61 protein-coding genes and 1 riboswitch (1 of these 62 running past the window's edge) are annotated in these 57,671 nt (G+C 30.6%); of the genes, 19 read left to right on the top strand and 42 right to left on the bottom strand.

Going from position 1 to position 57,671, the window contains the following annotated elements:
* The 12 genes from LQ668_RS07385 to LQ668_RS07330 form a co-directional block, all read right to left on the bottom strand.
* Positions 1–459 carry the 5' portion of a YtxH domain-containing protein gene (locus LQ668_RS07385; RefSeq protein ID WP_107510002.1) on the bottom strand. 117 nt of this gene lie to the left of the window's left edge, so 459 of the gene's 576 nt are visible here — the first part of the coding sequence; the start codon lies at positions 457–459; its stop codon lies beyond the left edge, outside the window.
* A 64-nt stretch (positions 460–523) separates the two neighbouring features.
* Positions 524–1,078: a DUF948 domain-containing protein gene (locus tag LQ668_RS07380; RefSeq protein ID WP_078357544.1), complete on the bottom strand. Its 555-nt coding sequence runs from the start codon at positions 1,076–1,078 to the stop codon at positions 524–526.
* A 92-nt stretch (positions 1,079–1,170) separates the two neighbouring features.
* Complete coding sequence (murC, locus tag LQ668_RS07375) at positions 1,171–2,478, bottom strand: UDP-N-acetylmuramate--L-alanine ligase (RefSeq protein WP_078357545.1); 1,308 nt, start codon at positions 2,476–2,478, stop codon at positions 1,171–1,173.
* Positions 2,479–2,500: 22 nt separating this feature from the next.
* A complete protein-coding gene (locus LQ668_RS07370; RefSeq protein WP_345772939.1) occupies positions 2,501–5,671 on the bottom strand; it encodes a DNA translocase FtsK in 3,171 nt (1,056 codons plus the stop codon).
* Positions 5,655–6,260, bottom strand: coding sequence for a YtpR family tRNA-binding protein (ytpR, locus tag LQ668_RS07365; RefSeq protein WP_107510001.1), 606 nt, complete (start codon positions 6,258–6,260; stop codon positions 5,655–5,657). The genes LQ668_RS07370 and ytpR overlap by 17 nt, the downstream gene beginning before the upstream one ends.
* Positions 6,261–6,272: 12 nt before the next feature.
* Positions 6,273–7,151 carry a DUF1444 domain-containing protein gene (locus LQ668_RS07360; protein WP_078357547.1) on the bottom strand — a complete coding sequence of 293 codons (879 nt, stop codon included), beginning with the start codon at positions 7,149–7,151 and terminating at the stop codon, positions 6,273–6,275.
* A 155-nt stretch (positions 7,152–7,306) separates the two neighbouring features.
* Positions 7,307–7,621 carry a thioredoxin family protein gene (locus tag LQ668_RS07355; protein WP_078357548.1) on the bottom strand — a complete coding sequence of 105 codons (315 nt, stop codon included), beginning with the start codon at positions 7,619–7,621 and terminating at the stop codon, positions 7,307–7,309.
* Entirely contained in the window at positions 7,618–8,634 is a 1,017-nt protein-coding gene (locus tag LQ668_RS07350; RefSeq protein ID WP_078357549.1) for a PTS sugar transporter subunit IIC, read from the bottom strand. Before LQ668_RS07350 ends, LQ668_RS07355 begins: the two co-directional genes overlap by 4 nt.
* 82 nt (positions 8,635–8,716) lie before the next feature.
* On the bottom strand, positions 8,717–9,445 hold the full coding sequence (locus LQ668_RS07345) for an amino acid ABC transporter ATP-binding protein (protein ID WP_107510000.1): 729 nt from the start codon (positions 9,443–9,445) through the stop codon (positions 8,717–8,719).
* Complete coding sequence (locus LQ668_RS07340) at positions 9,442–10,161, bottom strand: amino acid ABC transporter permease (protein WP_078357551.1); 720 nt, start codon at positions 10,159–10,161, stop codon at positions 9,442–9,444. The genes LQ668_RS07345 and LQ668_RS07340 overlap by 4 nt, the downstream gene beginning before the upstream one ends.
* On the bottom strand, positions 10,142–10,924 hold the full coding sequence (locus tag LQ668_RS07335; protein ID WP_078357552.1) for an amino acid ABC transporter substrate-binding protein: 783 nt from the start codon (positions 10,922–10,924) through the stop codon (positions 10,142–10,144). The genes LQ668_RS07340 and LQ668_RS07335 overlap by 20 nt, the downstream gene beginning before the upstream one ends.
* A gap of 87 nt (positions 10,925–11,011) precedes the next feature.
* Positions 11,012–12,088, bottom strand: coding sequence for a M42 family metallopeptidase (locus tag LQ668_RS07330; protein WP_078357553.1), 1,077 nt, complete (start codon positions 12,086–12,088; stop codon positions 11,012–11,014).
* Between the two features lie 80 nt (positions 12,089–12,168).
* Between LQ668_RS07330 and LQ668_RS07325 the strand changes: the two genes are divergently transcribed.
* The gene (locus LQ668_RS07325) at positions 12,169–12,483 is read left to right on the top strand and encodes a hypothetical protein (protein ID WP_078357554.1); all 315 of its coding nucleotides are present in this window, start codon (positions 12,169–12,171) and stop codon (positions 12,481–12,483) included.
* A 193-nt stretch (positions 12,484–12,676) separates the two neighbouring features.
* Here LQ668_RS07325 and LQ668_RS07320 read toward each other — a convergent pair whose 3' ends face one another.
* From LQ668_RS07320 to LQ668_RS07275, 10 genes are all read right to left on the bottom strand, one after another.
* Positions 12,677–13,873 carry a MalY/PatB family protein gene (locus LQ668_RS07320; protein WP_107509999.1) on the bottom strand — a complete coding sequence of 399 codons (1,197 nt, stop codon included), beginning with the start codon at positions 13,871–13,873 and terminating at the stop codon, positions 12,677–12,679.
* Positions 13,863–14,705 (bottom strand): YtnP family quorum-quenching lactonase, encoded by an 843-nt coding sequence (locus LQ668_RS07315; protein WP_088368998.1) that lies wholly within the window; start codon positions 14,703–14,705, stop codon positions 13,863–13,865. The genes LQ668_RS07320 and LQ668_RS07315 overlap by 11 nt, the downstream gene beginning before the upstream one ends.
* Positions 14,706–15,093: 388 nt before the next feature.
* Positions 15,094–15,981 (bottom strand): nuclease-related domain-containing protein, encoded by an 888-nt coding sequence (locus tag LQ668_RS07310; RefSeq protein WP_203153720.1) that lies wholly within the window; start codon positions 15,979–15,981, stop codon positions 15,094–15,096.
* A gap of 97 nt (positions 15,982–16,078) precedes the next feature.
* The gene (gene trmB, locus LQ668_RS07305; protein WP_078357557.1) at positions 16,079–16,714 is read right to left on the bottom strand and encodes a tRNA (guanosine(46)-N7)-methyltransferase TrmB; all 636 of its coding nucleotides are present in this window, start codon (positions 16,712–16,714) and stop codon (positions 16,079–16,081) included.
* 13 nt (positions 16,715–16,727) lie between these two features.
* Entirely contained in the window at positions 16,728–17,519 is a 792-nt protein-coding gene (locus LQ668_RS07300) for a phosphotransferase family protein (protein WP_078357558.1), read from the bottom strand.
* 257 nt (positions 17,520–17,776) lie between these two features.
* Entirely contained in the window at positions 17,777–18,625 is an 849-nt protein-coding gene (dat, locus tag LQ668_RS07295; RefSeq protein ID WP_107509638.1) for a D-amino-acid transaminase, read from the bottom strand.
* The gene (gene pepV, locus LQ668_RS07290) at positions 18,625–20,040 is read right to left on the bottom strand and encodes a dipeptidase PepV (protein ID WP_107509639.1); all 1,416 of its coding nucleotides are present in this window, start codon (positions 20,038–20,040) and stop codon (positions 18,625–18,627) included. The genes dat and pepV overlap by 1 nt, the downstream gene beginning before the upstream one ends.
* Before the next feature lie 597 nt (positions 20,041–20,637).
* Positions 20,638–21,069: a YtxH domain-containing protein gene (locus LQ668_RS07285; RefSeq protein ID WP_078357561.1), complete on the bottom strand. Its 432-nt coding sequence runs from the start codon at positions 21,067–21,069 to the stop codon at positions 20,638–20,640.
* 69 nt (positions 21,070–21,138) lie between these two features.
* Positions 21,139–21,840 (bottom strand): pseudouridine synthase, encoded by a 702-nt coding sequence (locus tag LQ668_RS07280; RefSeq protein ID WP_107509652.1) that lies wholly within the window; start codon positions 21,838–21,840, stop codon positions 21,139–21,141.
* 3 nt (positions 21,841–21,843) lie between these two features.
* Complete coding sequence (locus LQ668_RS07275) at positions 21,844–23,478, bottom strand: putative polysaccharide biosynthesis protein (RefSeq protein ID WP_078357562.1); 1,635 nt, start codon at positions 23,476–23,478, stop codon at positions 21,844–21,846.
* Positions 23,479–23,600: 122 nt separating this feature from the next.
* Between LQ668_RS07275 and LQ668_RS07270 the strand changes: the two genes are divergently transcribed.
* Positions 23,601–24,857 (top strand): BaiN/RdsA family NAD(P)/FAD-dependent oxidoreductase, encoded by a 1,257-nt coding sequence (locus tag LQ668_RS07270; RefSeq protein ID WP_107509640.1) that lies wholly within the window; start codon positions 23,601–23,603, stop codon positions 24,855–24,857.
* Positions 24,858–24,914: 57 nt separating this feature from the next.
* On the opposite strand, the gene LQ668_RS07265 is transcribed toward LQ668_RS07270, so the two are convergent.
* The 3 genes from LQ668_RS07265 to LQ668_RS07255 form a co-directional block, all read right to left on the bottom strand.
* Positions 24,915–25,226 (bottom strand): rhodanese-like domain-containing protein, encoded by a 312-nt coding sequence (locus tag LQ668_RS07265; RefSeq protein ID WP_107509641.1) that lies wholly within the window; start codon positions 25,224–25,226, stop codon positions 24,915–24,917.
* A 22-nt stretch (positions 25,227–25,248) separates the two neighbouring features.
* Entirely contained in the window at positions 25,249–27,633 is a 2,385-nt protein-coding gene (leuS, locus tag LQ668_RS07260) for a leucine--tRNA ligase (RefSeq protein ID WP_107509642.1), read from the bottom strand.
* A gap of 289 nt (positions 27,634–27,922) precedes the next feature.
* On the bottom strand, positions 27,923–29,101 hold the full coding sequence (locus LQ668_RS07255) for an MDR family MFS transporter (RefSeq protein ID WP_078357566.1): 1,179 nt from the start codon (positions 29,099–29,101) through the stop codon (positions 27,923–27,925).
* A 120-nt stretch (positions 29,102–29,221) separates the two neighbouring features.
* Between LQ668_RS07255 and mnmL the strand changes: the two genes are divergently transcribed.
* Both mnmL and mnmM read left to right on the top strand, forming a co-directional pair.
* Positions 29,222–30,181, top strand: coding sequence for a tRNA modification radical SAM protein MnmL/YtqA (mnmL, locus tag LQ668_RS07250; RefSeq protein WP_078357567.1), 960 nt, complete (start codon positions 29,222–29,224; stop codon positions 30,179–30,181).
* On the top strand, positions 30,178–30,735 hold the full coding sequence (gene mnmM / locus LQ668_RS07245; protein WP_107509643.1) for a tRNA 5-(aminomethyl)-2-thiouridylate-methyltransferase MnmM: 558 nt from the start codon (positions 30,178–30,180) through the stop codon (positions 30,733–30,735). Before mnmL ends, mnmM begins: the two co-directional genes overlap by 4 nt.
* Before the next feature lie 45 nt (positions 30,736–30,780).
* On the opposite strand, the gene LQ668_RS07240 is transcribed toward mnmM, so the two are convergent.
* Together LQ668_RS07240 and LQ668_RS07235 are read right to left on the bottom strand one after the other, a co-directional pair.
* Entirely contained in the window at positions 30,781–31,188 is a 408-nt protein-coding gene (locus LQ668_RS07240) for a transcriptional regulator, SarA/Rot family (protein ID WP_078357569.1), read from the bottom strand.
* Between the two features lie 85 nt (positions 31,189–31,273).
* Entirely contained in the window at positions 31,274–32,089 is an 816-nt protein-coding gene (locus tag LQ668_RS07235; protein ID WP_107509644.1) for an alpha/beta fold hydrolase, read from the bottom strand.
* An 84-nt stretch (positions 32,090–32,173) separates the two neighbouring features.
* On the opposite strand from LQ668_RS07235, the gene LQ668_RS07230 reads away from it, so the two are divergent.
* Entirely contained in the window at positions 32,174–32,680 is a 507-nt protein-coding gene (locus LQ668_RS07230; RefSeq protein ID WP_107509645.1) for a gamma carbonic anhydrase, read from the top strand.
* A 269-nt stretch (positions 32,681–32,949) separates the two neighbouring features.
* Here LQ668_RS07230 and LQ668_RS07225 read toward each other — a convergent pair whose 3' ends face one another.
* On the bottom strand, positions 32,950–33,285 hold the full coding sequence (locus tag LQ668_RS07225; protein WP_107509646.1) for a hypothetical protein: 336 nt from the start codon (positions 33,283–33,285) through the stop codon (positions 32,950–32,952).
* A gap of 653 nt (positions 33,286–33,938) precedes the next feature.
* Between LQ668_RS07225 and LQ668_RS07220 the strand changes: the two genes are divergently transcribed.
* Positions 33,939–34,943: a proline dehydrogenase family protein gene (locus LQ668_RS07220; protein WP_239775955.1), complete on the top strand. Its 1,005-nt coding sequence runs from the start codon at positions 33,939–33,941 to the stop codon at positions 34,941–34,943.
* A 46-nt stretch (positions 34,944–34,989) separates the two neighbouring features.
* On the opposite strand, the gene ribH is transcribed toward LQ668_RS07220, so the two are convergent.
* From ribH to LQ668_RS07195, 5 genes are all read right to left on the bottom strand, one after another.
* Positions 34,990–35,460, bottom strand: a complete 471-nt coding sequence (gene ribH / locus LQ668_RS07215) for a 6,7-dimethyl-8-ribityllumazine synthase (RefSeq protein ID WP_078357574.1) — start codon at positions 35,458–35,460, stop codon at positions 34,990–34,992.
* A gap of 20 nt (positions 35,461–35,480) precedes the next feature.
* The gene (gene ribB / locus LQ668_RS07210; protein WP_078357575.1) at positions 35,481–36,656 is read right to left on the bottom strand and encodes a 3,4-dihydroxy-2-butanone-4-phosphate synthase; all 1,176 of its coding nucleotides are present in this window, start codon (positions 36,654–36,656) and stop codon (positions 35,481–35,483) included.
* Between the two features lie 8 nt (positions 36,657–36,664).
* A complete protein-coding gene (locus tag LQ668_RS07205; RefSeq protein ID WP_107509647.1) occupies positions 36,665–37,297 on the bottom strand; it encodes a riboflavin synthase in 633 nt (210 codons plus the stop codon).
* Positions 37,298–37,301: 4 nt separating this feature from the next.
* Positions 37,302–38,348, bottom strand: coding sequence for a bifunctional diaminohydroxyphosphoribosylaminopyrimidine deaminase/5-amino-6-(5-phosphoribosylamino)uracil reductase RibD (gene ribD, locus LQ668_RS07200; protein WP_078357577.1), 1,047 nt, complete (start codon positions 38,346–38,348; stop codon positions 37,302–37,304).
* A 146-nt stretch (positions 38,349–38,494) separates the two neighbouring features.
* Positions 38,495–38,627: riboswitch (FMN riboswitch) on the bottom strand.
* Positions 38,628–38,713: 86 nt separating this feature from the next.
* Positions 38,714–40,228, bottom strand: a complete 1,515-nt coding sequence (locus LQ668_RS07195; RefSeq protein ID WP_107509648.1) for an FAD/NAD(P)-binding protein — start codon at positions 40,226–40,228, stop codon at positions 38,714–38,716.
* 259 nt (positions 40,229–40,487) lie between these two features.
* On the opposite strand from LQ668_RS07195, the gene LQ668_RS07190 reads away from it, so the two are divergent.
* From LQ668_RS07190 to LQ668_RS07170, 5 genes are all read left to right on the top strand, one after another.
* Positions 40,488–41,636 carry a betaine/proline/choline family ABC transporter ATP-binding protein gene (locus LQ668_RS07190; protein ID WP_078357579.1) on the top strand — a complete coding sequence of 383 codons (1,149 nt, stop codon included), beginning with the start codon at positions 40,488–40,490 and terminating at the stop codon, positions 41,634–41,636.
* Positions 41,637–41,649: 13 nt separating this feature from the next.
* Positions 41,650–42,285, top strand: coding sequence for an ABC transporter permease (locus LQ668_RS07185; RefSeq protein ID WP_107509649.1), 636 nt, complete (start codon positions 41,650–41,652; stop codon positions 42,283–42,285).
* Between the two features lie 15 nt (positions 42,286–42,300).
* Positions 42,301–43,251, top strand: a complete 951-nt coding sequence (locus tag LQ668_RS07180) for an osmoprotectant ABC transporter substrate-binding protein (RefSeq protein WP_107509650.1) — start codon at positions 42,301–42,303, stop codon at positions 43,249–43,251.
* Between the two features lie 2 nt (positions 43,252–43,253).
* A complete protein-coding gene (locus tag LQ668_RS07175) occupies positions 43,254–43,943 on the top strand; it encodes an ABC transporter permease (protein WP_078357582.1) in 690 nt (229 codons plus the stop codon).
* A gap of 172 nt (positions 43,944–44,115) precedes the next feature.
* Positions 44,116–44,940: a DUF6612 family protein gene (locus tag LQ668_RS07170; RefSeq protein ID WP_107509651.1), complete on the top strand. Its 825-nt coding sequence runs from the start codon at positions 44,116–44,118 to the stop codon at positions 44,938–44,940.
* A 605-nt stretch (positions 44,941–45,545) separates the two neighbouring features.
* Here the strand turns inward: LQ668_RS07170 and sagB are convergent.
* Both sagB and LQ668_RS07160 read right to left on the bottom strand, forming a co-directional pair.
* Positions 45,546–46,484, bottom strand: coding sequence for a peptidoglycan release complex glucosaminidase SagB (sagB, locus tag LQ668_RS07165; protein ID WP_078357584.1), 939 nt, complete (start codon positions 46,482–46,484; stop codon positions 45,546–45,548).
* Between the two features lie 188 nt (positions 46,485–46,672).
* Positions 46,673–46,894: a hypothetical protein gene (locus LQ668_RS07160; RefSeq protein WP_017000846.1), complete on the bottom strand. Its 222-nt coding sequence runs from the start codon at positions 46,892–46,894 to the stop codon at positions 46,673–46,675.
* Between the two features lie 290 nt (positions 46,895–47,184).
* Between LQ668_RS07160 and LQ668_RS07155 the strand changes: the two genes are divergently transcribed.
* Positions 47,185–47,661 (top strand): sigma-70 family RNA polymerase sigma factor, encoded by a 477-nt coding sequence (locus tag LQ668_RS07155; protein WP_203153738.1) that lies wholly within the window; start codon positions 47,185–47,187, stop codon positions 47,659–47,661.
* Between the two features lie 76 nt (positions 47,662–47,737).
* The gene (locus tag LQ668_RS07150) at positions 47,738–48,190 is read left to right on the top strand and encodes a competence protein ComK (protein ID WP_239749626.1); all 453 of its coding nucleotides are present in this window, start codon (positions 47,738–47,740) and stop codon (positions 48,188–48,190) included.
* Between the two features lie 53 nt (positions 48,191–48,243).
* Here LQ668_RS07150 and LQ668_RS07145 read toward each other — a convergent pair whose 3' ends face one another.
* Together LQ668_RS07145 and LQ668_RS07140 are read right to left on the bottom strand one after the other, a co-directional pair.
* Complete coding sequence (locus LQ668_RS07145; RefSeq protein ID WP_078357586.1) at positions 48,244–49,077, bottom strand: DUF5996 family protein; 834 nt, start codon at positions 49,075–49,077, stop codon at positions 48,244–48,246.
* Positions 49,078–49,098: 21 nt separating this feature from the next.
* Positions 49,099–49,554, bottom strand: a complete 456-nt coding sequence (locus tag LQ668_RS07140; RefSeq protein WP_078357587.1) for a hypothetical protein — start codon at positions 49,552–49,554, stop codon at positions 49,099–49,101.
* A gap of 199 nt (positions 49,555–49,753) precedes the next feature.
* Between LQ668_RS07140 and LQ668_RS12440 the strand changes: the two genes are divergently transcribed.
* Positions 49,754–50,332: a helix-turn-helix domain-containing protein gene (locus tag LQ668_RS12440; protein WP_239775954.1), complete on the top strand. Its 579-nt coding sequence runs from the start codon at positions 49,754–49,756 to the stop codon at positions 50,330–50,332.
* Here the strand turns inward: LQ668_RS12440 and LQ668_RS07130 are convergent.
* The gene (locus LQ668_RS07130; RefSeq protein ID WP_078357589.1) at positions 50,323–50,955 is read right to left on the bottom strand and encodes an HAD-IA family hydrolase; all 633 of its coding nucleotides are present in this window, start codon (positions 50,953–50,955) and stop codon (positions 50,323–50,325) included. The genes LQ668_RS12440 and LQ668_RS07130 overlap by 10 nt on opposite strands.
* A gap of 66 nt (positions 50,956–51,021) precedes the next feature.
* Positions 51,022–51,411, bottom strand: coding sequence for a hypothetical protein (locus LQ668_RS07125; RefSeq protein WP_198644275.1), 390 nt, complete (start codon positions 51,409–51,411; stop codon positions 51,022–51,024).
* Positions 51,412–51,620: 209 nt separating this feature from the next.
* Here LQ668_RS07125 and LQ668_RS07120 point away from each other — a divergent pair, with 209 nt between their 5' ends.
* Complete coding sequence (locus LQ668_RS07120) at positions 51,621–52,970, top strand: PepSY-associated TM helix domain-containing protein (protein WP_107510161.1); 1,350 nt, start codon at positions 51,621–51,623, stop codon at positions 52,968–52,970.
* 91 nt (positions 52,971–53,061) lie between these two features.
* Here the strand turns inward: LQ668_RS07120 and LQ668_RS07115 are convergent, their stop codons facing one another.
* From LQ668_RS07115 to LQ668_RS07105, 3 genes are all read right to left on the bottom strand, one after another.
* The gene (locus LQ668_RS07115; RefSeq protein ID WP_170167665.1) at positions 53,062–53,226 is read right to left on the bottom strand and encodes a hypothetical protein; all 165 of its coding nucleotides are present in this window, start codon (positions 53,224–53,226) and stop codon (positions 53,062–53,064) included.
* A gap of 94 nt (positions 53,227–53,320) precedes the next feature.
* On the bottom strand, positions 53,321–54,184 hold the full coding sequence (locus tag LQ668_RS07110; RefSeq protein WP_107510162.1) for a cation diffusion facilitator family transporter: 864 nt from the start codon (positions 54,182–54,184) through the stop codon (positions 53,321–53,323).
* Positions 54,185–54,361: 177 nt separating this feature from the next.
* Positions 54,362–55,072, bottom strand: coding sequence for a transaldolase (locus LQ668_RS07105; RefSeq protein ID WP_107510163.1), 711 nt, complete (start codon positions 55,070–55,072; stop codon positions 54,362–54,364).
* 197 nt (positions 55,073–55,269) lie between these two features.
* On the opposite strand from LQ668_RS07105, the gene LQ668_RS07100 reads away from it, so the two are divergent.
* From LQ668_RS07100 to LQ668_RS07085, 4 genes are read left to right on the top strand one after another with little or no spacing between them, the layout of a single operon-like run.
* Positions 55,270–56,118 (top strand): MBL fold metallo-hydrolase, encoded by an 849-nt coding sequence (locus LQ668_RS07100; protein WP_078357593.1) that lies wholly within the window; start codon positions 55,270–55,272, stop codon positions 56,116–56,118.
* Positions 56,119–56,164: 46 nt separating this feature from the next.
* Complete coding sequence (locus LQ668_RS07095) at positions 56,165–56,467, top strand: hypothetical protein (protein ID WP_078357594.1); 303 nt, start codon at positions 56,165–56,167, stop codon at positions 56,465–56,467.
* 41 nt (positions 56,468–56,508) lie between these two features.
* A complete protein-coding gene (gene crcB / locus LQ668_RS07090; RefSeq protein ID WP_078357595.1) occupies positions 56,509–56,874 on the top strand; it encodes a fluoride efflux transporter CrcB in 366 nt (121 codons plus the stop codon).
* Positions 56,871–57,218, top strand: coding sequence for a fluoride efflux transporter FluC (locus tag LQ668_RS07085; RefSeq protein ID WP_078357596.1), 348 nt, complete (start codon positions 56,871–56,873; stop codon positions 57,216–57,218). The genes crcB and LQ668_RS07085 overlap by 4 nt, the downstream gene beginning before the upstream one ends.
* Positions 57,219–57,671: the final 453 nt, after the last annotated feature.

The raw sequence follows: 57,671 nt of genomic DNA, 5'->3' as shown, positions 1-57,671 counted from the left end.
ATCAGCTGTTACAACGCCTTTATTAGCTTTTTTCTCAGCTTGTTTTGATTTAACTTCGTCAGCTTTTTTCTTAGCTTCAGTTTTCTTTTCTTCAGCTTGAGTTTTAACTTCTTCAGCTTTTTGGTTTGCTTGTACTTTCTTTTCTTCAACTTTTTCTTTTACTTCGACTTTTTTATCTTCAGCTTGTGTACGAATCTCTTCAGCTTTAGATTGTGCTTGTTCTTTCAAGCCATCAGTTTTTGTTTTTACGTCATCTAAAATTTTATTAGACTTTTCACTTAAGTCACCTTGTAACTCTTTACCTGGTTTAGGTGCAAGTAGTAAACCTACAATTCCACCTACAACTGTACCCAATACTACTCCAAATACAAAGTCTCTACCGTTTGTATTTTTTTCGTATTCTGCTTCATACGTTTCTAAACCATGTGTATATAGATCTCTATTATATTTATTTTCCATTTCTATTTCCTCCTAATTAAATTAAAGAAATGCACTTATAATCTAGATTATAAGTGCATTTAGTTTATTTTTTTAAACCTGCACCAATTTTATCTTCATCCAAGTTATCGCCTTGTGTTGTTTTTTCATTGTAGTTTTTTGGTACTTGCGTTTCAAAATCATTAGAAGAATTTATATCGCTTTTATATGATGATACATTACTTCTACGATCTCTTCTTAATTGCCATTTATCTGCAACTTCCATTGCAACATTTGACCATTGAATTACTTGAGAAATTTTATCTTCATTTTGTGAGATATTGTGAGTAATTGAATTAGTCACTCTATCAACTGAAGTGTTAAGTGTTTGAACTGAATCACCAACACCTTTTACAGCATCTACAACAGAATTCAAACGTAATGATTTATCTTGAATATCTTCTGTTAAGCGATTTGCTTTATGAAGTAAATCTGTAGATTCACGTGTAATACCTTGTATTTGGCCTTGAATGCCATCTAGTGTTTCGTTAATACCTTTAACTGTTTTTAATAGTTGCATTAAGAATAGTGCTAAAACAACACATATTACTAAAAATGCAACAGCAGCAATAATTCCTGCTATTGGTAATATCCAATCCATACTGAACGCCTCCTAATAATTATAAAACTAAATCTTTAATTGATATACTAATATTTAATACCCTGACTCAATAAATAATAAACATATCAATTTTAAACTTCTAACGTAGAAACATAAGCTTTTTGAATTTTTTGAATGTCTCCAGCGCCCATAAATAGTATAACACCATTAGTATGTTTTTGTAGTTGTGAAACTGTATCTTCATTAATTAAATCTGAGTTTGGAATTAAAGCTTTTAAATCATGAATTGTTAACTCGCCTTGTTGTTCTCTAATTGATCCAAAAATATCACATAAATATACTTTATCTGCTCGGTTTAAACTTTCAGCAAATTCATTTAAAAATGTTTCAGTTCGAGAAAAAGTATGAGGTTGAAATACTGCTACAACTTCGTTTTCTGGATATTTTTTTCTAGCTGATTCAATTGTAGCGTTAATTTCTCTAGGATGATGTGCATAGTCATCTATTAAAATTTGGTTATCATAAAAGCTTTCACTAAATCTTCTTTTTACGCCGCCAAATGTTAACAGAGCTTCTTTAATATTTGCAATATCTAATTTTTCTAAATGACAAACTGCTATTACTGCTAATGCATTAAGAACATGATGGTCTCCATACATTGGTGTAGTAAAAGTACCGATTAGTTCATTTTTAGTTTTGAAATAGACATCAAATGTTGTGCCCTTAGATGATGTATGAATATTTTTAGCAAAAACATCATTATCTTCTTCAAATCCATAGTAATAGATAGGAACGTCTGCTTCAATTTTTCTCAGCTCACTATCATGCCCCCATGCTACAATACCTTTTTTTACATTTTTAGCCATCTCTTGGAAAGCATTTGTAACATCTTGTAAGTCTTTAAAATAATCAGGGTGATCGAAATCAATATTTGTCATGATTGCATAGTCAGGATAGTAACTTAAGAAATGTCTTCTATACTCACATGCTTCAAATGCAAAGTAAGAACTATCAGGCATACCCATTCCAGTACCATCACCAATTAGAAATGAAGTCTTTTGATCACCATTCATAACATGTGATAATAACCCTGTCGTTGATGTCTTACCATGTGCACCCGTAACAGCTACAGAAGTATATTGAGACATAAAATCACCAAGGAAGATATGATAACGTTTAACTTCTAATCCTAATTCATACGCTCTTGCAATTTCAGGGTGCGAATCCGGAAATGCATTACCTGCAATTATTGTCATACCTTCTTTAATATTTTCAACATCAAAAGGTAGTATTTTTATCCCTTTATTTTTCAAAGCTATTTCTGTAAACACTGTATTTTCTATATCAGAACCTTGAACGTTATGTCCCATATCATGCATAATTTGTGCAAGTGAACTCATACCCGCCCCTTTTATTCCAACAAAATGAAATAATGTCATTTCATGTCACTCCTTCTAGTACTTAATTGTTAGTTTCTTTTTCTTCTAGCATATCTTTAGTAATTAAAACATCTCTTGGTTTGGAGCCATTAGAACCAGATATAAATCCTCTTTCCTCTAAATTATCAATCATTCGAGCAGCTCTATTGTAACCAATTTGGAAATGTCTTTGTATCAGTGAAGTTGAAATATGACCTTCTTTCACCATAAAATCACAAACATCATTAAACAAAGCATCTTTAGGTTGTTCATTAACTTTTTTCAACAATGTTTCTTCTTTGAATAGATAGTTAGGTTTCATTTGATTACTTACATTTGAAACTGTTTCATCAATTTCATCATCTGATACAAATGCACCTTGAACTCTTATTGGTTTATTCATACCATTACCAAGATACAACATATCACCATTACCAAGTAATTTTTCTGCTCCACCAACATCAAGAATAGTTCTAGAGTCAATCGAAGAAGATACCATAAATGAGATTCTAGTTGGAACATTTGCTTTAATTAAACCTGTAATTACGTTAACTGAAGGTCTTTGAGTAGCAAGTATCATATGTATGCCACAAGCTCTAGCCTTCTGTGCAATTCTGGCAATAGATTGCTCCACTTCTTGTGGAGACATCATCATTAAATCAGCTAATTCATCTATAACTATAATGATTTTCGCCATTCTTTGCTCGTAATTTGCTTTTTTATTAAAAGCAGTAATATTTCTCACATGTAATTCTGCAAAACGTTTATATCTTCTTTCCATCTCTTCAACAGCCCATTTTAAGCTAGCTGTTGCAGCTTTCACATCAGTTATGACTGGTGCTACGAGATGAGGTAAATTGTTATAAGGTGCAAGTTCAACCATCTTAGGATCAATAAGTAATAATTTTAATTCATCCGGATGATTCTTATACAATAGACTCGTCAATATTGCATTAATACATACAGATTTACCAGAACCTGTTGCACCAGCAATAAGTGCATGTGGAGTCTTAGAAATATCCATTAATAACGGTTCATTATTAATCTTAAATCCCATAGCAACTGTCAACTTACTTTCCGCTTGTTGAAATGCTTTAGAGGTAATCATCTGTCCTAAAGGTATTTTTTTTGGACTTTGATTTGGCACTTCTATTCCAACTAAACTTGTACCAGGTATTGGTGCTTCGATTCTAATATCTTTAGCTGCTAATGCCATTTTTATATCGTCTTGTAGTGCTGTAATTCTTGAAACTTTCACACCTTTTTCAACTGATAATTCAAATCTTGTAACTGTTGGACCTTGAATCATATTTACGACATGAGCTGGAACATTAAAATGATAAAATGCTTCATCTAATTCTTTTTTCTTGTCTTCTAGCCATTCGCTATTATCCTCTTTTTCTACTACATCATCTAAGATTGATACTGGAGGTAGTACAAATAAAGGACCTTTACGTTTTGTAGCTTGTTCAGATTCATTATTTTCTTTACGCTTTATATCATTTTTGAATGTTTGGTGTTTTCGTTTATCTGAAGGCGTCATCAAGACATTAAACGGTGACGATTTTCTTGTTGGATTTGGTTTAAGTACTGGTTCATAAGTTTGTTTTTCTTCTGACTTTTCAACTTCATCAAATTGAACATTACTTTCATGTTGATCATCAATATCTTGAGTATTCTGTGCTTCTTCATCTTGAGGTGATTCCAGTAATGTCTCATCTACTAATCCAAACGCTTCTTCAGATGAAGGTTCACTATCTTCTACTACATCGAAGTCTTCAAAGCTTATATCATCTTCTACAAAATGATTTGATTCTTCTATGATTTCTGAATGTGCTTCTTCTATATGATTATTTAATGCTTCAGTATCATTTTCTTCTACTGGATTAATTACTTCATGTTCCTGGTCTATTTGTTCTTCAAACTGTTCATCTTCAGAACTTTGTTCAGACATCTCATGATGAGATTGTTCAGAAACATCACTTTCTTCTACTTCTTCTACTTCCTCAAAAGTAGCATTTTCTTCATTTTCAAATACTTGGTCATGAACAAGTTCATCTTCATATGGTTCTGACATATCTTGTCCAATGTCTTGTTCATCACTGCTGTATGATTCTTCATCAAAATCTAAATCAATTTCTTTAAATTCATATGTAGTAAGGTCATTTACATCTGGTTGTAATGACATTTTGATTTCATCATCAGTAGATTCACTTTGATTGAGTTCGCTCGTATTATCTTTATCAACATCTTCATTATTAGAGTTATCGTTTGGATTATTCTTAATATATGAAGCTTGTTGTTTAAAGAAATAATCTTGATTTTTAACTTGCGATTTTTCTTCTTCAGATTCTAGATTTTTTAACTCTTGTTCTCTTTTTTCTCTTAATGCTTTTTCAAATTGTTTTTTCTTTTGAAGTTTCTTTTCACGTTCTTTTCTAATTTCAGAAACAATTTGAGATGCATATATATTCTCAATATTAATTGTGTTATCTGTCTGTGAATAAGTAGGTACATCTTGAATGATTTCACCATTTTGCTCTTTTTGAATGTTTTCATTCTTAGTGTTGTCAGTATCCTTATTTTTAAGATCATTTAAATAATCTGATGTGCTATGATCTTTTAACCCACTATTAGGGACATCTTTTTGTTTGCGCATGCCAAAAATAGCTGAAGGAACTTCAGATGCCTTAAATTTCGGTTGGTGTAAAGAATTCAATCTTTCCTGAAATTTTGTATCTTCATTATACTTTTCAGCTTTTTTATTTCGATTTGATGTTTTATTATTTTTTTCATTTTTGTCATTTTTATAATTATTTACATCTTTGTTATGTGTTCCAGATGCATTATTAAATGATTGTTGCGTACTATTTTGATTTCTTCTGCGTCTTCTTCTATTTGTAGGGAATGAAGCTTCATTTTCATCATAAAACCTATTGTCATGATTATGTTCTTTCGGTTTATAATCAGGTTCATTTTCTGATTGATTATATTGCCCCAAGTTATCGTCAGACGGTTCTTCATATTCCATTTGAATAGGAAATCTAAATTTCCCTTTAGGTCTTCTGTATATTTCTTCGTTAGTTGAATCATCTTCTGGATCGTAATCGGAAGATATTTGTTCTTTTTTTTCTTTTTCGTTATTTTGATTACTTTTAGATTGTCCGAATATATCATCAAACCAACTCATAGGTTCACTACCTTTCGTCTTCAAAAAATGGTGTTCCTACAGTATAACTATCATCCAATACCATTATACCTTTTTCTTTTGGAGCACCTTCCAAATCAAGTTCTTTCATTGAACATATCATGCCAGTAGAAGGTACACCTCTTAATTCTGCATCTTTAATAAGCATTCCACTAGGCATAACTGCCCCTACTTTAGCTACAACTACTTTTTGTCCTTGGTCAATATTTGGTGCGCCACATACAATTTGCAATGTGCCATTATCAACATCAACTTGGCATACTGATAGTTTGTCAGCATCTGGATGTTTAGTCTTTTCTGTTACATATCCAACTACAAATTTAGGTGATAAATCAACTTCTAGTTTATAGTTAATATTATTTTTTTCTAATAAATCTTGTATGCTACTAATATGTTTTTCTTGAATTTTAATATTTCCACTACCTTCTAACTGAACATATTTAGAAGCATTAAATATATTAAATCCTACAATATTACTTTCACTTTTAATAATTGTTATATCATTTTGATATGCATATTCTAAATTTTCAGTTGCAGGATCTATTGTGACCATTAGAACATCTCCAACGCCATTTTTGTTATAAAATAAATTCATTTTCTTAACTCCTTAAAGTCTTTTTTGATTGTTTTTCATATTTTTAAATTTTTCTCTGTTTTTTTCAAGTCTTTCTATGACTTCTTGATTTCTCTTACGTGAATGATTTTTACCTAAAATAAAGATTGGTTCTAAAGGCTTTTCTGGTGTATAAGAGAAAGATAATGAAGTTATTGGAACAAGGCCATTTTGGAAAAATTGCATCGTCATTTGAGCAACAACATCATAACCAATTTCATTCTTAATATCACAAATAACTAATACGTCTTGATGAGGCGTAGCTAATAACATTTCCCCTTCAATATTTTTATAAACATCTTTTAAAAATGTTTGATTTAATATTCTAGAAGCATCATAGCCGTCGTTAGTATTTACAAAATAGAATGTATTACCTTGAACTTCATCTGATTTATAAGTTGTTTTTTTCTTTTTGATGTTAAATAATGCTTGTTCTTTAATCTGTTCTTTAGTTAATTTAAGCTCTTCTAACATAGATTCATCAATTAAACGATAAGTATTACCTAAATCTAAAGCATAATAAACATTTGTCTCAGCAGTATGTTCATCAATTAAAAATGGTATACCTTCTTTCGTTTCTTTATGGAAACTTGTAGACCTAATAACTGGTAATATCTCTATTTTATTAATTTCTTTAGTAGATTCATCTTGCATTGCATTTATTGTCTCTGTTACGTAATAAACAATTTCATCAATTGTTTTATCACCTTTATCTTTATACTTAGCAATAATTGGAGCTAATTTAACAGAGAGCCCTTTTTTGTTATCAGTTCTTTCTATTCTTAAACTTTCATCTTCTCTATCAAACTTGAAATTTGCATCTAATGATTTCAAGCGATCTTTTAATAAATCTCTCATTTGAAAGACATTCATTCTAAACACTCCTATTTTTATACCTCTATATAGTTTACAACAAATTACCACTATGTAACAGTGATAAACATATATAAATCAACTTAAATAAAATAAAAAAGCAGGTAATTCGAAAATTAAAGAAACTTTTTTCGACCTGCTTTTTTTCACTTATTCTATAAACTCAATCCATCAATAAATGAACTGATTTGTGGAATTGTTTTACGTTCTTTTCCGACGTATCTTCCCAACTCTTGTTCTTTGTCATAAGCTATAAAACTCGGAATTCCCATTACATCTACCTCTTGACATAAATCAATAAATTCATCTCTATCAACAGATACGAATTGATATTGCTTATACTTTTCTTCTAAGGCTGGTAAATCCGGATCAATAAAATGGCAATCTGGACACCAAGATGCAGTGAACATAAATATTGTTGGTTCATTAATTAATGTTTTGAATTCTTCAATTGAAGTTAATTGTTTCATTTTTTTACACTTCCTATCATTAAAGTTTGTTGACCATCTTTAATTATATGATACTTTCTTAATATTTGATAAACAAATAAACTGATTACAGCTGGTAATAAGAAATGGAAGAATGCAATTTGTAGCCAAACCTCAGTTGAACTACCCATCGTTTTTATTGTCATTATTTGACCTACAAGCCCACTTGAACCCATACCTGCACCAGCAGCATTATTTTCCATTGGCCAAAATACAGTCATAATTGGAGCAACTATTAAACTTGCTATAACGGGTGGTATCAATATAAAAGGTTGTTTCAAGTAATTTGGAATTTGTAACTTACTAGTACCTATTCCATGTGCTATTACCCCTGAAATACCGTTATCTTTATAACTTGTAACTGCAAATCCAATCATATGGCAACAACCACCGATTGTTGCAGCAGCTGCAGCAGTACCACTTAACCCTAGCATCAAAGCTAAAGCAGCACTAGAAATTGGACTACTTAAAGTTATACCGACTAAAAAGCTTACGAACATACCCATTAATAGCGGCTGTTGTTCTGTGCTCAATTGAATCCAACTACCTAACTCTTTCATAAATGCATCTATAAATGGTGCGATAAATTTCGCAATACAAGTGCCAATAAAAAGAGTTAATATAGGTGACAAAATAATATCGATTTTTGTCTTACCAGAATAAAATCTGCCCAATTCACTTGCTACTACAGATGCCAAATAACTACCTACAGCTCCACCTTGTTCGTATCCATACATACCTGTGACTGCTGTTGTGAAAATAATAAGTGGTGATGCACCAATTCCATAACTAACTGCTACCCCTACCCCTGCACCAGTTAATGATTGTGCCAATTTTCCTATTTCTATCATAATTGATGTATCAAAATATGTATTTAAGGTTTGACCTAAAGTTTCTATAATTAGCCCAACAATTAAAGTACTAAAGAGACCTAAAGCCATGTAACTAAGGCCATCGATTATTGTTCTATTAAAAAATGATTTAACTTTCTCCATTTTTCACACTCCTTAAAGAGATTATACTATAAAAAAGCACTTGTAATTATTTAAAATCAAATAATTACAAGTGCTTTTTTTATTATACTTCTATTACATTAAGGAATTTTTTTAATGCTTCTGTTTTTGGCTGAGTAAATAACGTTTCAGGTTTACCTTCTTCACCAATTAAACCATCATTAATAAATACCATTCTATCTGAAACTTCTCTAGCAAAACGCATTTCATGAGTAACAATAACCATCGTCATACCTTCATTAGCTAAATCCTTTATGACTTTTAACACATCATTTACAAGTTCAGGATCTAATGCTGATGTAGGCTCATCAAAAAGCATTACTTTAGGGTTCATTGCTAGTGCTCTTGCAATTGCAACACGTTGTTGTTGTCCACCAGATAATGCGTGTGGTCTTTGATCTTTTACACTTTCTAATCCTACTTTTTTCAAAAGCTGTAGCGCTTCACTAAGTGCATTTTGTTTACTCATTTTTTTAACTGTTATTAAACCTTCCATTACATTTTCAATAGCAGTCTTATGAGGGAACAAGTTATAACTTTGGAAGACCATTCCAGATTGTTTTCTAACTTTAATTTGAGATTTTTTATTCTCAGCAGTATAAGTTTCGCCATTTACAACAACTGTACCTTCTGAAGGGATTTCTAATGCATTCATCATTCGTAGTAAAGTTGTTTTACCTGATCCAGATCTACCAATTAAAGTGATAACCTCACCTTTATCTACTGAAAGATTAATGCCTTTGATCACTTCTTTGTCATTAAAAGATTTTTTTATATTTTGAAATTCTATCATGAGCGATACCCTCTTTCAATATATGATTCATAATAAGATTGGATTACGGAAATGATGAAACAAACAACCCAATATAAAATAGCTACTAATAAATAAATAGTTAAAAATTCATAAGTAGTAGAAGCTACTTCTTGTGCTTTTCTAAACATTTCTGCAACCAATATGAATCCTAGTAATGAAGTATCTTTTATTAAACTTAAGAATGTATTACCTAAAGCTGGTACTGATACTCTAATAGCTTGAGGTAAAATAATGCGTTGCACTGTTTGTTTATAATTCATACCGATTGAATAAGCTGCTTCTGTCTGACCTTTAGGAATTGACATAATTCCACCTCTTAATATTTCAGATGCATATGCACCAACATTAAGTGAAAGACCTATTATTGCAGCTATAACCGGTGATAATGTAAGCTGATTATCCGCTTCTCCTGTTGCTAATCTGCCAATTTCGGGAATACCGTAAAAGATAATGAATAATTGAACAATCATAGGCGTTCCTCTTATGATTGATACATAAAAACGGGCAATCCCTTTAAGTACTTTGCTGCTTGAAATACGCATCAAAGCTGTTAATAAAGCCAATATCAATCCTATAACAAAAGTAGCTAAAGTTATAGGAATAGAATATTTAACTAAACCTTCTAACATCGGTAGAAAAGCTTGTTTAGCAGCATTTAAAGCATGAAGTTGTTCATCATTTAGGTTCTGAAACATTATCGCCAAACCATTTCTTACTTATTTTTTCTAATTCACCATTATCTTTTAATGTTTTCAAACCTTTATTGAATTCTTCGATTTTTTTGTCATCTTCTTTTTTACTAAATGTAAATGCTGATTGACTTTGTTCTGCATCGCCTTCAATAGCTTTGATTTTAGCATTTGGTTTTTGTTTTTTATAATCTAAATATGAAACATTATCATTAAATGTACCTTCAACACGGTTAGATTGTAATAAGTCCATAGCTTGATTAAAACCATCTACTTTAGTGATATCTGCTCCTTTAGATTGAGCAAGTTTACCATAATTTGATGTTAATGTTTGAGCTAATTTTTTACCTTTAACATCATCAAATGATTTAATATCTTTGTTCTTCTCATTTACTACTAGTACACCTTTAGAATAAGTGTATGGATCTGAGAATTTATATTTAGCTTTTCTTTCATCATTAATACCTACTTGGTTTGCAATCATATCAAAACGTCCTGCATCAAGTCCTGCAAACATTGAATCCCACTGAGTTTCTTTAAACTCAACTTTATAACCAATTTCTTTTGCTACAGCTTTAGTAACTTCAACATCATAGCCAGTTAATTTATCATTTTTATCATGAAAACTAAATGGCGCGTAAGTACCTTCAGTACCTACAACAATTTTTTTGTCGTCTTTCTTACTGCTACTTTCTTTTGAATCGTCACTATTCCCACATGCAGCTAACACTACTATTAATGCAATAATTAAAAATATACCTTTTTTCATTTATACATCCCTCTATTCTTAGTATCCTAATCGGAATAAACATAGTTTAGACTGAAATCCATGAACTGTCAATTACTAAAATCTGACTTATTTAAATTTTAAATATTCAATCTTTTCTGAACTTAAATCTAATACTAATGTTTCAAGTAATGTCTTTGCACTTAAGTAATCTCTAACATCATAAATTGCTTTACTCGTGTGGATGTACCTTGCACAAACGCCAATTACAGCAGTAGGTATACCAGTTAAAGATTTGTGAATTTCGCCACCATCTGTACCACCTGGTGATTGGAAATATTGATGATCAATTTCTTTATCTTCAACAGTCTCAATTAAATAATCTCGCATTCTTTCAGAAAGAATCATCGTACGATCAAGAATTCTAATTAATACACCCTTACCTAATGCACCTGACAAACCGATGTGACCTTTCATATCATTCGCTGGAGAACAATCTACAACTAAAGCTAAATCAGGTTGAATAAGATTTACACTTGCAGAAGCACCTCTTAATCCAACTTCTTCTTGAACGTTTGCTCCGACGTATAAATCAACATCCAATTCTTTGTCTTTTAGTAACTCTAATAGTTCTAGTCCAACAAGACATCCATATCTATTGTCCCAAGCTTTTGCTAATACTCTATTTTCTGTCAATCTTTCAAAATCAGTACGAGGAACAATCGTATCACCTATGCGAATACCCATTTCTTTTAATTGTTCTAAACTTTCTGCTCCAACATCTAATAACATGTCTTCAATAGCAACGCCTGATTCTTTACCCGTTCTAAAATGTTTAGGTATACTTCCAACTACACCATTATAATATTGACCATCACGAGTTTTTAATTGTAGTGTTTGTGATAACCAAACATCTGATGAAACGCCTCCTAGTGGTGTGAACTTTAACATACCCTCTTTTGTCATTTCAGTAACCATAAATCCGATTTCATCCATGTGAGCTGCTATTAATACTTTAGGAGCATTTTCTTTTTTAGATTTTTTGATACCATATATACTCCCCATATTATCGCCAATTATTTCATCTACAAATGGTTCCATTTTTTCTTTTAAATATTCACGTACTTCACTTTCAAATCCTGGAACGCCATGTAATTCAGTAAGTTCTTTCATTCTAGTCAATGTTTCTTGTCTAATTTGTGTCATTATGATTCTCCCTATTTAAATATTTATCTATCATACATTCTTTGTGTTAAACTAAATTTAAGAAAAAAGGAGGCATGGTCATGCAAAATAATAAGTTACGCTTTGTCATATTAATTTCTTCTATTTTTACAGGATTAGGGGTACTTGCAACTATCATTTACTTTAAGCAGTTCAAGCTCTACAATTGCGAAGAAATACTTAATCAAGTGAAAAAAGAATTTAATAATGTGGAAGCATCTTATATCTTACATATCCCAAAGACCTACCAAAAATTCGGCATTGAAACAAAAGTAGTTCATGGTGGCATTTCTATAAATAAAAATGGCAAACTTATACACTACGAATTTATTGCTGATGCTTTTAATGGCCAAGTCATTGATATTTATGAAATATAATACTATTAAATGAAACATGATGTACATAAAAGTACATCATGTCAGACTCCCGTCAATGTCCTAGACTTTGACGGCAGTTTTTTTGCGCATGCTTTCCGCGGGCATGTTCTCAGCCTGTAGTCTTTGAATCATGCTCTTCCCGCGGGAGTCAGCGCAAAAAATACTAAATATTTAAAAAATATTTTATAATTTTTTAAATTTTATTATTTGATAATGCGGTAAATGACTTTTTAATAGCTTCTAAACCATTTACCAATTTTTCCTCACTGCATGCTAAGTTCATTCTAAAGTGATGACTTTCACTTATTTCAAATGAATTACCAATTCCTGTTGCAATTTTGCCTACAGATTGTAACGCTTTTTGTACTTCACTTTCATTAAATCCACTTTTAGAAAAATCAATCCACGCCAAATAAGTAGAATCTGGCTTGATAAATGTTAGTTGTTCTGGCATTTCACTTTTAATAAAATCATCTAGTATATCCATATTTCTTTCAATATGTTGGTTTAATTGATCAACCCAATCTCCAGCTTGTGTATATGCTACTTTTACAGCTTCAACTGCAAGTGTATTGGCTGCTGCTAAACCGTAATAAGTGGCAAGCTTTCTATTAAATTGTAATGTGAAATATCTATGTTTAGTAATCATGTAACTACTCGCTAAACTCGCTAAATTAAACGTTTTTCCTAATCCAGTTACAACTAAAATTGGAGAATCTAATTTCATTTGATTCGTCATTGAATAAAATCCTTTTTCACTTCTTACAAAGTCCATATGAATTTCATCAGAAACGATAAATACATCATTTTTTTCACAAACTTCTTTCATAAATTCACATTCTTCTTTTGTCCATACTTTACCAGTAGGATTATGAGGGTTACAAAGTACTAGAACCTTCACATCATCTTGAGCCGCCATTTTCTCAAATTGTGCCTTATCTAATTCGTATCCATTTTCTGTCTTGATTAAAGGTGATTCTACTAGACGTCTATTATTTCCTTCAATTAAATTAATAAACGCATTATAAGAAGGAGTGTGTATTAATACGCCTTCACCTTCTTTTGTAAATTCACGAATTACTTCTGTAACAGTAAATAATATACTTGGCACATAATAAATATCATTTTTTTGAACATTTACTGAAAACCTAGTTTTGTACCAATGTTTAATTGCATTTAAGTATTCATCTTGTTTCCAAACTAAATATCCAAAATGGGCTTGGTCTAATTTGTTTTTTAAATGATCAATTATAAAATCAGGTGTTTTAATATCCATATCAGCTATCCAGAAAGGTTCAAGATTTTCGTAATCGTATACTTTACGTTGCCCTTCATAAGCTACCGTGGCAGTTCCTCTTCTATCAATAATTTCATCAAAATTATATTTCAACTAAATCATCCCTTCTAATGTTTTCTTTGATTCCCCTTGTTTCTTCATCAATTCGTACAGCAAAATGATCTGCATCATGATAAAACACAAACCAATAATCATTTTTAATATATTTTTGTAATAAACGTTCTTTTGCATTAATTGAATCCATTGGATAATCATCATAAGCTGTAACCCATAATGGATTTAAATGAGCAATCGTTGGCATTATATCTGCCATATGTACAGCTTTCTCACCATCACTTTCTATTTCGATGACACTATGACCAGCACTATGGCCACCAGTATGATGCATAGTAATTCCCGGTATTATTTCCATGCTTTTAACGAAAGTAACTACTTGATGTTCAATACCTTTATAATTTTCTTCCCAATATGTTGATTTACTTCTAATATTAGGTGATCTTAGCTCGTTCCATTCAATTTGTGATGTATAGATTGTTGCATTTTTAAATACTGATTGACCATCTGGTGTTGTTAGTCCACACGCATGATCAAAATGCATATGTGACATAATAACAATATCTATATCATTAATAGTGATGCCAAATTGATTTAAAGAATTTTCTATATCACTTTCGTAAGTCGTTCCATAATTCCGCTTTTGTTTATCAGTTAATTTACCGTTACCTATCCCTGCATCTATGATAATATTATGTTCTTTACTCTGAACAAATATTGGATGCGTAACAAGAGGTATTTGATTGAGTTCATTAACTGGATATTTTTTTGTCCACAATGCTCTCGGCACAACACCGAACATTGCACCACCATCCATTTGAGTAATACCACCTTGTAATGGACATAATTTAAAATCACCTATATTTAACAAGATTATCCCCTCCAATCATTTATCATTATTTTATCATTAATTGATTTAATGAACATCTTTCAAGATTGGCAAGTTGTTTATGGTATTAAGCGTATTTATTAATTCAGTTGATAAGTGGAAATTGTTCTATTTATCATGTTTACCTCGTCTTGATAAATTCAACCGCTCTATTTATCATGTTTACCTCGTCTTGATAAATTCAACCGCTCTATTTATCATGTTTACCTCGTCTTGCAATATTCAACCGCTCTATTTATCATGTTGACCTCGTCTAGATAAATTCAGCCGCTCTATTTATCATGTTTGCCTCGTCTTGATAAATTCAACCGCTCTATTTATCATGTTTACCTCGTCTTGATAAATTCAAGTGATCTAAGTATCACTATACTTACAATTCTTCGTTATCTAAGTAATACTTTTTGGGATTTTTATCGATAGACTTAAAATATTTTTCTACCACTCTTCTAATCGTTAGACTATTTACTAACTGACACCACTTTTGAGCTTCATTCAATGTAAAAGGTTCTTTTTTACATATATAAAGTTCTTTCAAGTTATATAAATACAAGTTTTGTCGAGCAATTTTATAAAGACATGCTTCACATACTAAATATTTCTTATTAATTTCTAGTGTAGTTTTGTATAGTCTTTTACAACGTGGACACTTTAGTCCTTTACGTAAATGTTCAATTGGAATTTTATTGACATTATTATATATATGAGAAAAATCACTATGATTACTTTTAAATATCTTTAATATTCGAGAATTTTCTATTGATTTATTATTTTTAAACATATATTGAAGTTTGTGTAATTCTGTAGGTAATAAAACATTGATGTTATTTGGAATATGAGTTTTTAATGTGAATTTAGGATTTGAAAATACTAGAAAAGATTTTAATTCTCTGTTTATATTGTAGTGGGTTATAACGTGGTTTAATTCATAATGTGCTCTTTTGATTTGTTGAAAAGGGGTGTAAAACATAGTTCCATATTCATTAAGCAACTGTCCTTCATGAATACTGTAATCTCCTGAATAATGTTTAACTTCTAAATGAAATATTGTATCATCAGAAATTACTAAAAAGTCTATTTGAACCCGATTCTTATAATTTAAATTGAGATTATATATGTAGTTAGACTGTTTATACTTATCTAATAATCCTTTGATACAAACCTCTCCTTCTAAACCTATAATATAATTTTTCGTTTCATCTTCAATTTTTTCTAAAATAATTCTATTCTGTAATGCTAATAAATATTTATGACTGTCCATTGTTGTACCTCCATATTTAATACCATTATTATATTCAACTTACTAAAAGAATAAAAGAAAAAGCTGGGACAAATTAATTTGTCCCAGCTTAATCATTTTATTTAAAGCTAGCTTCCATTCGATAAATTCTAAATCCTCTGCTTGAGAATTTATCTTCGTATTCTGTACGAATATTATCTTCTGGTTCGTCTTCATGTAAATTCAAGTTAATATAATCAAATGACATACCATATTGTGACATGCTTTCTAAACTATACTCAAATAATCCTTGATTATCAGTTTTAAAATGGATTTGACCATCTTTTTTCAAAATGTGTTGATATATATCTAGAAAGGATGAGAATGTTAATCTACGTTTTGCATGACGTGTTTTTGGCCACGGATCAGAAAAATTAAGATATACTCTAGAAACTTCATTTTCTACAAAATACTCAGTTAATAATTTTGCATCTTGATTTATTAACTTGATATTGTCTAATTCCATTTCTTTAACTTTTTCTAATACTCTTACCATAACATTTTTGTCCTTTTCAATTGCAACATAATTGATGTTAGGATTTTGTTTAGCTGTTTCAGTAATAAACCTACCCATTCCAGTACCAACCTCTATATGTATTGGTTGGTCTTTATCAAACCACTCAGCCATTTTATATTGATGGTTTAGATCTACATCTACTAAATTGGGATGATCTTTCAAAAAGTCATCAGCCCAAGGTTTATTTCGCATTCTCATTCAAAGTAGCTCCTTATATAAATACATTTCTTGTCATTACTTCATTCAAGAAGTTTAACCAATCATTCATATCATTATATCGCTTTTTCTCTTCATACCATTCTACCATAGCGATAGCTTGTATTAACGTGTACCATTTCATACGTTTTTTCAAATCATGCGTATCGTTAATACCATATTTGCTCAACCAATCTACCCAGTCATTTTCATCAACATAAGTATATAATATCATGCCAATATCAATAGCAGGATCTGCAATCATCGCACCTTCCCAATCTACAAGAAATAGTTCGTCTTGGTCAGATAATAACCAATTGTTATGATTAACATCTCCATGTATTACAGTATAAAATCTGCTATCTAATGTAGGCATATTATCTTCTAAGTAAAGCAATGCCTTTCTAACAGTCCTATTCGATAATACATGTCTAGATAAAGAACTATTGATTTTCTTAAATAATAATTCTGGATGCATCGGTTTCATTTCCATACGTTTAAGCATATTTAATAATTGTTTAGAAGAATGTATTTTTTTAAGAAGTTTGGCAACACGGTTAGAATTCATTTCATCTTGGACTAACTCTCTACCATTTTTCCAATGCTGTGCAGTTACAACTTCTCCTGTTTCAATTCTCTTAGTCCAAACTAATTTAGGTACAATACCTTCAGCAGATAATGCTGTTAAAAAAGGACTTGAATTACGTTTTAGGAAGAGCTTGCGGCCATCTTGTTCTGCCATATATGCTTCACCAGATGCTCCACCTGCTGAGTCTAACGTCCATCCTAATTGATAAAAATGTTCCAACCTATCCACCTCACTTTCAGAAAAAGAAAAAGACTCAAGAATGTTCCTTTTCAAGAGTCATATTTTAATCTTAAAAAATTTCGTTTAATTTTTGTAGTTTTAGTGCGCTTCTTTTAAATTTTATTATCTTTTGGTTAAGATTTCAACCTCATAAATGAAAACTTTCGAGTATTTTGAACCTATTAATATACAATAAGTCTAATAAATTCAGTATTCATATGGTTTGGTCTAGATATTAAAATTACACTAAAATATTTTTAAGAATTGGACTCAATATAATTATCAAATGATTTTTGTAGTTGCTTCGTAATTTGACCAACTTTACCATCCCCGATTTTACGATCATTCACTTGTACAACAGGCATAACTTCAACAGACGTACTTGAAACAATGACTTCATCTGCATTGTTTAAGAAGTCTAAATTAAATGCTTCTTCTATAAATGGAATTTCTAAGTCCTGAGCTATTTTTTTAATAACACGTCTCGTAATACCGTTTAATATTAAATTATTTGCTGGATGTGTATATATTTTACCGTTTTTAATAGCATACACGTTACTTGAGCTACCTTCTGTTACAGTTTGGTCTCTGTGCATGATTGCTTCTGCAGCATCATTTTGAGTAGCTTTTTCTTTAGCTAGAACGTTACCTAATAAATTCAAACTTTTTATATCACATCTTAACCATCTAATATCATCAACAGTGATTGCTTTAACACCATTTTCTAATTCTTCATATGGTCTGTCATAGCTTTTTGAAAAAGCAGTAAATACTGGTTTTGTACTGGCATCAGGAAATGGGTGATTACGAGGTGCTACACCACGAGTAACTTGAATATATATGCCACCATTTACTACATTATTCTTTGCAGCTAACTCTTTTGTTACATCAATCAGTCCTTCTACAGAATAATCTTCTAAATTTAAACCAATTTCTTTAGCACTTCTAAACAATCTCTCATAGTGTTCATGTGCTGTGAATACTTCGCCATCATAAATACGTATGTATTCATATATTCCATCTCCAAAATTGTATCCTCTGTCAGAAAAACTTACTTGCCCTTTAGATTCGTCAACAAATTCATCATTTATAAAAATATATGTCATTACTCATCATCCTTTACACAGACATTGTATATTGCTTCTAAATAAATTGCAGTTGCATTAAATAATTGTTTTTTTGTAATGTATTCATTTTTTTGATGCATTAAATCTTCTGAGTCTTTAAACATCGCACCAAATGCTACACCTTTATCTAAGTTTCTAGCGTATGTTCCACCACCAATTGTGTATGGCTCAGATTTGTCACCAGTTTGATTTCTATAAGCCGATAATAACTGCTCTATAAATGGATCGTTCTTATCTACATAATGTGGTAATTGATGTTTATCCATTTCAATTTCAAAGCCTTTTTCAGTTACTTCTTCAGTGAAACGAGAAATGGATTGATCAAAATTGAAACCTTCTGGATATCTTAAATTAATTCCGAATTGACCACCATCTACATCTGTATAGCTCATAATACCCGTATTAGTTGTAACTTCTCCCATTTCTTCAGTAGCAAATTTCATACCCATTTTCTCACCTTTTGGAGAGTCGACTAAATAGTCATTAGCAAATTTAACGTATGAATTTGCATACTTATCTAAATTCAATTTATTTAAAAATTGGATAAGTAGTAACCCAGCATTTACTCCTAAAGTTGGATCCATACCATGTGCTGCTTTACCATGAACGATTAAATTTAAAAATCCTTCGTCAATCGAAGCTTCACCTTCAATTTCATGCTCACTTAAAAATGATTCAAATATTTGTACAACATTAGTCATTTGTTCTTTAATTAATAATTTTGCTTGAGCAGTGTCTGGAACCATATTAAATCTTTCACCTGAGAAGAAGGCTTTTAATTCTACTTCTGGTTCATCATTATCTTCAACATACCCTGATTGTAGAATGTTAAATGTAACAATACCTTTTTCTCCATGAATGAGTGGGAATTCGGCATCTGGTGCAAAACCTACAGAAGGCATTTCTTCAGTTTCAAAATATCTATCTGTACATTTCCAATCAGACTCTTCGTCTGTGCCCACAATAATATGTATTCTTTTCTTCCAATCAACTTTCATATCTTCTAAAATCTTTACAGCATAATATGCTGCTATAGTTGGACCTTTATCATCTAAAGTGCCACGCGCTATAATAGCATTTTCAGTTTCAACAGGTTCAAATGGATTAGAATCCCATCCAGCTCCAGCTGGTACAACATCAACATGGCAAAGAATACCTAATAAGTCCTCACCTTTACCTGCTTCGATTCTTCCGACTATATTTTCAATATCTACATAAGAGAAGCCATCTCTTTCACCAATTTGATACATATAATTCAACGCTTTTTTAGGACCAGGTCCAACCGGTGCATCATATGAACTGGCAGAATCATCTCTTACGCTTTCGATGCTTAAGAGCCCCTTTAAATCATTAATAATATCTTCTTCATATTCTTTAACTTTATTTTTCCACATCGAAAATCATCTCTTTCTTAACTTGAATAGTTATCTATATAATACATGATATTTTTGTAAATATGAAATAGAAATACTGATAAATTGCTATTTTTTTAGCTAAAAAATTATTTCCTTATACGTACCACTATGGTCATTTATATTTTAAATTTTTTTAAAGAAATTATTTCCCATTTAAAAAGGACAGTCATTTATAAATAATTAAATATATACCGACAAAACTGTCGGTCTCAGACTGTCGACAAACTGTCTTGAATTTATCAAGACAGGTCCAACATGATAAATAGAGAGGCTGAATATTGCAAGACGAGGCTAACATGATAAATAGAGAGGCTGAATATTGCAAGACGAGGCTAACATGATAAATAGACGGGCTGAATATTGCAAGACGAGGCTAACATGATAAATAGACGGGCTGAATTTATCAAGACAAGGCAATCATGATAAATAGAGATGCTTATATAACTGTCTTTATAAAAAAAGGGTCTGGTGTCACACCCAGACATCTATTGCCTATAGAATAACAAAAGGCTGAGACAATTAATTTGTCCCAGCCTCTTTAGACCGTCAAACTGACGGTCTAATAGTTATAATTGCTTATTTATTATTTTTTAAGTCTTCTTCTGTAACAACTCTTAAATTACCGTTAGCTGTTCCACCCTCGTCATCAAATTTAGCTTCACTTAAATCTGTTGGTTCTTGATTATCTTTTTTAAGACGATTTTTAGCATTAGAAGCATATCCTTTAGGATTTTCTTTTGCTTTTTGGAATTCATTTTTAGCTTTTACTTTAGCTGATTCTTTGTAAGTTGTTGGATCTTCTTTGTATTTACCATATTCATTTTGAGCTTTACCTTTTAAGTCATTTGCTTTTTGTTTTGCATTTTCTTTGTAATTATCTGGGTCTTCTTTGTATTTACCATATTCGTTTTTTAATTTATCTCTATTTTCTTTTTTAGATAAGACAACTGCTGCTGCAGTTCCTCCTAATACAACTAATGTTCTAAATAATCCTGCTTTTTTAGCCATTTGTATCCACCTCTATTTAATTTAATACTAGTTATAATACCCTTAGTTAAAGTTTATAAACATTTAAATCTATAAATTCAAAAGTTTAAAATCTTCTTCCATCAAATGTCTGTACTCACCAAGTTCTAATAATTCATCGAGTTCTAAGTCAGCAATTTGTATTCGTTTTAAATAAGTAACTTCACAACCTATTGATTGAAACATTCTTTTAACTTGATGGAATTTACCTTCATATATGGTAACAAATGCTTTAGAACTTTCATCATTCTCAATAATTTCTAATTCACTTGGTGAAGATGTAAAGTCTCCTAAATCAATACCTTTTTTAAATATTTCTGTTGCATTCTCACTAATATGTCCATCTACTTCGACATAATATTTTTTAGGAACTTTGTGTTTTGGGCTCATTAATTGATGTGAGAATTTGCCATCGTTAGTTAATAATAACAATCCTTCAGTATCTTTATCTAATCTGCCTACAGGGAATAAATCTAAATGCATATATTCTGGAACAATATCAATTACCGTTTCGTGCTCATCATCCTCAGTTGCTGATATATAACCTGCTGGTTTATTCATCATTAAATAAACAACTGGCTCATATTCAATAGGAATATCATCAAAAGTTATAACATCTTCTTCTGGATTGATATGCATTTCAGGCTTTTTAACAATTTCTTCATTCACACTTACTAAATTTTTCTTAAGAAATTTTTTCACTTCTTTTCGAGTTCCTATACCTGCATTTGCTAAAAATTTATCTAATCTCATCATTTACACCCACTTAATTTTACGTCTGATTTTAGAAGTAATATCCCCTAAAAATTCGTCTGCTAAACGAGAGCGCATTGTTAAATAACCATATACAATAACACCAACAATACCACCTACAATTAATACGATTAATGCACCTAATTTAGATGATGGATCTATAAAGAGTGAAACAATGAAATAGCTTAATTCCACTAATAACACCATTACAATTGTATAGAACGTAATTCTTAATGTTTGATAAATCGTTATATTAAATTTAAAGTCTGCATATTTCCAAAGGACTACACAGTTTAATATTACTGCAACAAGCAAAGCAATTGCAGTACCTAATACTGCCCCTAATGTATGGAATACCATTATTAATGGCAAGTTGATAATAGCTTTTATAATTAATGAAGCAATAACTATCCATACTGTTAAAGCTTGTTTATCGATTCCTTGTAACATTGAAGCTGTAACTGATAATAATGCGATTAAAATACTAACTGGCGCGTACCAGAATAATATTTCAGTTCCCATTGGACTATAGCTATAAAACACGTTATATAATGGTTGAGCAAGCACCATAATCCCTAATGATGCAGGTACTGTTAAATAAAGTAATACGCCTAATGACTTTCTTATTTGATGATGCATAGCATCAATTCTACCTGAATTATATGTGTTTGTTATAAAAGGCACTAAACTTACCGCAAACCCAGCAGCTAATGAAGTTGGGATCATAACAATTTTATTTGTAGTCATACTTAACATAGTAAAATAAATATCATGTAATTCACTGTTTACACCAGCCATTGCTAAACCAGTATTATGTGTGAACTGATCAATTAAATTAATAATTGGGAAGCATAAACTTACAATTACAAACGGTATACTATATTTAATGATTTCTTTGTAAATTTTGAAATAAGAAACATCAATATCACTTATATCTTGTTCAACTTCAGCTTTAATTAAATGTCTTCTTTTCACCCAATAATAAAGCAATGTTAACAATGCAGTAACAGCACCTATTCCAGCTGCAAACGTAGCAACTTGGTTGGCCATTAAAACAGATCCGTTCATCACATTTAATACGAGGTAACTTCCTCCTAAAATAAAAGCGATACGTGCAACTTGTTCTGTAACTTCAGAAACAGCAGTTGGTCCCATAGAATTAAAACCTTGAAAAATACCTCTCCAAGTGGCCAACAATGGTATAAATAATACTACAAAACTGATCGTTCTAATAACAGTTGTAATGTCATCTATTTGCCATCCGCCTTCTAAATCACCATTATTTGCTAGTGTTAATTGAGCAATTGTCGGTGATAAGAAGTATAAAAGTAGAAAACCAATAACTCCTGAAATGGACATAACTATAAAACTAGATTGATATAGTTTTCTACTCACTTTATAAGCACCAAGTGCATTATATTTGGATACATATTTTGCTGCTGCAAGTGGAACACCAGCAGTTGCGATTGTTATCATGATTGTGTATGGTTGATAAGCATATGTAAATGGTGCAAGATTTTTTTCATCGCCAATAATAGCATAAAAAGGTATTAAATAAAGTATACCTATGACTTTCGTTATTAAAATACTAGCAGTAAGAAGGAAGGTTCCCCTTACTAGCGCTTTACTTTCTGACATAATTTCATCCCTATCTAATTTACTTTTAAATTTAATAATAACAGGTTTATTTCTATTCTACTACTTTTTTTAAGACTCATTATTCGTTAAAATATTATTACATATACTTATGGAGGTTACTTATGTATCATACAATAATAATTGGCGCTGGACCTAGTGGTTTAATGGCTGCATATAGTGCAAGTGCTAAAGGCAACAGCGTTTTATTAATCGAAAAGAAAAAAGGATTAGGACGTAAACTTCGTATATCAGGTGGCGGTAGATGTAACGTGACTAACCGTTTACCTTATGAAGAAATTATAAAAAACATTCCTGGTAATGGAAAGTTTTTATATAGTCCTTTTTCTACTTTTGATAACGAATCTATCATTAACTTCTTTGAATCTAGAGAAGTAAATCTCAAAGAAGAAGACCATGGTCGAATGTTCCCCGTTTCTAATCGCGCCCAAGATGTTGTTGAAGCTCTTGTAAATTCCATAAAAGAAAATGGTGTCGAAATACGTCAAGAGACAACAGTATCATCAATAGAAAGTGAAAATCAACAAATTTCTGGTGTTACATTACAAGATGGAACTTTCATCCCTTCACGTACTGTTATTATAGCATCAGGAGGATGTAGCGTCCCACACACTGGTTCTACTGGTGATGGTTACAAATTTGCTGAAAACCTTGGACATTCAATAACTGAACTCTTCCCTACAGAAGTTCCTATTAAATCTAGCGAGCCTTTTATTAAAAATAAAAAACTGCAAGGATTAAGTTTACAAAATGTCGGTCTTTCCGTTTTAAAGAAAAATGACAAACCTAGAATAACACATCAAATGGATATGTTGTTTACTCACTTTGGTGTTTCAGGACCAGCTGCTTTAAGATGTAGCCAGTTCGTTTATAAAGAACAAAAATCACAAAAGAAAAATGAAGTTAAAATGTCTATCGATGCATTTCCAGAAATAAAAGCACATGAATTAGAACAACAAATTGTAAAAAAATTAAAAGATGAGCCAAACAAAGCGATAAAAAATGCATTAAAAGGACTCGTCCAAGAAAGATATTTACACTTTATTTTAGAACAGTCAAGTATTGATATAGATGTAACTTATCATCATTTATCACAGCAAGCCATTAGAACTTTTGTTCAAAACCTTAAATCCTTTACTTTTACAGTTAATGGAACATTGCCTATCGACAAAGCATTTGTAACTGGTGGTGGCATAAACATTAAAGAAATTGAACCTAATACAATGCAATCTAAGTTATGTCCTGGTTTATTTTTCTCAGGAGAAGTTTTGGATATTCATGGTTATACAGGTGGATATAATATTACAAGTGCATTAGTTACAGGTTATGTAGCTGGATATAACGCATCAATTTATGAATAATTAATTATAATAAAAATGGAGTGGGACAATTAATCTGTCCCACTCCATTTATTATATTTAAACTCTTTTATTTTCTAAACCGTCGTCGCCCCACTCATTCATGCCGCCTTCAATATTAACTGCATCAATGTCGTGGTCATTCAAGTATTCTACTACTTTAGCGCTTCTGACACCACCAGCACATACAATATAATATGTTTGGTCTTTATCGAAGTGTTTTAATTCATTTGATATTTCACCCATTGGAATATGTTTAGCTCCTGGAATCATACCTAATGCTACTTCGTCGTCTTCTCTTACATCAATAATGTTTATTGGATTACTTGATGTAATTTTTTCTGCTAATTCTGTTACTTTAATTTCTTTCATAACTAGAACACTCCTATATGATTTAATTTGCAACGATATTAACTAATTTTCGAGGTACTGCAATCACTTTACGTATTGTTTTACCTTCTATAGCTTCTTTTATTTTATCATTTTCTAAAGCTACTGTTTCCATTTCTTCCTTAGTTAAATCTTTAGATATTTTCATTTTATCTTTTAACTTACCATTTACTTGTACTACAATTTCCACTTCATTATCGACTAATAAAGATGCATCAAATGTTGGCCATTCTTCATATGTTACTGTTTCAGTATGATCTAGTTTTTGCCATAATTCTTCAGATATATGTGGTGCGATTGGTGATAACATTTTTACAAATCCTTCAATATATGATTTGTTGATATGATCTTGTTTATAACATTCATTAATAAATACCATCATTTGGCTAATAGCAGTATTAAAGTTTAATGTGTCAAAGTCTTCTGTGACTTTCTTAACAGTTTGATTATAAACTTTATCTAATGCTGAAGTAGGTTCTTCTACGACCTTACTCGTTATGTTCCCTTCTTCAGTAACAAGTAAACGCCAAATTCTGTCTAGGAAACGACGAGAACCATCTAATCCATTTTCACTCCAAGCAATTGCTGCATCAAGTGGACCCATAAACATTTCATATAAACGCAATGTATCTGCACCATGAGATAGAACAATATCATCAGGATTTACAACGTTCCCTTTTGATTTACTCATTTTTTCATTACCTTCACCAAGTATCATACCTTGATTGTATAACTTTTGGAATGGTTCTTTCGTTGGTACTACCCCAATATCATAAAGCACTTTATGCCAGAATCTTGAATATAATAGATGAAGAACTGCATGTTCTACCCCACCAATATATAAATCTACTGGCAGCCAATGTTTCAATTTCTCTGGATCAGCAAGTTGTGAATCATTATGAGGATCGATATATCTTAAATAATACCAACAACTACCAGCCCATTGTGGCATAGTGTTTGTTTCACGGCGACCTTTCATACCCGTTTTAGGATCTACTACATTAATAAATTCATCAATGTTTGCAAGTGGCGACTCTCCTGTACCTGATGGCTTAACTTGATTTGTTTCAGGTAGAATTAATGGTAGCTCTTCTTCTGGAACAGTTGTCATCGTACCATCTTCCCAATGTATTACAGGAATAGGCTCTCCCCAATAACGTTGTCTACTAAATAACCAGTCTCTCAATTTATAGCTTACTTTTTTCTGACCGATGCCTTTTTCTTCTAACATTTCAATTGCTTTCGGAACCGCTTCCTCTTGTGTTAAACCATTTAACACATCAGAATCAATCATTTTGCCATCTTCATTATAAACAGTAATGATGTCTAAATTGAATTTTTCAGCGAACTCATTATCTCTCTCATCATGAGCAGGAACAGCCATTACAGCACCAGTACCGTAACTAATTAATACATAATCTGCAATCCAAATTGGCATTTTCTTACCAGTGAATGGATTAGTAGTAAACGCTCCTGTAAATACACCACTTTTATCTTTTGCTAAATCCGTTCTCTCTAAATCAGATTTACGAGATGCACTTAGTTTATAGGCTTCTACTGCTTCTTTTTCGTCTTCTGAGGTAATTTGATCCACTAATGGATGTTCTGGAGATAGTACCGCAAATGTTGCACCATAAATTGTATCAGGTCTAGTAGTGAATACATCAAATGATAAGTCTGTATTATCAATGTTAAAAGTTAATTCTGCACCTTCAGATCTACCAATCCAATTTCTTTGCATTTCTTTAATTGATTCTGGCCAATCCACGTCTTCTAAATCTTCTAACAGACGATCAGCATATTCTGTGATTTTTAATACCCATTGTCTCATAGGTTTACGTACTACAGGGTGTCCTCCACGCTCAGAAACACCATCAACTATTTCTTCATTAGAAAGTACAGTTCCTAAAGCTGGACACCAGTTAACTGCTACTTCGTCCACATAAGCTAAACCTTTGTTATATAATTGAATGAAAATCCACTGTGTCCATTTATAATATTCAGGATCAGTCGTGTTTACTTCTCTATCCCAATCGTATGAGAAGCCTAATTCTTGAATTTGACGTTTAAATGTTGCAATATTTTTAGCTGTAAATTCTTTAGGATCATTACCTGTATCAATAGCATATTGTTCTGCTGGTAATCCGAATGCATCCCAGCCCATAGGATGAAGCACGTTATAACCTTGCATTCTTTTATACCTTGAAACTATATCAGTAGCTGTATAACCTTCTGGATGACCTACATGTAATCCAGCACCAGATGGATAAGGAAACATATCTAATGCATAGAACTTTTTCTGACCAACATTATCATCAGCTTTAAAAGTTTTATTCTCCTCCCAAAAATTTTGCCATTTCTTTTCAATTTCTTGATGATTATAATTCATTTATTTGCTCCTCCTATAAAATAAAAAAAAGCCATCCCAACCATAATAACAGTTGGGACGACTTGGATAATTATGCCGCGGTACCACCCAGAATTCACTAAAAAGTGCACTTCATTTATATGGTTTAAGATTGCTTTTAATAAATAATTAACAGTTCATAAGTTCACTTAATGGATATCATCAGTTCACAGCACCACTGACTCTCTAAAGATTCACATTAAAGCTACTACGCCTTATATACACCCTAATATTATGCAATTTCTTTATATATTGCAAGTTTTATTTAAAATTATGTCGAATCTTGTTTCGATATTCCTCTATCATAAATGTATAAGAAGTAATAACCAATTAGAATAAGCAATATCATACTATAGAACATTACTTTCATATCAAATACATCGACTAAAACACCACCAACAACTGGCCCAAATGCTTTACCCACTGTTGAAGATGCGTTAACAATGCCTTGATAAGCACCCATTCTACCTTTTGGAGCTAATTGATTTGCTATAGCTGGAACTGCAGGCCATACAAACATTTCACCAAACGTTAGTATAACCATACCTACTATAAACATTGTAAATTGCTCTGCAACACTCGTAACTAAGTAACTTATAATAAAAATAGTCAGCCCAATAAACATTTGCAATTTTATTTTTTCTTTAAATCTATTTATGAAAGGTGCAATTAAAGGTTGACCAGCTAAGATTAACACGCCATTAATTGTCCATAACAAACTATACTGTTTTAAAGATATACCTACTGTTTGTGTATACGTTGCTATAGTCGTCTGCCATTGAACGTATCCAATCCAACATAAGCTGAACATTGTACACAATAATAAAAGAGCCGTGAATTTACTTTTGTCTTTTACTTGCGCGACACTCGCAATACCTTCATCATTTTTTAAATGAACTTCTAAATCAATATTGTAATATTTTAACGCAATAAGTATGAATACAACATATAATAATAAATTTGCCATAAATATATAACTAAAGCTAAAATCAGCTACAAACCCGCCAGCAGCTGCCCCTATTGAAACACCTAAGTTTTGTGCTAGATAAATAGCATTAAATGTTGTACGACCACCATTTGGCCAACTTGCAGCGGCCATAGCATAAATGGCTGGAACAATAATACCACCACCGAAGCCTAATATTACTAACCAAAATGGATACCATGGCCAATCATTTAAAAAATTCAAACCTACTAAACTTAATATATTTAATAAAGAGGCAAAAATAATAGAGCGAAATCCGCCAATTTTATCAAATAAACTCCCACCTAATAAATTCCCGATAACACTACCAAATGCATTAATCATTAATACGACGCCAGCAGTACTTAAACTCTTCCCTAATTCTTCATTCATATAGATTGTATTAAGCGGCCATAAAAAGCTGGATCCTGTAATATTAATAGCCATACCAATAATTAACATTTTTACAATTTTAGGCATTTTCAAAGATTTCACCCTCCCTCTCTAATTTTGTCAATTTGAATAGTCTAAACCTTTTTCTGCAAAAGTTCAATATTATATGTTAAAATGCTTTAGATAAGTTTGTAGAACAGGATGTGAAATAAAATGACAGAACAATTCCGTTTTGCGTTTGATAATAAGAGATATCATACATGGAATTATCATTTAAGAAATAAATTTGGAGAAAAAATATTTAAAATTGCAATAGATGGTGGATTTGATTGCCCAAACCGTGATGGCACTGTAGCGCACGGTGGTTGTACTTTCTGTTCAGCTGCTGGTAGTGGTGATTTCGCTGGCAATAGAGCAGAACCAATACATGTACAATTTAAAGAAATAAAAGACAAAATGCATGAAAAATGGTCTGAAGGAAAATACATAGCCTATTTTCAAGCTTTTACCAATACACATGCACCAGTTGAAGTTTTAAGAGAAAAATATGAAGCTGCCCTAGCAGAAGAAAATGTAGTTGGTCTTTCTATCGCTACAAGACCAGATTGCTTACCAGACGATGTTGTTGAATATTTAGCAGAACTAAATGAAAGAACCTATTTATGGGTTGAGCTAGGCTTACAAACCGTACATCAAGAAACATCTGATTTAATTAATAGAGCTCACGATATGAAGTGTTACTACGAAGGTATTGCTAAGCTTAGAAAGCACAATATTAACATTTGTACGCACATCATTAATGGTTTACCTGGTGAAGATTACGATATGATGATGGAAACAGCTAAAGAAGTTGCTCAGATGGATGTTCAAGGTATCAAAATTCATTTACTACATCTATTAAAAGGAACACCAATGGTAAAGCAATACGAAAAAGGTATGCTTGAGTTTATGACTCAAGATAACTATACTCAACTTGTTTGTGATCAATTAGAAATTTTACCGGAAGAAATGATTATTCATCGTATAACTGGAGATGGACCTATTGACTTAATGGTTGGACCTATGTGGAGTGTTAATAAATGGGAAGTATTAAATGCTATCGATAAAGAATTAAAAGATCGTGGAACTATGCAAGGATCTAAATTTGTAAAGACGGAGCATATTAAATCATGATAGTTGATGGTATCCTTCCTTTTGCTAGAAAATTAATATCTTCTCATATCACAGAGAATAGTATCGTAGTAGATGCTACTTGTGGTAATGGTAACGACACGTTATTCCTCGCAAATCAAGTTACGAATGGTGAAGTCTATGCATTCGATATACAAGAAAATGCAATAAATAGTACAAAAGAAAAAACTAAATCATTTAATCATATTAATTATTACCAAACAGGACATGAAAATGCCGCTTCTATTATAAAAGAATACAATAAAAATATAGACGCAACCATTTTCAATTTAGGCTATTTACCTAAAGGAGACAAGAATATTACAACAAACCCTTCAACTACAATACAAGCAATTGAAAGCCTTTTTGAAATTACTAACAAAAATGGCATTATTGTATTAGTTGTTTATCCAGGTCACCCAGAAGGTCAAATTGAATCAAATGAAGTGTTAGCATATGTAAGTAATATAGATCAAAAAACAGCTCACGTACTTCATTATCAATTTATTAATCAAAAAAATAACCCACCTTATATAGTTGCTATCGAAAAAAGATAAGTATTGAAACTAAAAAAGCAAACCTGAATTTTCAGGTTTGCTTTTTTATATGTTACATGTATTCACTATTGATTCAAATTGCTTTTCAAAATGATCTTTTCTTTTCTTTATTTCTTCACAAGCAAAGTCTACAATCGCTGCTTTTTTCTCAGCAAAATCTTCATTCACTTCAACAATTACAGTTCTTTCGTCATTTTCAGGACGAACTTTTTTAATCCAACCTTTTTTAACTAAATTATTATAAAGCCTTGTTCTCTTATAAGGCTTTATGTCAATATAATCATCTAATTCTTTAAGACTCATAGAACCATTATTCCATAACATGATAAGTGTAAGAAATTCTTCTTTTTCAATTTCAAACTTTTCTTCAATTTTATAAAATATTATATTAATATTTTTTTGTATATCATCTAAAAGGATTAAGTCACTCACATTATTTTCTTTTTCTGCCATAAAATCAACCTCCAACGTTCTCTATATCTACAATATACCCATTTTAGAGGCGTTTAAGCTCATTTTGTAATAATTTTTATAGCGATCACTCTTCTTCATCAATTAATAAACCAACATAATGTATGCGATTATTCATAAATGAAATAAGATATTTCATTACATTTTCACGCTCTGGCTCATTATGCACTTCATGAAATAAACCATGACAAGCTTTAAAATAAAGTTCATTTGTATTGATTGTCTTAGCAACTGTTCTAATTGAATCTGTATCAACTATTTCATCTTCTGTACCTAACATAATGAGTGTTGGAATTGGCGAAATGTGATGAATGTTCTCCATTGTACTTTTCATCGTTTCTAGAATAGTCTTATACCAATGATAACTTACTTTATTTAACATTAAAGCATCTTTATTTGTATCATCAATAACCTCTTTGTTACGTGTTAAATTTTCTATTTTAATGCCTGTATCAAATTTCGCATCTTTAGCGACTGTACCGAAACTGGAAGCTAAAAAGTTTCTTCTAGTAGATATATTTTGCTGGAAAGCAACTAACGGTGAAATCAGCAGTACACCTTCTACTTTAAGATCTACTTTTTCTAACAAGTTAAGTAAAATCAGTCCGCCTAAACCTACACCAAGTGTAAACACAGGTAAATGATATTCTTCTGCAATCGTTAACCATTCTAGAACTTGTTCATGATATTCTTCAAAATTATCAACATGGCCTCTATGTACTCGCGAAGTTTGGCCTTGCCCTCTTAGGTCTCCCATAATAACATGGTAGCCTTCTCTACGTAGCTTAGTAATTACGTATGCATATCTTCCTGTATGTTCAAGCATATTATGTACAATTACAACAATACCTTTAGCTTCTTTTTCTGTTTCCCATTTCCACATAATATATTACTCCTTTTACCTTTATAGCTACATTTTTGTTAAACTTAGTATAACAAATTTTTTCAAAAGAATGGAGAATCTTTAATGATTAAGACTTTTAATAGCAAAACCCCAATTATAGACCCAAGTTGTTATATAGCTGAAAATGCTACACTAATTGGCGACATAAAAATTGGTGAGAATAGTTCAGTATGGTTCAATTCTGTCATTAGAGGAGATGTCGCACCGACGATTATAGGAAAAGGTGTCAATATACAAGATTTATGTTGCTTACATCAAAGCCCAGATCAACCACTCATACTAGAAGATAATGTGACAGTTGGTCATAAAGTTACTTTACATTCTAGTATCATACGTAAAAATGCTTTGATTGGAATGGACTCCACAATATTAGATGGCGCTGAAATTGGAGAATACGCATTTATCGGAGCTGGATCTCTCGTACAACCAGGCAAAAAAATACCACCCCACACTTTAGCGTTCGGACGACCAGCTAAAGTGGTACGAGAATTAACAGAAGAAGATTACAATGAGTTAAAAAGGATTAACGAATCATATATAAATAAAGCTAAGCTATATAAAGAAGAATAAAATGAAAACAGCATAGGGCAGAAATAATTTTAAAAAATATGAGATAAGATATAGATTAATTAGATAGTAAATCTAAGAGTTTAGCCAAGTTGTAGATTAAGTCGGAAGTTAATCTAAGAGATTGGCCAAGTTGTAGATTAATTCATAAGTTAATCTAAGAGTTCGGCAAAGTTGTAGATTAATTAGATAGTTAATCTACAACACCCTCATAATCAACACCGAACAATAAAAGGATGGGACAATTAATTTGCCCCATCTTTTTTTCTATTTTAAGCTATTTTAAATTTACTATGCATTATTGGTAATTTTACGATAATATATGCAATTAAAATTTCATAGAACATAGAGAAGAATTTTTCAAAGAAGAATAAAATATTTTGTGAAATTATTGTTCCAATTCCTTGTCCACCAAATTGATAATTAACAAGTAAGAAATTATCAATAATATTCAATGCAATGATTGTGATAAATACTGTCCATGATTTTTTAGTGATCATAGCAATCAATATTGCAATAATACCTATAACTATAGGTTCAAAAATAAATAATTGTACGAAGCTGTCTAATGGTTTCCCGAAAATATAAAATGCCATATCCCTAAACATAGCGATAACTCCTTTATAGTCATTTCTAATAATATAATTATATCACGCTCATACCTACATTATTATTAAGATACTTTAAAGATTTATCGCTTTTCTTAACATTAAATTAACATTGAAATCCTTTAAAAATTTACACTCACTTAGTAATTACTTCATATATAGATGTTATATTGAAAATGTAATCAACGACACTATTTAAAGGAGCATGATAAAATGCATTTCTTTAAAAAAATAATGATAGCAATACTTTTATTTACGTTTCTCCCACATGCAATGAGCATAGCTGCAGAGCCTATTTCACCTTCTTATACTGAGTTAAATAAGTAATCACTAAACTCCTATAAATGGAGTTCTTTTTTTATCCCCTATTAATAACTTGATGAATTTCTAAATATATCGTTTTTGAATGCACTTTTATTGAGTTTTGTTTATACATATTTCCATTCAAAATACATTTTAAATTTGAACAATCTTTTTAACTATACGGAAATTTTCTTAAAAGTCCGAAATTTCGTTTAATGACGTTCTTTTTTGTGTCAGAGTTCATTAATTGTATAATTTTACATTATATTCAAAATGTAAACGCTTAACTATTTTATTGTTTCCATGATAAAATGTATGAAAGTAATATATTTAATTAAGGAGGACTTGCTATGCCTGTCGTAAAAGATTTTTTTATTGCGTTATCTAACAATAAGTTCATGAATGAATCAGCTAAGAAAATGGGTCCTGCACTAGGTGCAAACAAGGTAGTAGCGGGCGTTGATATTGATTCAACAATCGATACAGTTGAAAGATTAAACATGAAGGGAATATCATGTACGTTAGATAATTTAGGGGAATTCGTAACATCTCGCCAAGAAGCATTACAAGCGCAACAAAACATTGTTGAAATTATAAGAAGAAATTATAATGCAAACATCGAAGCACATGTTTCAATTAAACTAACACAATTAGGTATTAATATAGATAGAGAGTTTGTATATCAAAATACGAGAGAAATTTTATTAAAAGCTCATGAATACGGTAATACTTTCGTTAACATCGACGCTGAAAAATATGAAGATTTAGTCGGGATCACTGAAATAGTCGATAGACTTAAAGGTGAATTTAAAAATGTTGGTACTGTTATCCAAGCTTATTTATACGACGCAATGAATATTATGGAAAAATACTCAGATGTAAGATTACGTTTAGTAAAAGGTGCATATAAGGAAGGTCCACATATAGCTTACCAAACTAAAGAAGAAATCGATCAAAACTATATTAAGTTAATTGAGAAAAGATTGCTTACTTCAAAAGCTTTTACATCAATTGCAACACATGATCATCACATAATTAATCATGTAAAACAATTTGTAAAAGACAATAATATTGATAATAATGCATATGAGTTTCAAATGTTATATGGTTTCAGAACAGACTATGCATATCAAATAGCAAGCGAAGGCTATAACTTCTGTATGTACGTTCCATTTGGGGAAGACTGGTTCGGTTACTTTATGAGACGTTTAGCCGAAAGACCACAAAATATTAACTTAATGCTATTAGATATCTTTAATAAGAAAAATAAAGGAAAGATTGCGTTTGGTGCAAGTGTCATAACTGGTATCTCTATTTTAACATTAGGCGTTATTTCTTTATTAAAGAAAAAGTAATAAAAAAGCGAGGCTGAGACAAATTAATTGTCTCAGCCTCTAATTATTATATTTGGCTTTCAATATTTTTAAGTAAATTGGCCATTTCAATAGCAGCTAATGCAGCATCTCCACCTTTATTACCTGCTTTAGTTCCAGCTCTTTCTATTGCTTGTTCAATTGTTTCTGTTGTTACTATACCAAAGATAACTGGCACTTCTGTTTCATCATTTACTTTAGATACACCTTTTGCTACTTCATTACATACATAATCATAATGTGTAGTAGCGCCTCTAATGACACATCCTAATGTTACTACTGCATCGTAATTTCCTGATTTAGCTAATTTTTTAGCAACTAATGGAATTTCATATGCACCTGGAACATAAGCTACATGAATATTATCTTCTTCTACATTATGGCGAACCAATGTATCTTTAGCTCCATCTAATAAACGACCTGTAATAAAATCGTTAAATCTACTTACTACAATTGCTACTTTTAATTCTGATCCGTTCATTTTACCTTCAAAGTTCATTTTTATTTGCCCCATTCTTTTTATAATAAATGACCCATTTGGTCTTTTTTTGTATTTAAATATGATTCATTCGTTGTATTTGGCTGTATAACTACTGGTATTCTATTTGTAATTCTAATACCTAACTCTTCTAATTGATTAAATTTATCTGGATTATTGCTTATGAGTTGTATTTCTTCTATATTAAAGTACTTCAGAATTTGACTTGCTTCAGTATAGTCTCTTAAATCCGCTTCAAAACCTAATGCTTTATTTGCAGAAATTGTATCATATCCTTTTTCGATCAATTCATATGCTTTAAGTTTATTGATTAAGCCTATGCCTCGACCTTCTTGAGGAAGATATAAAATCATACCACCGTGCTCTTGTATATATTTCATAGAGTATTCTAGTTGTTCTCCACAATCACATCTAGCACTATGGAAAATATCACCAGTGACACATTCAGAATGTATACGAACGTTCATTCCATTTTCAATATTGCCCGAACAAATAGCTAAGTATTCTTTTTGATCTAATTTAGATGTAAAACCATACATATCAAATTCACCAAATAATGTAGGTAATTGAATTTTTGATTCAAATTTTATAATTTGATCATTTCTTTTTCTATATTGAACAAGTTCATCTATCGTAATCATTTTTAATTGATGTTTAAGTTTGAACTGATATAAATCTTCTCTCTTAGCCATCGTTCCATCGTCTTTCATAATTTCACAAATAGCACCAGCAGGTTTAGCACCTGACAATCTAGCTAAATCAACACAAGCTTCAGTATGCCCTACTCTTTCAAGAACACCATTTTCTTGAGCAATTAATGGGAATACATGTCCTGGTTTTACAAAAGCACTCGGAGAAGTCTCTTCTATTAGACCTTTTATAGTATCCGTTCTTTCAAAAGCACTAATGCCTGTTGTTGATGACACATGGTCAACACTTACAGTAAAAGCTGTCTTAAACTTATCACCAGTTTCAGTCATTAAATTTAAATCTAGCTGTTCTGCTATTTCACGGCTAACTGGTGCACATATTAGACCTCTAGCATGAGTTGCCATAAAATTTATCGTTTCTGGTGTTAAATATTCAGATATTGCAATAAGGTCACCCTCATTTTCTCTATCTTCATCATCTACAACTATAATGGGTTTACCAAGTTTTAATTCTTCAATAGCTTCTTCTACTTTATCAAACATTATGATGCCTCCTAAAATCCTAGATTTAGTAACTTCTCTTGCGATAAATTCGAGTTATTTTGATGAGTAATTTTTTGAACATATTTAAATAATAAGTCCGTTTCTATATGTACCTCATCACCTTGTTTCTTGTTAACAAAAATAGTACGCTCTCTAGTCTCAGGTATTAAATGAATTTCAAACTTATGCTGATACAATTTAAAAATTGTTAAACTTATACCGTCTACCGTAATTGAACCTTTATCAATCATTTGACTTAATAATTGCGCATCAGTTGATATTTCAATTATCCATTCATCTTTTCTTTTAAAAATATGCTTTATAATACCTTTTCCATCTACATGACCACTTACGAAATGACCACCAAACCTTCCATTAGCTAACATCGCTCTTTCAAGATTTACTTTGTCATTTGTTTTTAAGTGTTCTAAATATGTGACATTGATTGTACCTGTAATAACTTCTACTTTAAAAATAGATGTCTGCTTTTCAGTAACAGTTAAACAAACACCATTTATCGCTACCGAATCACCAAGAGATAAATCATCAGTTATTTCAGGAGCCTCAATTGTTAAAGTCTTAACTCCACTTTGAGTGCTTGTATTCTTAATTACACCAACTGTTTCAATAATTCCTGTGAACATCTTGTCACTTCTTTCTTAAAATTATTTTAAGATCTCCACCAATGATTTCTGTTGATATAATTTTAAATAACTTACTATTGGATAAAGGATAAACATCATTGGTTTGATAATATTGATATTTTCCTTGACCACCAATCATTTTCGGGGCCTGATAAATAATTAATTGGTCTACTAAATCTTGTTCTATAAATTTACTTACTAATGTCGGACCTGCTTCTACCATGATTTGAGCATAACCTGCTTCATAAAGTTGATATAGAACATTTTTTAAATTTGATCCTTCTTTATTTACTATTTCGATGTTTTGATTTTCATTTACTTTGAAATGGTTAGAATCTGACATAACAATTACAGGATTGTTTTCATCCTTAAAAATCTTTAGTTCTTCATTAAAATCAGATTGTTGAGTTAAAATAATTCGTTTAGGGTCTTTTAATTCTTCGCTTCTAGTTGTTAACAATGGATCATCTTCACGCACTGTCATACCACCCGTAATAATGGCATCATGCTGACTTCTTAAGTTCAACACATCTTGTTTCACTTCTTTAGATGTAATCCATTTACTTTCTTTGGCATCAGTTGCAACTTTTCCATCCATACTTGTAGAAATTTTTAACGTTACAAATGGTAGTTTAGTGTTTTGTTGTTGAAAAAAACTATTATATAATGCTTGAGCTCTTTCAGAAGGCTCATGCGATACTTCAATTCCAGCTTCTTGTAACATTTCATGTCCACTATTTTTTAAAGATTGGTCTTTCACCGCATATACAACTGATTTAATGCCACTATCTATAATAGCTTTAGAGCATGGCGGTGTTAGCCCATAATGAGAACATGGTTCTAACGAAACGTAAATAGTAGCATCTTCTGCTTGAGTACCTGCCATCTTTAAAGCTTGAATTTCGGCATGAGACTCACCTTTTTTTAAATGTGCACCGAATCCGATAATTCTATTATTCTTAACGATTACAGCACCAACTGAAGGGTTTGTCCCAGTCTGACCTTGTAAACGGTCTGCTAAATCAATAGCAAATTCTAAATATTGATTCATTTAAGTTCCTCCTAAAATTAAAAAAACCACCAGAAAATTGAATTTTCGGTGGTTGGGAGTAAAAAATGTATCAAGAAATAAGCCTTTATTATTAAAGACATTAACATTTTAATATAACGAAATAAGCGTATAGAATACGCTGTCGTCTATTCTTTCTCCCATCCAGACTCTAACTGTCGGCTTCAGAATCACACTGAATCAGCCATAAACAAAAACTCATTTATGGGTCGCGGGCTTTATACCGCCGGTTGGGAATTTCACCCTGCCCCGAAAGAATATATTATTAAATTATATGCATCAGTAATCACTGATGTAGCCATTTTATACTATAATACTAAGAATTACAAATTAATATTCTTATAGATTTACTTCTTTTTGGATTGAACCTTTTTAGCTTTTTTTCTTTCTTCTAGTTCAATATACAAGTCTTTTACAGCTCGAACGGATTGATCAACTAATAATGAAACACCATTTACATCAAAATTCACACCAGTTGTTAATTGACCAATCACTTTTAAATTAGGCATTGTTCCAAACTTAGGACTAATAACTTCATTTGTATATGGAAGTACAAGAATACCTCCGAATGGATGAGCTGCTATGATTTGTTTGTTTTCTAGCCCTTTTATAAAATGTTCATCTTCAGTCAACTCAGATAAGTGTTTTTTAGGTCCTGTAGCATTAATTACATAATGATAACTGTCTTCATTTTCTACATTTTTATATTTTATTCTAAATTTACCGTAATATTTTCGTACATTTTCTAATCCTTCTTTAACGATAATATCACCGTTCTCAATCCAGTCAATTAACTGCTTTGCAGACGATTGTGGCATAGGATTAGCATTGCGTTTAAAGTGATGACCATATTTATCTAAAAATGCTTTCTTATCATCGATAGTCATAGCGTTCCAAAGTGGAATCATATGATGTTTAACTTCTTCAATAAAAGATTGAAAATGTCCAACTTCATCCTCATGTCTTAAGTCATATTTCATGTTATATACATTATCTTTTTTGAATCGATATAACATTTTCTGAAGGTTAATATTTTGATATTCACATTCTTTTTTAAATAATTTTTCTACATTTTTTAAAGGCACTACACCTTTATGTGATTTTTTGAATTTTTCAATTGCTTTATCATTTATATATTTCAAATCAATTTCATGTCTTATCCCTCTCACACTAGGAAATTGCGCATTTCTTGATGTTACAACTAAAGGCAAACGCTCATGATTTTCCATGACATATCTAATAACATCTACAGAACTTAGCCCAGTACCTATAATTGCTATATCATCATTTTGTTTCACATTACGTAAAGCTCGAGTAGTAGGATAAGGTGATTCAATATAACCTGATAATCCCGATAATTGATAAGGATCTTTATAAGGTAGCATACCAATTGTTAAAAATACATAATCATATTTTTGACAGACTGCTTCATCATCTTCTATATAGCAAACATCTATTTTATATTGTCCACGTTCATCTTTAATCTCTTCAACATAACAACTATCAACTTTATGCTTATGAACAAAAATATTATCATGTTTTTGTAGCAATTTATTTAAAATGGATTTCATATAATGACCAAATACTAATCTTGGTAAATATTTTGCTTTACCATAATCAAATTCGTCATTTTTCTTATACCATTTTTTAAAATCTTTCTCGTTTTGTGGATCTAGTGACATTTGATTAGCTGGTAAATTAATCAATAATCTATCACTATCATTTTGAAATGGTTTCCCCATTCCCATATCTTCAGCATTATCAAAAATATCTACCGTAATATTTTTGAATTTTTTATGCTTAGATAATTGATTAAGTGTACTGACGCCTGCTGTACCCATACCTATAATTGCAACTTTCAAATTAAACGCCTCCGTTTTTAATTTTGCATGATATGCAAAAATTTAGCATACTTTTAAAATCTATACTTTATCCCCATATTTTCTCTTTATATAAATTTATCATAATATGATTCTCAATTTGTCGCTTTCATTTAAATATTCCTTTTTTCTAATTCAGATAAACATAGAATTCATACTATCAGTACCTTTTATAAATATGCAACATATATGTTATAATTATGAATGTTAATATTTTGAATTTTGATAAAGGAGAAGTGTTATGTTATCTATAGAAGACTTAACTAAAGTTTATCGTGGCGGTAAAAAAGCAGTAGACAGTATCAATATGGAAATTGAAACTGGTGAATTTATAGCATTTATCGGTACTAGTGGTAGCGGGAAAACTACTGCATTAAGAATGATCAATCGTATGATAGAACCTACAAGTGGAACTATCATGTTAAATGGAAAAGATTTAAGCAAGATGAATCCAGTGAATTTGAGAAGGAATATTGGTTACGTAATCCAACAAATCGGATTAATGCCACATATGACAATACGTGAAAATATTGTTTTAGTTCCAAAATTACTTAAATGGACGAAGGAAGATAAAGAGAAAAAAGCTAAAGAACTTATTGAACTTGTCGACTTACCTGAGTCTTATTTAGATTTATACCCATCTCAATTATCTGGTGGACAACAACAACGTATTGGCGTTGTAAGAGCCTTAGCAGCTGATCAAGATATCATCTTAATGGATGAACCTTTCGGAGCATTAGACCCAATTACAAGAGATACACTTCAAGACCTAGTTAAAACATTACAACAAAAACTAGGAAAAACGATTATATTTGTAACACATGATATGGATGAAGCAATTAAATTAGCTGATAGAATTTGTATTATGTCTCAAGGTGAAATCATCCAATTTGATACACCGAACAATATATTAAAAAATCCAGCTAACGACTTTGTTCGTGAATTTATCGGACAAAACAGATTAATACAAGACAGACCTAACTTAAGAGTTGTAGATGACGCTATGAAGAGCCCAATTACTATAACTTCTGAAAAAACAATCGACGAAGCTGTAATTTTAATGAGAGATAGACGTGTCGATACTTTATTTGTTACTAATGATAAAGGAAAGCTTGTTGGTTATATAGATATAGAAGATATAAACGAAGGACATCGTAAAGGTGCAGATATTATTGATATTATGCATCGAGATATTTATACCGTAAAAACTGGTACAATGCTTCAAGATTCAGTACGTACTATATTAAAACGAAATGTTAGATTAATCCCTGTCGTAGATCATCAATATTACATAAAAGGTGTTATAACAAGAGCGAGTTTAGTTGATATCGTTTACGATTCAATTTGGGGATTATCTGAAGAAGAAGCACAAAAAAGTGATATAAAATAAGGAGTGAATAATAGTGATTGAATTTTTACAAGTTAATGGGAATGAACTTATCCAAAAAACACTAGAACACTTCTATATTTCATTATCTGCTCTATTATTAGCTATGATAGTAGCTATACCTCTAGGCATATTGTTAACAAGAACAAAAACAATTGCCAAAGTTGTATTGTCTATAGCCAGTGTTCTTCAAACAGTCCCTTCATTAGCAGTATTAGCTTTAATGATACCTTTCTTAGGTGTTGGTAAACTTCCTGCAATTCTTGCGCTTTTCATTTATATTTTATTACCTATTTTAAATAATACGTTTATAGGTATTAAAAACGTAGATAAAAATGTAAAAGCTGCAGGTTCAAGTATGGGTATGACTAGATTCCAAGAAATGTTTATGGTCGAATTACCATTAGCAATATCAGTCATAATGAGTGGCGTTCGATTATCTAGCGTTTATGCAATAAGCTGGGCAACATTAGCTAGTTTCATTGGTGCCGGTGGTTTAGGTGACTTTATATTTAATGGTTTAAACTTGTACCAACCAGATTTAATAATTGGTGGTGCGATAAGTGTTACATTAATCGCACTTATTATGGACTTTGTATTATCCAAAATAGAAAATTGGGTAACACCAAAAGGATTAAAAGTTTCAAGATAAGGAGGAAATTGAAACATGCATAGATATTTTAAATTGTTATTGCCAATCATGGCTTTATCTATCATTTTATCTGGATGTTCCCTACCCTTTCTTGGAGCTTCAGGTGATAAAAACTCAGTAAAAATTGGTATGCAAAATACAAGTGAATCTCAAATAATGGGACATATGGATAAACTTATGATTGAACATGAAGCAAAAAAAGATAACGTAGACGAAAAAAATATTCAGCTCATTAATAACTTAGGTTCATCTACAGTTACATTTAACGCACAGAATAATGGTGATGTTAATATTTCGAGTGCAAGATATACTGGTACTGACTTAACTGGCGCTTTAGGTAAAGACCCTATTACAGATCCAAAAAAAGCTTTGAAAGTAGTACGAGATGCATTTGATAAAGATTACAACCAAAAATGGTATGGTTCATATGGTTTTGAAAATACTTATGCCATGATGGTTACAAAAGAAACAGCAAAGAAATATAATCTAAAAAAAGTTTCAGATATGAAAAAAGTTGCAAACAAATTAGAAGCTGGTGTTGACTCATCTTGGATGAAACGACCAGGTGATGGTTATCCAGCATTTAAAGAAAAATACGGTTTCGACTTCAAAAAAACAAGACCTATGCAAATTGGTTTAGTGTATGATGCTCTAAATACAGGTAAAATGGATGTCGTATTAGGTTATACAACAGATGGACGTATAGCTAGTTATGATTTAGTTGTACTTGAAGATGATTTAGAATTTTTCCCACCTTATGATGCAAGTCCTTTGGTTTCAAAATCTTTATTAAAAGAAAAACCATATGTTGACCGTGCAATGAACAAATTAAAAGGAAAAATATCTACAGAACAAATGCAAAAATTAAACTACGAAGCAGACAACAATCTTAAAGAACCTGCTGTCGTTGCAGAAGAGTTTCTAGAAAAGAACAATTATTTTGATGATAAAAAGGATGGTGAGTAATAATGGCTGAAGGAAATGTATGGTCACAATTAGTAGATTATTATGCAACAAATGGCGGATATATATTTCAACTATTTCTAGATCATTTACTCATTTCTGTTTATGGTGTGCTATTTGCGGTTATAGTAGGTATACCAATTGGAATTTTTATTGCAAGATATTCCAAATTGTCAGGTTTCATTATTTCCATAGCTAACATCATTCAAACTATGCCAGCACTTGCACTTCTAGCAATTTTAATGCTTGTTATGGGACTTGGTGCTAACACTGTTGTTATGACAGTCTTCTTATATGCCCTGCTTCCAATTATTAAAAATACTTATACAGGTATTAAAAATGTAGATTCAGGTATTAAAGATGCAGGTAAAGGAATGGGAATGACTTCTAAACAAATTTTGACAATGGTTGAACTTCCACTCTCATTATCAGTAATGATTGGCGGAATTAGAATTGCATTCGTTATCGCAATTGGTGTTACAGCAATTGGTTCGTTTATTGGATCATCAACACTTGGTGATATCATAATCAGAGGAACTAATGCTACTGATGGTACTTCACTGATTCTTGCAGGTGCAATACCAACTGCTTTATTAGCTGTACTAAGTGATTTATTATTAGGTTATATCGAGAAAAGACTAGATCCAACTAAGAGAAAGCAAAAAGGACCACAACCTCAAACACTTTCGGAGTGATAAAAAATGAAATTTTTATTTAAAGTAATTACTGCTACAATTGTTATTTTCATACTTTCACCTAAGAAAAAACTTAAATAAATTTTATTAATACCAAAAGTAATTATATAAATCTTTGCTATTAATATTTGGTTAATGTTAATATTGTTTAAAATATAAAGGAGGAATTAGTATGAAATTCAGAGTATTAGGTAGTTTATTTTTATCTTCATCATTAATATTAGCGGCTTGTGGTAATGAATCTGATAGTTCAGATTCTGATACTAAATCAGAGAAAAAAGAAGAGAAAAAAAGTTCAAGTCAAGTAGTTAAAGACTTACAAAGCAATGCTAAAGACGTAAAAAGTTATCACACAGATAATGAAATTAAAGTATCTGCTAAAGACCAAGAAAGTCAAACTGTTAAAGTCGGCATGGATGTTGATGAAAAAGAAACAGCTAAATTAGCAATGGATCAAGCTGGTCAAAAAATGACAATTTACGTTCAAGGTAAAAAAATGATCGCAAAAGTTGATGACCAATGGGTAGACCTATCTTCTCAAGTAGAAGACATGAATATTGATAGCTCATTAGAACAACTTAATTATGAAAAATACGCTAAAACATTAAATTCCTTCAAAGATTCTAAAGCTAAAAAAGTTGACGATGGCTATGAACTTACATATGACATCAAAAACAAAGAAGATTTTACTAAGCTAGCAAATGCTTCAGGTAACAAAGACCAACTTAAACAATTCGAATCTGAAGTTGATAAAGTATCTGGTAAAGCAGTATTGAAAGTAAATAAAGATAACGAAATTGATTCATATAAATTAGATGCAAAATTAACTAAAGATGACGAAACAGCAAATATGGAAACAAACGTCACTTATGACAAAATAAATGAAGTTAAAGAAATTAAAATTCCAGATGAAGCTAAAGACGCTAAGAAAATAGAAGATTTACAAGGCGGTTCTTCAAGCTCGTCATCATCAAGTAGTTCAAACCAAGCTTCATAAGTTAATTTGATATAGTAAAAAGACCAACAAAGTTCAGACTTTGTTGGTCTTTTTTACTTCTCTAGAACTGCTTTTAACGTACCCCTTATCAGCAATTTTGCCTAGAACTGCTTTTAACGCACCCCTTATCAGCAATTTTACATGGAACTGCTTTTAATGAACACATTATCAGCAATTTTACCTAGAACTGCTTTTAACGCACCCCTTATCAGCAATTTTGCCTAGATCTGCTTTTAACGAACCTCTTATAAGCTTAACCGCCGAAAGAATGCGTATTTAAATAGATATTACCAACGATTTTGTAGTGCTGACGCCTGAGGGAATAGTATGCGTGAGAGACTACAGGCTCGAGCCATACCCCTTGGCAAGCATGCACATACAAAATCGCAAGATTTAAAAAATAGATATTTCCAACGATTTTGTAAAGTGCTGACACCTGAGGGAATAGTATGGGTGAGAGACTACAGGCTTGAACCATACCCCTAGGCAAGCATGCACGTACAAAATCGTAATATAAAAAATAAGCATATCACTGTAAAACTGAAACGATCAGTTAAGTGATATACTTATTTATTTTGAGTTAGGATTTATCCCCTAAGCACGCTTTATTTATTTTTTTGTTCTTCTTGTTTATCTAGCTTTTCGTCTAATGATTTTACTGACAAGGATTTGTCTGTATCTTTGTATTTATATACAATATAATACTTTCCTTCTGTCTTAAGTTCTTCATAAAAATCTGATATGATACGCGCATTACTTTGTGCCCATTTTATATCTGTTGCATATTGATGTACACCTGGTTTTTTAGGATTCCATCTCATGCTATATAATGTATTCTGGTCTGGATTGGATAAATAATGGTCATGAATGAACTTAGCTCCACCTGAAATAGCTTTTTGCGGAGTATCCCAATCTCGTTTTTTAGCATACCTTGCACCAGTACCTATTGGATCATTATCTAATGCACCTACACCATAAAAATTATAATATTTTTTGCCATCAGATTTTTCTTTAGACTTCGTGACTTTACCTTTATCTGTAAGTAATACACCATTCGCTAATTCACTGTGATGATTCCCAGTTTCTAAAATAGCATGAGATATTAAATACACTTCGTTCACATGCTCTTTTTTAGCTGCTTTTAGAAATTCAGTTGTATACTTTTCAAGTACTTCTTGTTCTCTTAGCATATGATGGATTCTTTTTTCTTCAATACCTTGATATTCAGATAAATTCAAGAATTGGTAAACTTGCTTTTCATCATTTAGTATTTCTTCAACATTCATTACTTCATGAATTTCACTTCTCGAAGCATTTTTCCAATTGCCTGACTCTGTTGCTACTTGCATTTTAGTATCATTTTTATATTGTTTATTTACTGCTTTACTTAAAGTTAATGGTACTTCTACATTATCTTCTTGTTTATCTACTTCATAAAACTTCAAATGATCTGAAATCAAATAATAAAACAGGCCAACAATAATTGATAAGACTAATAATAATACAACTACATTTTTAATTGTTTCTAGCCTGGCATTTTTCATCGTTTCACCTCAAAAATTTGTATACCTATACTTAATCATAATCTATTACCTAATTTTTACAATTTAAAAAAGTTCACTCTCTATATTCTATAGGATTAGACTATAATATTCAAAAATAAATATGTTACATTTTAATTACTATTATATTTTAAAAAAAAAAAGCAAACATTCTATGAAAGTATGTTTGCTTATTTATAAGGTGTGTAATCCATAAATATAAATGACATTGCTGCTGATCTATTTTTATAGTTGTAATGACTAAGATTAATTGTTCCCTCTTCTTCGCCGTTTCTATAATTCATAAATCTATTCACGTTATTAATCATAACAAAATCAGCATTATCTCTTATATTATTCAATTCATTATTTCGTGCAAAAAAATGTTCTAAATTTAGATGTTCGTAATCCATATGATGAGCCTCCTAATCTTTGCCCCCAATAAAACATATGTCCATATATATCCAAATATACACGTTTATAAGGTAATTGTAAATCTTTTAAATCTTTATTTCTCACCTATTTTTTTAATGAATTCTTCACTTTAATGTGCATTTTTTATGATATTAATTATATCTTTTTCAACTAATGCTAATTTACTTTAATTATTTCACTAATTACAAATTTTAAAGCTATTTTATTTTAATTTACAATACTTTTATCCGGAAATAAATCTGTGTGCATGCCCACTGCAAAGGACAACATGGAAGATTATAACTTTAACTCTTATTACTTAAAATACGAAAAAATGATTCATCATTTACTACACCGTTACAATATAAAATATTGCTATGATGATTATTTCCAACTCTTGCTTATAAAGCTATGGGATTTATTAAAAACGTTTGATAAATCAAAAACAAATACGATGGATAAATATATCTATACTAAATTAAAGTTCTATTTAATTGATTGTATAAGAAAAAACAGCAAAGAAATGAACCGCTTCATACCTACTTCTCATGATATGATGTTAGATCAAAGTTTTGTTGAACATTATAATTGTGAAATGTATAGCATGCTTGAAATTTTATCACCAGAGGAACTATTGTGGTTTAAACTAACGTTACAAGGATTTTCAACTCAAGAGATTGCAATTCATTTCAATAAAAGTGAATCGACAATCAAGTATTATAGAAAGAACGCTAGAAATAAGTTGAAATGTCATTTTTTATTTTAGGTACAATGATATGTCATCACAATACAATCAATAACTTTCCATTATTAGTATTATCACTAATAGAGGTGACTTAACAATGATGAATATCAACCCAAATATGACAGTCATTCAACACTCAAAAAATCCTAAATATAAATACCAAATCGAATATATAGATCATTCAATTTTAAATACGAATCTTTCTATTCATTTACTTTTAAACGATGCATTAAAAATTGAGGGTGCGAATATGAAATCAAGAGAACAATATGCAAAACATATACTCAAAATTTCAAAACTCATCCCTGTTATTATTTATGCATCTCAAGATTTTGTTCTTTTTCCAACGAGTGCTAAAAATCATATTAATTATATGATGATAAATAGTAAGCATATTACTAATATTGAAGCGTACAAATGTTATACAAGACTCTTATTTAATAATGACACCTCAAAAATTATAAAACATGATTTTCATACCATAACTAAGAAAATGGGAGAATCATTAAGGCTCATACAATATCAAAAACATCACATATTCAAGCAATAAATTTATATACAAAAAACAGCCAGATAATGAATGTTTCATTGTCTGGCTGCTTTTTATTGTTCGTTATGTGTTAGTTTACTGCTTACACCTGATAACAATGCTTGATATGCACTGTTAAAGAAAGTAAGTAACACTTCATCTCTTCTTATGATGCTTTGTAAATCTTCTTCATATATTAAGAAGCTACCATCTTTACCATTATATTCTGCATAAGAAGGCTCTACTTGTTTTAAGTTAATTTTATCTTGCTTAAATGGATTAATCTTTATAATATAATAAGGAGATTCTCTATATTTATCTCCAAAATAATAGCATAAAGAAACTGTATAATCTTGATTACCTTCTATATAAAATATAGACGTGATATCAAATTTATCCCAAAACAACCCTGTTTTAACATCTTTAATATTTCTTGAATGTAAAAATTGGTAATGGTCATACTGAGCTTGTTGCATAAGTCTTAATGCATGATATGCTGTTTTAGGATTAAATACGCGTTCTTTATCATCCTGATCCAATGTTTTTTCATAAGGAATATTATATGGTTTCGTATTAATTTTAATATTTATTCCGTTGTCAGACAGTGTATCAAATACAAAATCGTAATATTCTTTAATAGTTTGTCCAGATTCTAAAATAATAGATTCTTCTTTTCCATCTATTATAATGATTAATAGCTGATCTAATAAGTCTAAATTGATTTCAAACTCATGCCCATCTTTTTTTAATACGCTTGTAGATAACCCTACTTGATTAACGGTTAACATCACGTGTTTATATAACGGTTCAGGTTCTTTTACAGCTAAACAACATTTCCCCATTATTTGTGCTATATACCTAATCGTAGCACGTGTATCACGCCATTCATCAAAATATAACAAGCTCATCTACGACACCCCCTAGTTAATCTACATTAAATCTTTAAACCTTCTAGCTATAAGTAAACGCCTTGTAAAATAAGCATTAACCCATTTAATTCCTTTGTATCCAATGAAAAATAAAATGATACCAATTACAAGATATAGTAATTGCAAAGTCAGTGCAGTACTTATTGGTTTAGTAAAGTATAAAGTAAATGTCCCTAACACTAACAATGCAGCAGTAATGAGAATACCTGCCATAAGTACGTTGCCAAATAGCAATCCACCTAAAGTGAATACTTTATAAAAGCTACTTGGTGGTGATGCTTTTTCTATTATTTCATCTTCTACAAAATGATTTACAAACTTACTAGGTTTACCATACTTTTCAAGTAAACGTTCTTCTCCATTAACATTTAACTTTTCTTTAGCTATATTTTTTTCTTTTTTATTTATAAACCATAATTTTTTATAAACAATGGATTTGTATTGTTCATTATTCATTGTACACCTCTAAAAAGTCATTAATATTATAATTATAACATTAAATAAAGTAAGCGTTGTTAAATTTTTAGAAATCAGACTATGAAGGGAATTATATAATGTTTACATTTGAAGTGAATCAAATTCATAATGAGGATATATATATATTTATAATTATGAGCATTTATCAATAATTTACGTAGCAGATGGAGAAATTCAAGTGTTCTATCACTCATTAAACAAAATATCTCATTTTAAAAAAGGTTTTTGTTGTATCGTACCTTTTGATGAATATAGTTATATCAATGCTTTATCTGGTTCTGTAATTATTCTCACATTAAATTATTTTCTGATTTTAACGTTGGCAAATAATATTTACCCTCGTTTATTATCAATAGATTATTCTAAACTATCTCATTTAAAAAATGACGCTACAACAAAAAAACATCTACACCTTTTAGCTCAACAATCACCTTTTAATGCCTCAAGTTTAAACACTCAAATTTCATTTAGTATTATTACGATATTAAATATTTTGTCAAAAAGTATAAATGAAGTTATGGATTTAACAGAACAAAAATTAAAACCTAAAAATATTCATTGTTGCTATCACAAAGACTCTATGATTGTTAGACTATTTGAGGCTTCAGTTGAATTACTTAATAATCCACAAAAATCAATTGCACATATCGCAATTGATTATGGTTTCTGTGATCAAGCTCATTTTACAAAATTATTTAAAAAGCATCGAAATATGACACCTCATACATTTAGACAACAGTATGCTTTCTATAAATAGAGGTCTATAATTTCTTTTGCTTCTATATCTTTATTTAATATCTTTAAATCATCAAAATTCAAATCTTCTGTTATTTCATGTGTAATGACAATCACATCCATACCAGCATCAATAGCCGCTTGTGCCCCATTTGTTGTATCTTCAATTGCTAAGCATTTATTTGGTTTAACTTGAAGATCATGTGCTGCTTGAATATATAATTCTGGATTTGGTTTTACAAATGCAACATCTTCACGCCCTTTTACAACATCAATATATTCATCTAATTCTAACCTTAAAACGTTTGGCATAATATGTTCTTTATAACTACTTGTTGCTATCCCCATTTTCAAATGGTTTTTATGTCCATATTCAATCAAGTCTTTAACAACTGGTTTCATAGATAGTGATTTTGTTCCTTCATAATGATCTTTAAACATTTCTTCTAAAGCTAACTCAGAACCTAGTGCATTTAGGATTTTATTATCTAATTCTTTAGAAACAGAACCTATAGAACTTTTGTATTCTTCTAAACTTATTGGTTCGTTATTTTTATTAATAATATGTTTATTTAAAGTGTTAAATAAGTTTATTTCTGTATCTATAATTGTGCCGTCAAAATCAAATATAATTGCTTCGTACATATTCTTCACTCCGTTCTAAAAAATAAAGAGGCTGAGACGATTAAATTGTCCAGCCTTTTATAATAATTATAATTCTTCTGATTTAAGTGTCAATTCTAAACGATCGATAATATTTTCTAATTGGATTAGACTAAGCGCTTTATCTTTCGCTATTTGCTCTCTATTTGAAGCAAGAAATTGCACTATGACTTGTAATGGAATTATTGCAGCCTCTTGAGTTCCATCATTATCAATTATAAACAAACCATCTGATTTGCTTAAGTTTAGTTCGTTTTGTTTTTCTGTGGGTAAATCATTTTTAAAATATACTGCACCATGTGGGAAAACTTTATGTTTTCTCTCTTCTAAACTTGTTACAGCTTCATGGAAATTTTCTTGATTCAAACCATTATAGAATTGTTTAATTATTTGTTTACGATCTTTTTTATCGTTGTATAATTTTAAATTACTTAACATACTCACTCACCTCATCCTGTTTCATCAATTTTAACATTTTATACTGAATTTTTTGAGTATTTTAATATTACATTTTCAAGTCATTTATTACATATTTATCCTATTTTCACCAAAGGTTCATAATTAACTTATATATCTTATTGTAATTCAATATAAAAAATTATACCTTTAAATTGTTACATTATTAATTTGAAATTGAGGTTTAAATTATGCATAAAATTTTTAGTCCTATAAGAAGATTACATTTTTACGCTGCTTTCTTTATTACACCATTATTATTAACACTCTCTCTTACAGGTATTGGTTATTTATTTTATACAAATGTAGAAAATAATATTTACCAAGATGAGTTCTTTTCAGATAGTCATACTAAAGGACATCAATCATTAGATGATGCTATACAAGAGATAAGAGATGTATACAAAGGCTATGAAATACAAAAAATAAGTATTATGGACGAGCCATATAATAATAGAGTAACTATTGGAAATGAAGATGGTGAATCAAGATACATATTCTTAGATGAACATAACCAAAGAGTTGCTAATCAAAATGCAAAATTTACATATTCTAATGTGTTAAGAGAAACACATAGTTCACTTATGGTTGGAGGAAGTTTTGTAAATTACTTAGTAGAGTTAGCAGCATGTTGGACAATATTCATGATTATATCCGGCGTGTATTTAACTTTTAAATCTAACGTATTGAAAAAAACAAAAAAGAAAACTTCATTTCTATTTAATAGACGAATACATGCCATAATAGGATTGATTATAGCTATTCCTATTTTTATCATCGTCTTAACAGGATTACCTTGGTCAGCATTTATGGGGAAACAGATAAATCAGTTTGCTGAAGAACATCCTAAATTAGGTTATTCAGCGTTAAAAGCTACGCCACCTGAATCTGAAGATAATGAACTACCTTGGGCAACAAGAAATAAAGAAAAACCATCATCAAAAAAAGATCCACATGCAGATCATCATGGAGCAACTAGCAGTGTAATAGGAGCAGAAGGACAGCAAAGTCTTGAAAGTATTATATCACAAGCTGAAAATGCTAAAGTAAAAAAACCATTTTCAATCGTGTATCCAGCAGAAGATAAAGGTGTGTTTACAGTTTCTAAAAGCAGTAATACTGGAGTGACTGGTTTAGACGTTGCACCTAAAGAAGAAACAACAGCATACTTCGATCAATACTCTGGAAAACGCTTAGGTCAAGTAGACTACGAAGATTATGGAATCGTCGGCAAATGGTTTAGCTTTGGTATACCATTACATGAAGGACATTTATTTGGTACTGCTAATAAAATTATTAATTTAATAGTATGTCTAACATTTATTGCAGGAATTATATTTGGATTCCTGACATGGATGAAACGAAAAAATGCCAGCTCATTCAGTGCACCACCACAATTGAAAGGCAGCATACCATATGGTCTAATAGCGTTTTTAATAGTTTTAGGAATCATAATGCCTTTATTTGGAGCGTCACTAATAGTCGTCGGTATTGTTGAATACTTTATCTGGAAAAAGCAAAAGAAAATTTCTCAAAAATAAGAAATTAAATATAGAAAAATGCCTACAAAGCTCAAACTTTGTAGGCATTCATTTTATGGATTTAAAAATCATCATTAAATGAAGATTAGTTTTAGTTATTACTTTCATCATAATCACTACATACCGCTTCTAACAAATTTTTCAAATCATTATCGTCCATATCATCTGGAACACGTACTTTAATTAAATGATTTTGATCTGTTATCACATGAAAATAATGATGATCATTTTCAAAGCCTTTACCTAGTATTTGCATGAATAACATCCCCTTTAGATATTTTCAATACCAATACTTTTATATTATCATACTTATTTATATTAAAATGAAATTAAATTACAAATATATTATTTTAAAAATTTGGTTCAGCATGTACATATGAAGAATAAACACCTGCTTCACGCAATTGATTTTCGACTAAATCACATATATCATGGGCTTCATCGAGTGTTAAATTTTTATCTACAACGATTGTTACATCTAAAAATACACTATTCCCATGATATCTTCCTTTTATGGATGGAATACCAATTACACCTGGGATATCTTCAATTTCTTCTATATAATTATTTAAATCTTGTTCATGAAAGCCGTCGCTTAACGTAAAAATAGATTCTTTGAATATTGTAAAACCTGTATAAACAATAATGGCTCCTAGTATAACTGCTAAAATTACATCGACTATTGGAAATCCAAATTGAGTAAATATTAGCCCTATTCCTGTTCCAATACTGACTATTGCATCTGATAAATTATCTTTAGCAGCAGAATTTAATGAAGTACTTTTTGTTTTTTTAGATAATTTTGAGTTAAACAAATATACGCAAAACATAATAACACCACTCAACATACTTACCCAAATTGTTAATGTACTTGGCTCACTATAATCACCCTGTATTATTTTAGGGATATTAGTAGATATAACTTCAATACCTACGAACATGATGATGAATGATACGATTAACGTTGTAATGTTTTCAGTTTTCATATGTCCATAAGGATGGTTTTTATCTGCAGGCTTGATTGAAATTTTCAAACCTATAATAACTGCAACTGAAACAAAAATATCTGTTAAATTATTTAAACTATCCGCTCTTAATGCTGATGAATTATAAGTTGTACCTACAAAGTATTTTAAAATTGATAAAATTATATAAGTTACTAAACTTATATATGCCCCTCTTTGTGCAATTCTCAAATTGTTAGCCATATTCAACACTCCATTTTTTCACTGAAGTTTGATTATATAACAAAATTTAATACAAAGTAATGAATTAGTTATAGTAAAATAATATAAATTATTTTGCTTATTTATGTTTTAGGTATACCTATTTTAAAAAATCAAAAATAAAAAAACAAGCCACTAAAAGTGACTTGCTTTTAAATCTCTTGATTAAAGAATGCTTAATCCACTTGCTTTAATATCTTTAGCGAATCCTTTTACAGTATCCACTGATAATTCATTAACATCTCTACCAATGTTTGGTACTTTTGCTACTACGTCTTTTGGACAAGTGATGATATCTACACCGATTTCATCAGCTTGGACTACATTGAATAATTCTCTACAACTAGCCCATAGCAATTTAACGCCTTCTTTACTGTGACAAACTTTTTCTGATTCTTTCATTAACGGTAATGGATCTACACCTGTGTCTGCAATTCTACCAGCAAATACTGATACGTACGTTTCAACACCTGGTTTAATTACATCTACTATTTCTTTTACTTGCTCTATTGTATAAACAGCTGTTACGTTTACTTTTACGTTATTTTCAGAAAGCTGTTTAATGAGTGGAATCATTGATTCACCTTGAGTATTTACAACTGGGATTTTAACGAATACATTTTCACCATATTGTTTTAATATTTCAGCTTCTTTAGCCATTGTTTCTATATCATCTGCAAATACTTCAAATGATATTGAAGCATCTGGAATTGCTTTAACTACTTCTTCAGCAAATGTTTTATAATCTGTAACACCAGCTTTTTTCATTAAACTAGGATTAGTTGTAAAACCGTCTACTTCTTTATTCTTATACGCTTGCTTCATTTCCTCGATGTCTGCACCATCTGCAAATACCTCTACTTTAAGATTACTCATGAAATTCATTCCTTTCTAACTTATGTGAATTTATCGTACCACATTTTGCAATCGCTTACTAAGTTATTTGATTTAAATAACATTTTTTGAGTTATTATAAATGTTTTTTAAGTCGTTTTATGTCATAATTAGCATAAATATAAATTTAAAAATAATTGTAAGTAATATAAAACCAATTACTTAGGTGGTGTATTTTGATGGCTGAGAACTTAGAAACTATTAAACACTTCAAGCTATATACAACTGGATCCTTTTTAGGTGACGAAGCAGTCATCAATAGTAGTAATAAAAGTCTAGTTGAACGGTACTATATCTTCTCATATTATTTAGAGATAAATGATTTTAAAATATTAATAAATACTGGCTTTTCTGAACATGTTAAACCAAGTACAGACTTAAAAACTTTAAAGCTTTTTCATAGACAAGACTACAAAATATTCGAAACCTTGCCTAGTCAATTATTAAAGGATCATGTGCACCCTGATGAAATAGATTATTGCATAATTACTAACTTTGCTAGCCACCATATTGGCTATTTAAATGCTTTTAAAAATGCTACTATCATTACTTCAAACGAAGCTTACCATGACTTCATTACTCAACAAGTATCTAATAATAATCTTCAATTAAGTTTTCACGTAATGCCTGATGATTTTAAAGAACGCATTGAATTTATAGAAGACTTTGTACAGACTGAACATCCTATTTTAGGCAAAGGTTATAAAGTCTTTAATCAAGATGCAATTGTTAGTTACAATCTACCAGGTGCAATGCCAGGACAGTTCGGATTAATGCTGGAGTTTTCAAATTTAATTATTTTTATGTGTAGTGATGCTGCTTGGTGTCGCTCAAATATTGAAAAAAATGTTTTACCAACTAAAAGATTATTGCGTAATGCTTATAACGGTGAACTTTTCATTGAAACTCACTCTAAGTTAATAGATTTAAAAAAAGAGATGGAGCCACCGTTTTTCATTATCCCTAGTCACTGTAAAAAGATGGATGATTTTCAAGAAGTAATGCAATTATTAGATGCAATAAAATAACTTGTATGTTAATATTGACGATTATATGGAATTTTTGGAGGGCATCATGGATAAAGCTAAACGCTATTTTTATATATCAGTTGTACTCATAATTATAAGCTTATTTTTAAGTGCGCAGAATCCACTTATTGAAACAATGTTTGGATCTTTAGTTTCACTTGTGTTAATAAGTAGTATTTTAAACGGTATTTTGATACTTATTGCAGTTATTACTACTGATAAGTCAATAAAGCATCAAACTGATGAACACAAAACAATTTCTAAATTAAATAAACTATTACCAATTGTTCTATTCATCGTCATTATTTATCACATTGTCGTTATAATTAAATTCTTTGGAATAATTTAAGAGAAACATTATGTTTCTCTTTTTTTAATGAGGAGGTTTATATGAATTATTTAGCTATATTTATAGGCGGTGCTTTCGGTGGAGGTTTAAGGTATTTAGCATCATTGGTCATTTCAAATACTACATTCCCCTTCTCAACTCTACTTATAAATGTAATCGGTGCTTTTCTAATGGGTATTTGTTCAACTTACTTTATAAATTATTTTAAAGCACATCCAAATATCAAAAAAATGATAACAACTGGATTTATTGGCGCTTTCACTACATATTCTTCACTCAGTTTAGATACTGTCGTTTTATTAGAAAATGGTCATTTTCTATTGGCCAGTCTATATTTAATCACTAGCATGTTACTTGGATTTATCTTTATAGCACTAGGTTATAAGAAAGGATCAAAACATTCATGACACTTATATACATTATGATAAGTTCAGGTATTGGCGCAGTATGTAGACAGTTTGTTAATGTTACGCTTACTAAATATTTTGCCTATTCATTTCCTATAGCAACTTTAGTCGTTAACATTCTTGGTAGTTTAATGATAGGTTTTGTTGCACAGTATTTAAATTCAAGCTCATTAAGTTATGCAATAATTGCGTTAGGATTTTGTGGAGGATTCACTACTTTTTCAACACATATTTTAGAAATTTATGAACAATATTTATTAAAATCATATAAAAAGCTTATAATCTATTTATTATTAACAATTATACTTTCGATTGGTTCTTGTTATTTAGGCTATCATATTTAAATACAATCTTACGATTTTGTTCGTGCATGCTTGCCTACCTTTTTATACAATCTTACGATTTTGTACGTGCATGCTTGCCTAGGGGTATGGCTCGAGCCTGTAGTCTCTCACTCATACTATTCCCTCAGGCGTCCGCACTTACAAAATCGTTGCAAATATTTATTTTATATAGAAAACAGGTTTTTCTAAGAGTTAGCTAAATGATTATCATTAAAATGCTAGGACATTTATGTCAAAGGCAATTAATCTTAAGTGTCTATATTTACATAAGTTGAGAAAAGTGTAAGCAAGGGTATCCATATTCACATAAGTGGAAAGACGTGTAAATAAGGATACCTATGTTAACACAAGTCAGTAGAAGTGTTGGACCGTCTACACTTAATTGGACAACTTCTTTAAAGAGAAGTATTGTTAAAATTAAGAAAGTAGGTGGTCTTTTTATGAGAAGAGAGC

Origin of the sequence: Mammaliicoccus sp. K-M42, assembly GCF_022386375.1 — a bacterium.
In the GTDB taxonomy this organism is placed as follows: domain Bacteria; phylum Bacillota; class Bacilli; order Staphylococcales; family Staphylococcaceae; genus Mammaliicoccus; species Mammaliicoccus fleurettii.
This window is presented reverse-complemented; position numbering and strand designations above follow the sequence as displayed.

Bases quoted from the DNA above. Each gene is read 5' to 3' on its own strand.
- LQ668_RS07205 (WP_107509647.1), bottom strand. From the start codon at position 37,297: ATGTTCACAGGAATTATTGAAACAGTTGGTGTAATTAAGAATACAAGC.
- LQ668_RS07095 (WP_078357594.1), top strand. From the start codon at position 56,165: ATGGATAAAGCTAAACGCTATTTTTATATATCAGTTGTACTCATAATT.
- LQ668_RS07115 (WP_170167665.1), bottom strand. From the start codon at position 53,226: ATGCAAATACTAGGTAAAGGCTTTGAAAATGATCATCATTATTTTCAT.
- LQ668_RS07180 (WP_107509650.1), top strand. From the start codon at position 42,301: ATGCATAGATATTTTAAATTGTTATTGCCAATCATGGCTTTATCTATC.
- LQ668_RS07085 (WP_078357596.1), top strand. From the start codon at position 56,871: ATGACACTTATATACATTATGATAAGTTCAGGTATTGGCGCAGTATGT.
- LQ668_RS07155 (WP_203153738.1), top strand. From the start codon at position 47,185: ATGGAAGATTATAACTTTAACTCTTATTACTTAAAATACGAAAAAATG.
- LQ668_RS07125 (WP_198644275.1), bottom strand. From the start codon at position 51,411: ATGTTAAGTAATTTAAAATTATACAACGATAAAAAAGATCGTAAACAA.
- LQ668_RS07355 (WP_078357548.1), bottom strand. From the start codon at position 7,621: ATGAAACAATTAACTTCAATTGAAGAATTCAAAACATTAATTAATGAA.
- dat (WP_107509638.1), bottom strand. From the start codon at position 18,625: ATGACATATATTTTTATAAATGATGAATTTGTTGACGAATCTAAAGGG.
- LQ668_RS07230 (WP_107509645.1), top strand. From the start codon at position 32,174: ATGATTAAGACTTTTAATAGCAAAACCCCAATTATAGACCCAAGTTGT.
- LQ668_RS07380 (WP_078357544.1), bottom strand. From the start codon at position 1,078: ATGGATTGGATATTACCAATAGCAGGAATTATTGCTGCTGTTGCATTT.
- LQ668_RS07160 (WP_017000846.1), bottom strand. From the start codon at position 46,894: ATGGATTACGAACATCTAAATTTAGAACATTTTTTTGCACGAAATAAT.
- crcB (WP_078357595.1), top strand. From the start codon at position 56,509: ATGAATTATTTAGCTATATTTATAGGCGGTGCTTTCGGTGGAGGTTTA.
- LQ668_RS07280 (WP_107509652.1), bottom strand. From the start codon at position 21,840: ATGAGATTAGATAAATTTTTAGCAAATGCAGGTATAGGAACTCGAAAA.
- LQ668_RS07170 (WP_107509651.1), top strand. From the start codon at position 44,116: ATGAAATTCAGAGTATTAGGTAGTTTATTTTTATCTTCATCATTAATA.
- LQ668_RS07225 (WP_107509646.1), bottom strand. From the start codon at position 33,285: ATGTTTAGGGATATGGCATTTTATATTTTCGGGAAACCATTAGACAGC.
- LQ668_RS07350 (WP_078357549.1), bottom strand. From the start codon at position 8,634: ATGGAGAAAGTTAAATCATTTTTTAATAGAACAATAATCGATGGCCTT.
- LQ668_RS07130 (WP_078357589.1), bottom strand. From the start codon at position 50,955: ATGTACGAAGCAATTATATTTGATTTTGACGGCACAATTATAGATACA.
- LQ668_RS07340 (WP_078357551.1), bottom strand. From the start codon at position 10,161: ATGTTTCAGAACCTAAATGATGAACAACTTCATGCTTTAAATGCTGCT.
- LQ668_RS07310 (WP_203153720.1), bottom strand. From the start codon at position 15,981: ATGGACAGTCATAAATATTTATTAGCATTACAGAATAGAATTATTTTA.
- LQ668_RS07140 (WP_078357587.1), bottom strand. From the start codon at position 49,554: ATGAATAATGAACAATACAAATCCATTGTTTATAAAAAATTATGGTTT.
- trmB (WP_078357557.1), bottom strand. From the start codon at position 16,714: ATGAGAATGCGAAATAAACCTTGGGCTGATGACTTTTTGAAAGATCAT.
- mnmL (WP_078357567.1), top strand. From the start codon at position 29,222: ATGACAGAACAATTCCGTTTTGCGTTTGATAATAAGAGATATCATACA.
- pepV (WP_107509639.1), bottom strand. From the start codon at position 20,040: ATGTGGAAAAATAAAGTTAAAGAATATGAAGAAGATATTATTAATGAT.
- LQ668_RS07235 (WP_107509644.1), bottom strand. From the start codon at position 32,089: ATGTGGAAATGGGAAACAGAAAAAGAAGCTAAAGGTATTGTTGTAATT.
- LQ668_RS07285 (WP_078357561.1), bottom strand. From the start codon at position 21,069: ATGGCTAAAAAAGCAGGATTATTTAGAACATTAGTTGTATTAGGAGGA.
- ribD (WP_078357577.1), bottom strand. From the start codon at position 38,348: ATGAATCAATATTTAGAATTTGCTATTGATTTAGCAGACCGTTTACAA.
- sagB (WP_078357584.1), bottom strand. From the start codon at position 46,484: ATGAAAAATGCCAGGCTAGAAACAATTAAAAATGTAGTTGTATTATTA.
- LQ668_RS07190 (WP_078357579.1), top strand. From the start codon at position 40,488: ATGTTATCTATAGAAGACTTAACTAAAGTTTATCGTGGCGGTAAAAAA.
- LQ668_RS07265 (WP_107509641.1), bottom strand. From the start codon at position 25,226: ATGAAAGAAATTAAAGTAACAGAATTAGCAGAAAAAATTACATCAAGT.
- LQ668_RS07150 (WP_239749626.1), top strand. From the start codon at position 47,738: ATGATGAATATCAACCCAAATATGACAGTCATTCAACACTCAAAAAAT.
- LQ668_RS07275 (WP_078357562.1), bottom strand. From the start codon at position 23,478: ATGTCAGAAAGTAAAGCGCTAGTAAGGGGAACCTTCCTTCTTACTGCT.
- LQ668_RS07345 (WP_107510000.1), bottom strand. From the start codon at position 9,445: ATGATAGAATTTCAAAATATAAAAAAATCTTTTAATGACAAAGAAGTG.
- leuS (WP_107509642.1), bottom strand. From the start codon at position 27,633: ATGAATTATAATCATCAAGAAATTGAAAAGAAATGGCAAAATTTTTGG.
- LQ668_RS07360 (WP_078357547.1), bottom strand. From the start codon at position 7,151: ATGAATGTCTTTCAAATGAGAGATTTATTAAAAGATCGCTTGAAATCA.
- ytpR (WP_107510001.1), bottom strand. From the start codon at position 6,260: ATGAATTTATTTTATAACAAAAATGGCGTTGGAGATGTTCTAATGGTC.
- murC (WP_078357545.1), bottom strand. From the start codon at position 2,478: ATGACATTATTTCATTTTGTTGGAATAAAAGGGGCGGGTATGAGTTCA.
- LQ668_RS07120 (WP_107510161.1), top strand. From the start codon at position 51,621: ATGCATAAAATTTTTAGTCCTATAAGAAGATTACATTTTTACGCTGCT.
- mnmM (WP_107509643.1), top strand. From the start codon at position 30,178: ATGATAGTTGATGGTATCCTTCCTTTTGCTAGAAAATTAATATCTTCT.
- LQ668_RS07105 (WP_107510163.1), bottom strand. From the start codon at position 55,072: ATGAGTAATCTTAAAGTAGAGGTATTTGCAGATGGTGCAGACATCGAG.
- LQ668_RS07175 (WP_078357582.1), top strand. From the start codon at position 43,254: ATGGCTGAAGGAAATGTATGGTCACAATTAGTAGATTATTATGCAACA.
- LQ668_RS07145 (WP_078357586.1), bottom strand. From the start codon at position 49,077: ATGAGCTTGTTATATTTTGATGAATGGCGTGATACACGTGCTACGATT.
- LQ668_RS07330 (WP_078357553.1), bottom strand. From the start codon at position 12,088: ATGACACAAATTAGACAAGAAACATTGACTAGAATGAAAGAACTTACT.
- ribH (WP_078357574.1), bottom strand. From the start codon at position 35,460: ATGAACTTTGAAGGTAAAATGAACGGATCAGAATTAAAAGTAGCAATT.
- LQ668_RS07270 (WP_107509640.1), top strand. From the start codon at position 23,601: ATGTATCATACAATAATAATTGGCGCTGGACCTAGTGGTTTAATGGCT.
- LQ668_RS07220 (WP_239775955.1), top strand. From the start codon at position 33,939: ATGCCTGTCGTAAAAGATTTTTTTATTGCGTTATCTAACAATAAGTTC.
- LQ668_RS07325 (WP_078357554.1), top strand. From the start codon at position 12,169: ATGCAAAATAATAAGTTACGCTTTGTCATATTAATTTCTTCTATTTTT.
- LQ668_RS07240 (WP_078357569.1), bottom strand. From the start codon at position 31,188: ATGGCAGAAAAAGAAAATAATGTGAGTGACTTAATCCTTTTAGATGAT.
- LQ668_RS07100 (WP_078357593.1), top strand. From the start codon at position 55,270: ATGGCTGAGAACTTAGAAACTATTAAACACTTCAAGCTATATACAACT.
- LQ668_RS07335 (WP_078357552.1), bottom strand. From the start codon at position 10,924: ATGAAAAAAGGTATATTTTTAATTATTGCATTAATAGTAGTGTTAGCT.